50 protein-coding genes and 2 pseudogenes (1 of these 52 only partly in view) are annotated in these 55402 nt (G+C 66.0%); 36 read left to right on the forward strand and 16 right to left on the reverse strand.

Annotation, left to right across the window (positions count from 1 at the left end):
* On the forward strand, nt 1-613 hold the 3' portion of the coding sequence (locus tag BSE24067_RS13805) for a DUF1254 domain-containing protein (RefSeq protein ID WP_151068733.1). The gene continues 827 nt to the left of window position 1, outside the view; the window shows 613 of its 1440 coding nt (coding positions 828-1440); the start codon falls outside the window, past its left edge; its stop codon occupies nt 611-613.
* A gap of 151 nt (nt 614-764) precedes the next feature.
* Nucleotides 765-4598: a DUF748 domain-containing protein gene (locus BSE24067_RS13810; protein WP_174904781.1), complete on the forward strand. Its 3834-nt coding sequence runs from the start codon at nt 765-767 to the stop codon at nt 4596-4598.
* A gap of 86 nt (nt 4599-4684) precedes the next feature.
* On the opposite strand, the gene BSE24067_RS13815 is transcribed toward BSE24067_RS13810, so the two are convergent.
* Nucleotides 4685-4906 carry a hypothetical protein gene (locus BSE24067_RS13815; RefSeq protein WP_151065267.1) on the reverse strand — a complete coding sequence of 74 codons (222 nt, stop codon included), beginning with the start codon at nt 4904-4906 and terminating at the stop codon, nt 4685-4687.
* 222 nt (nt 4907-5128) lie between these two features.
* Here BSE24067_RS13815 and BSE24067_RS13820 point away from each other — a divergent pair, with 222 nt between their 5' ends.
* From BSE24067_RS13820 to BSE24067_RS13830, 3 genes are all read left to right on the forward strand, one after another.
* Nucleotides 5129-6781, forward strand: a complete 1653-nt coding sequence (locus BSE24067_RS13820; protein ID WP_151065266.1) for an alkaline phosphatase family protein — start codon at nt 5129-5131, stop codon at nt 6779-6781.
* A gap of 149 nt (nt 6782-6930) precedes the next feature.
* A complete protein-coding gene (locus BSE24067_RS13825) occupies nt 6931-7125 on the forward strand; it encodes a YqaE/Pmp3 family membrane protein (protein WP_151065265.1) in 195 nt (64 codons plus the stop codon).
* Between the two features lie 118 nt (nt 7126-7243).
* Nucleotides 7244-7465 (forward strand): helix-turn-helix domain-containing protein, encoded by a 222-nt coding sequence (locus BSE24067_RS13830; protein ID WP_151065264.1) that lies wholly within the window; start codon nt 7244-7246, stop codon nt 7463-7465.
* 120 nt (nt 7466-7585) lie between these two features.
* Here BSE24067_RS13830 and BSE24067_RS13835 read toward each other — a convergent pair whose 3' ends face one another.
* The 3 genes from BSE24067_RS13835 to BSE24067_RS13845 are packed head-to-tail and all read right to left on the reverse strand — an operon-like array spanning nt 7586 to nt 10186.
* Nucleotides 7586-7765: a hypothetical protein gene (locus BSE24067_RS13835; protein ID WP_040138825.1), complete on the reverse strand. Its 180-nt coding sequence runs from the start codon at nt 7763-7765 to the stop codon at nt 7586-7588.
* Nucleotides 7737-8744, reverse strand: coding sequence for a cytochrome d ubiquinol oxidase subunit II (gene cydB, locus BSE24067_RS13840; protein WP_151065263.1), 1008 nt, complete (start codon nt 8742-8744; stop codon nt 7737-7739). Before cydB ends, BSE24067_RS13835 begins: the two co-directional genes overlap by 29 nt.
* Nucleotides 8745-8773: 29 nt before the next feature.
* Nucleotides 8774-10186: a cytochrome ubiquinol oxidase subunit I gene (locus BSE24067_RS13845; RefSeq protein WP_151065262.1), complete on the reverse strand. Its 1413-nt coding sequence runs from the start codon at nt 10184-10186 to the stop codon at nt 8774-8776.
* A gap of 392 nt (nt 10187-10578) precedes the next feature.
* Here BSE24067_RS13845 and ltaE point away from each other — a divergent pair, with 392 nt between their 5' ends.
* Nucleotides 10579-11592, forward strand: a complete 1014-nt coding sequence (ltaE, locus tag BSE24067_RS13850; protein ID WP_151065261.1) for a low-specificity L-threonine aldolase — start codon at nt 10579-10581, stop codon at nt 11590-11592.
* A 100-nt stretch (nt 11593-11692) separates the two neighbouring features.
* Here the strand turns inward: ltaE and BSE24067_RS13855 are convergent, their stop codons facing one another.
* Together BSE24067_RS13855 and BSE24067_RS13860 are read right to left on the reverse strand one after the other, a co-directional pair.
* The gene (locus tag BSE24067_RS13855; RefSeq protein ID WP_151065273.1) at nt 11693-11905 is read right to left on the reverse strand and encodes a DUF1059 domain-containing protein; all 213 of its coding nucleotides are present in this window, start codon (nt 11903-11905) and stop codon (nt 11693-11695) included.
* 150 nt (nt 11906-12055) lie between these two features.
* Complete coding sequence (locus tag BSE24067_RS13860; RefSeq protein ID WP_151065272.1) at nt 12056-12961, reverse strand: HTH-type transcriptional regulator ArgP; 906 nt, start codon at nt 12959-12961, stop codon at nt 12056-12058.
* On the opposite strand from BSE24067_RS13860, the pseudogene BSE24067_RS13865 reads away from it, so the two are divergent.
* From BSE24067_RS13865 to BSE24067_RS13930, 14 genes and pseudogenes are all read left to right on the forward strand, one after another.
* Nucleotides 12947-13480, forward strand: a pseudogene (locus BSE24067_RS13865) (DNA adenine methylase); the annotation flags it as partial. The gene BSE24067_RS13860 and the pseudogene BSE24067_RS13865 sit on opposite strands and share 15 nt — an antisense overlap.
* A gap of 196 nt (nt 13481-13676) precedes the next feature.
* Nucleotides 13677-21986 carry a beta strand repeat-containing protein gene (locus BSE24067_RS13870; protein ID WP_244130500.1) on the forward strand — a complete coding sequence of 2770 codons (8310 nt, stop codon included), beginning with the start codon at nt 13677-13679 and terminating at the stop codon, nt 21984-21986.
* Between the two features lie 12 nt (nt 21987-21998).
* Entirely contained in the window at nt 21999-22292 is a 294-nt protein-coding gene (locus tag BSE24067_RS13875) for a hypothetical protein (protein WP_151065260.1), read from the forward strand.
* Nucleotides 22293-22561: 269 nt separating this feature from the next.
* Nucleotides 22562-22777 (forward strand): hypothetical protein, encoded by a 216-nt coding sequence (locus tag BSE24067_RS13880; protein WP_244130499.1) that lies wholly within the window; start codon nt 22562-22564, stop codon nt 22775-22777.
* Nucleotides 22778-22831: 54 nt separating this feature from the next.
* Nucleotides 22832-23470 carry a hypothetical protein gene (locus tag BSE24067_RS32520; protein WP_244130498.1) on the forward strand — a complete coding sequence of 213 codons (639 nt, stop codon included), beginning with the start codon at nt 22832-22834 and terminating at the stop codon, nt 23468-23470.
* Between the two features lie 101 nt (nt 23471-23571).
* A complete protein-coding gene (locus BSE24067_RS13890; RefSeq protein ID WP_151065257.1) occupies nt 23572-24084 on the forward strand; it encodes a hypothetical protein in 513 nt (170 codons plus the stop codon).
* Between the two features lie 61 nt (nt 24085-24145).
* Nucleotides 24146-26182: a two-partner secretion domain-containing protein gene (locus tag BSE24067_RS13895; RefSeq protein ID WP_151065256.1), complete on the forward strand. Its 2037-nt coding sequence runs from the start codon at nt 24146-24148 to the stop codon at nt 26180-26182.
* A 3-nt stretch (nt 26183-26185) separates the two neighbouring features.
* Nucleotides 26186-26326, forward strand: a complete 141-nt coding sequence (locus BSE24067_RS13900; RefSeq protein ID WP_170297487.1) for a hypothetical protein — start codon at nt 26186-26188, stop codon at nt 26324-26326.
* Nucleotides 26323-28119 carry a ShlB/FhaC/HecB family hemolysin secretion/activation protein gene (locus BSE24067_RS13905; RefSeq protein ID WP_244130497.1) on the forward strand — a complete coding sequence of 599 codons (1797 nt, stop codon included), beginning with the start codon at nt 26323-26325 and terminating at the stop codon, nt 28117-28119. The genes BSE24067_RS13900 and BSE24067_RS13905 overlap by 4 nt, the downstream gene beginning before the upstream one ends.
* Before the next feature lie 94 nt (nt 28120-28213).
* A complete protein-coding gene (locus BSE24067_RS13910) occupies nt 28214-29062 on the forward strand; it encodes a peptidylprolyl isomerase (RefSeq protein WP_151065255.1) in 849 nt (282 codons plus the stop codon).
* Between the two features lie 303 nt (nt 29063-29365).
* Nucleotides 29366-29614 carry a hypothetical protein gene (locus tag BSE24067_RS13915; RefSeq protein ID WP_151065254.1) on the forward strand — a complete coding sequence of 83 codons (249 nt, stop codon included), beginning with the start codon at nt 29366-29368 and terminating at the stop codon, nt 29612-29614.
* Between the two features lie 125 nt (nt 29615-29739).
* The gene (locus BSE24067_RS13920) at nt 29740-30090 is read left to right on the forward strand and encodes a hypothetical protein (protein ID WP_151065253.1); all 351 of its coding nucleotides are present in this window, start codon (nt 29740-29742) and stop codon (nt 30088-30090) included.
* Nucleotides 30091-30688: 598 nt separating this feature from the next.
* Nucleotides 30689-31759, forward strand: coding sequence for a rhodanese-like domain-containing protein (locus BSE24067_RS13925; RefSeq protein ID WP_151065252.1), 1071 nt, complete (start codon nt 30689-30691; stop codon nt 31757-31759).
* 112 nt (nt 31760-31871) lie between these two features.
* Nucleotides 31872-32531, forward strand: a complete 660-nt coding sequence (locus BSE24067_RS13930; RefSeq protein ID WP_151065251.1) for a glutathione S-transferase family protein — start codon at nt 31872-31874, stop codon at nt 32529-32531.
* 112 nt (nt 32532-32643) lie between these two features.
* Here the strand turns inward: BSE24067_RS13930 and BSE24067_RS13935 are convergent, their stop codons facing one another.
* A complete protein-coding gene (locus BSE24067_RS13935) occupies nt 32644-33339 on the reverse strand; it encodes a phosphatase PAP2 family protein (RefSeq protein WP_151065250.1) in 696 nt (231 codons plus the stop codon).
* Between BSE24067_RS13935 and BSE24067_RS13940 the strand changes: the two genes are divergently transcribed.
* Nucleotides 33338-33691 (forward strand): hypothetical protein, encoded by a 354-nt coding sequence (locus BSE24067_RS13940; protein ID WP_174904782.1) that lies wholly within the window; start codon nt 33338-33340, stop codon nt 33689-33691. The genes BSE24067_RS13935 and BSE24067_RS13940 overlap by 2 nt on opposite strands.
* A gap of 79 nt (nt 33692-33770) precedes the next feature.
* Here the strand turns inward: BSE24067_RS13940 and BSE24067_RS13945 are convergent, their stop codons facing one another.
* Entirely contained in the window at nt 33771-35003 is a 1233-nt protein-coding gene (locus BSE24067_RS13945; protein WP_151065248.1) for an MFS transporter, read from the reverse strand.
* 100 nt (nt 35004-35103) lie between these two features.
* Here BSE24067_RS13945 and BSE24067_RS13950 point away from each other — a divergent pair, with 100 nt between their 5' ends.
* Nucleotides 35104-36087, forward strand: coding sequence for a LysR family transcriptional regulator (locus BSE24067_RS13950; RefSeq protein WP_151065247.1), 984 nt, complete (start codon nt 35104-35106; stop codon nt 36085-36087).
* A 16-nt stretch (nt 36088-36103) separates the two neighbouring features.
* On the opposite strand, the gene BSE24067_RS13955 is transcribed toward BSE24067_RS13950, so the two are convergent.
* Nucleotides 36104-36742 carry a 2-hydroxychromene-2-carboxylate isomerase gene (locus tag BSE24067_RS13955; protein ID WP_151065246.1) on the reverse strand — a complete coding sequence of 213 codons (639 nt, stop codon included), beginning with the start codon at nt 36740-36742 and terminating at the stop codon, nt 36104-36106.
* Nucleotides 36743-36893: 151 nt separating this feature from the next.
* The gene (locus BSE24067_RS13960) at nt 36894-37718 is read right to left on the reverse strand and encodes an IclR family transcriptional regulator (protein WP_151065245.1); all 825 of its coding nucleotides are present in this window, start codon (nt 37716-37718) and stop codon (nt 36894-36896) included.
* Between the two features lie 175 nt (nt 37719-37893).
* Between BSE24067_RS13960 and BSE24067_RS13965 the strand changes: the two genes are divergently transcribed.
* The 4 genes from BSE24067_RS13965 to BSE24067_RS13980 all read left to right on the forward strand — a co-directional run bounded on the left by BSE24067_RS13965 (nt 37894) and on the right by BSE24067_RS13980 (nt 42708).
* Nucleotides 37894-38880, forward strand: a complete 987-nt coding sequence (locus BSE24067_RS13965; protein ID WP_151065244.1) for a hydroxymethylglutaryl-CoA lyase — start codon at nt 37894-37896, stop codon at nt 38878-38880.
* Nucleotides 38877-40190, forward strand: a complete 1314-nt coding sequence (locus tag BSE24067_RS13970) for a CaiB/BaiF CoA transferase family protein (protein ID WP_151065243.1) — start codon at nt 38877-38879, stop codon at nt 40188-40190. The genes BSE24067_RS13965 and BSE24067_RS13970 overlap by 4 nt, the downstream gene beginning before the upstream one ends.
* 84 nt (nt 40191-40274) lie before the next feature.
* Complete coding sequence (locus BSE24067_RS13975; RefSeq protein WP_151065242.1) at nt 40275-41582, forward strand: MFS transporter; 1308 nt, start codon at nt 40275-40277, stop codon at nt 41580-41582.
* Between the two features lies 1 nt (nt 41583).
* Nucleotides 41584-42708, forward strand: coding sequence for an amidohydrolase family protein (locus tag BSE24067_RS13980; protein ID WP_151065241.1), 1125 nt, complete (start codon nt 41584-41586; stop codon nt 42706-42708).
* Between the two features lie 37 nt (nt 42709-42745).
* Here the strand turns inward: BSE24067_RS13980 and BSE24067_RS13985 are convergent, their stop codons facing one another.
* The 3 genes from BSE24067_RS13985 to BSE24067_RS13995 form a co-directional block, all read right to left on the reverse strand.
* On the reverse strand, nt 42746-43222 hold the full coding sequence (locus BSE24067_RS13985) for an SRPBCC family protein (RefSeq protein ID WP_151065240.1): 477 nt from the start codon (nt 43220-43222) through the stop codon (nt 42746-42748).
* Nucleotides 43223-43337: 115 nt separating this feature from the next.
* Nucleotides 43338-43823, reverse strand: coding sequence for an SRPBCC family protein (locus BSE24067_RS13990; protein ID WP_151065239.1), 486 nt, complete (start codon nt 43821-43823; stop codon nt 43338-43340).
* The gene (locus BSE24067_RS13995) at nt 43786-44163 is read right to left on the reverse strand and encodes an ArsR/SmtB family transcription factor (protein WP_151065269.1); all 378 of its coding nucleotides are present in this window, start codon (nt 44161-44163) and stop codon (nt 43786-43788) included. The genes BSE24067_RS13990 and BSE24067_RS13995 overlap by 38 nt, the downstream gene beginning before the upstream one ends.
* Before the next feature lie 208 nt (nt 44164-44371).
* On the opposite strand from BSE24067_RS13995, the gene BSE24067_RS14000 reads away from it, so the two are divergent.
* On the forward strand, nt 44372-44902 hold the full coding sequence (locus BSE24067_RS14000; RefSeq protein WP_151065238.1) for a GNAT family N-acetyltransferase: 531 nt from the start codon (nt 44372-44374) through the stop codon (nt 44900-44902).
* Between the two features lie 198 nt (nt 44903-45100).
* A complete protein-coding gene (locus BSE24067_RS14005) occupies nt 45101-45679 on the forward strand; it encodes a hypothetical protein (protein ID WP_151065237.1) in 579 nt (192 codons plus the stop codon).
* A 34-nt stretch (nt 45680-45713) separates the two neighbouring features.
* On the opposite strand, the gene BSE24067_RS14010 is transcribed toward BSE24067_RS14005, so the two are convergent.
* On the reverse strand, nt 45714-46298 hold the full coding sequence (locus tag BSE24067_RS14010; protein ID WP_151065236.1) for a TetR/AcrR family transcriptional regulator: 585 nt from the start codon (nt 46296-46298) through the stop codon (nt 45714-45716).
* Nucleotides 46299-46639: 341 nt separating this feature from the next.
* Between BSE24067_RS14010 and BSE24067_RS14015 the strand changes: the two genes are divergently transcribed.
* The gene (locus tag BSE24067_RS14015) at nt 46640-47344 is read left to right on the forward strand and encodes an SDR family oxidoreductase (RefSeq protein WP_151065235.1); all 705 of its coding nucleotides are present in this window, start codon (nt 46640-46642) and stop codon (nt 47342-47344) included.
* A 66-nt stretch (nt 47345-47410) separates the two neighbouring features.
* Here BSE24067_RS14015 and fabV read toward each other — a convergent pair whose 3' ends face one another.
* Nucleotides 47411-48613, reverse strand: a complete 1203-nt coding sequence (gene fabV / locus BSE24067_RS14020) for an enoyl-ACP reductase FabV (RefSeq protein ID WP_151065234.1) — start codon at nt 48611-48613, stop codon at nt 47411-47413.
* 196 nt (nt 48614-48809) lie between these two features.
* Between fabV and BSE24067_RS14025 the strand changes: the two genes are divergently transcribed.
* The 4 genes from BSE24067_RS14025 (at nt 48810) to BSE24067_RS14040 (ending at nt 51978) form a co-directional block, all read left to right on the forward strand.
* Nucleotides 48810-49343: a GbsR/MarR family transcriptional regulator gene (locus BSE24067_RS14025; RefSeq protein ID WP_151065233.1), complete on the forward strand. Its 534-nt coding sequence runs from the start codon at nt 48810-48812 to the stop codon at nt 49341-49343.
* A 143-nt stretch (nt 49344-49486) separates the two neighbouring features.
* A complete protein-coding gene (locus BSE24067_RS14030) occupies nt 49487-50746 on the forward strand; it encodes an SDR family oxidoreductase (RefSeq protein WP_151065232.1) in 1260 nt (419 codons plus the stop codon).
* Complete coding sequence (locus BSE24067_RS14035) at nt 50743-51213, forward strand: DUF2269 family protein (RefSeq protein ID WP_151065231.1); 471 nt, start codon at nt 50743-50745, stop codon at nt 51211-51213. The genes BSE24067_RS14030 and BSE24067_RS14035 overlap by 4 nt, the downstream gene beginning before the upstream one ends.
* A 141-nt stretch (nt 51214-51354) precedes the next feature.
* The gene (locus tag BSE24067_RS14040) at nt 51355-51978 is read left to right on the forward strand and encodes a glutathione S-transferase family protein (protein ID WP_151065230.1); all 624 of its coding nucleotides are present in this window, start codon (nt 51355-51357) and stop codon (nt 51976-51978) included.
* A 57-nt stretch (nt 51979-52035) separates the two neighbouring features.
* Here the strand turns inward: BSE24067_RS14040 and BSE24067_RS14045 are convergent, their stop codons facing one another.
* Nucleotides 52036-53445 carry a serine hydrolase domain-containing protein gene (locus BSE24067_RS14045; protein WP_151065229.1) on the reverse strand — a complete coding sequence of 470 codons (1410 nt, stop codon included), beginning with the start codon at nt 53443-53445 and terminating at the stop codon, nt 52036-52038.
* Between the two features lie 251 nt (nt 53446-53696).
* Here BSE24067_RS14045 and BSE24067_RS14050 point away from each other — a divergent pair, with 251 nt between their 5' ends.
* The 3 genes and pseudogenes from BSE24067_RS14050 to BSE24067_RS14060 form a co-directional block, all read left to right on the forward strand.
* On the forward strand, nt 53697-54116 hold the full coding sequence (locus BSE24067_RS14050; RefSeq protein ID WP_151065228.1) for an HIT family protein: 420 nt from the start codon (nt 53697-53699) through the stop codon (nt 54114-54116).
* A gap of 257 nt (nt 54117-54373) precedes the next feature.
* On the forward strand, nt 54374-54538 hold the full coding sequence (locus tag BSE24067_RS14055) for a hypothetical protein (RefSeq protein WP_170297485.1): 165 nt from the start codon (nt 54374-54376) through the stop codon (nt 54536-54538).
* Between the two features lie 650 nt (nt 54539-55188).
* Nucleotides 55189-55402 (forward strand): annotated as a pseudogene (locus tag BSE24067_RS14060) (hypothetical protein); the annotation flags it as partial.

Raw genomic sequence — 55402 nt, forward strand, 5'->3', positions numbered from 1 at the left:
GCAGGAACTGCTCAACGACATCGGCGTATCGGCCGGCTACCCGGTGCTGTGGACGGGCGATCGCCTGACCGCCGCGACCGCCGGCGTCGCCGAAGCGCGCGCGCGGCTCGCGGAGCCGCCGCCGAACCTGCTGAACGCGAACGGCTGGAGCTGGATCGGGGACACGGCCGGCAAGTACGGTCAGGACTACGCGCTGCGCGCGTACGCGGCGTACACGCAGTTCGGCACCGCGACGCGCGATGACGAGACGCTCGCGCTCGTGCGCGTCGACAGCGACGGTCACCCGCTGAACGGCGCGAACCGCTACGTGCTGCATTTTGCGCCAGGCGCGCTGCCGCCGGTACGCGGCTTCTGGACACTCACGCCGTACACGACGAACGGCGCGCTGCCCGACGTCGGTTCCGCGCGCCGCTCGCTCGGCGACCGCGACCGCCTGCGCCGCAATCACGACGGGTCGATCGACGTGGTCGTGTCGGCGTCGCCGGGCGGCGCGCATGCGGCCAACTGGCTGCCGGCGCCGCGCACCGACTTTGCGCTCGCGCTGCGTCTCTACGCACCGAAGCCGCAGGCGAGCGACGGCTCGTGGATGCCGCCCGCCGTCGTTCGCAAGTGAACGGCCACGCGCGGCCGCCGTCCGGTCCGCGGGCGCGGCGGCCGCACCCAAACGCCGTTCCGTCACCACCTCAGCCTATACTTTCGGGATAGCGTGCGCGGCCGTGCCGGTTTTCTGGCGCGACCGGCATCCATTTCCGAGGCATCCACGCATGTCAAGCGCAGACAAACAAACCATCCCCACGACCCTCCATGCCCTCGGCGGCGTTGCACGCTCGCGCCGGACCCGGCGTATCGGGTTCGGCGTGCTGATCTTCCTGGTTTTATTTGGACTGCTCGGATTCTTCGCGGCGCCGCCGCTGATCCGCCATGTCGCCGAGCAGCAACTGAGCGAGCAGCTCGGCCGGCCGTCCACGATCCAGCGCATCGCACTGAACCCGTACACGCTGAACCTCGAAGCCGATGGCGTGCACGTCGGCGAGCGCGGCGGCCAGGGCGACTTCATCGACATCGGCAAGCTCGTCGTGAGGCCGTCGTGGTCGTCGCTGTTCCGCGGCGCGCCGATCGTCAACGAAGTGCGCGTCGACGCGCCGCGCTTCCATATCGTCCGCTACGACGCGCAGCGCTTCAACTTCACCGACCTGATCGAGAAATTCTCGACGCCGGGCAAGCCGAACAGCAAGCCGACGCAATTCTCGGTGTCGAACATCCAGGTCAACGACGGCCGCATCGATTTCGACGATCGCCTGCTGAACGAAAAGCACGTGGTCGACAACTGGACGCTCGGCATTCCGTTCATCGCGACGCTGCCGTCGAAGACCGACATCTTCGTGCAGCCGAAGCTGCGCGCGCGGTTCGACGGCAGCCCGATCTCGATCGACGGCAGGACGAAGCCGTTCGCGCAGTCGCGCGAGTCGGAAGTCGCGCTGAAGTTCGACCGGCTCGACGTGCCGAAGCTGATTTCGTATGCGCCGTCGAAGCTGCCGGTGATCGTCACGAGCGGCCTGCTGAGCAGCGACCTGTCGCTGAACTTCGTGATGAGCGGCGACACGCCGACGCTGCGCGTGTCGGGCACCGTCGATCTCAACGACGCGAAAGTGACCGACCGCGCGTCCGCGCCGCTGTTCGCCGCCCGCGGCGTGCACGTCGCGGCCGCCGGGCTCGAGCCGCTGCGCAACGCGCTGCATTTCGACGAGATCCGGCTCGACCAGCCGGTCGTCGACCTCGCGCGCGACAGGCAGGGCGTGCTGAACGTCGAGAAGCTGGCCGGCCAGCCGGCCGCCGCGCAGCAGGCTGCGGCCGCGCGGTCGCCCGCGCCGGGCGCCGCGGCATCGGCGTCCGCATCGGCGGCCGGCACCGCCGCGGCCACGGCCGCCGCCGCAAGTGGTGCAAATGCCGCGAGCGGCGCGAAAGCCGAAGCCGCCGCGAAGGAAGCGCCGCCGCTCGACCTGACGATCCGTCATTTCGCGATCGACGGCGGCACGATCAACATCGACGACCGCGTGCCGGCAACGCCGACCGCGATGTCGCTGACCAAGCTCGCCGCGACGCTCGACGGCTTCACGCTGCGCGGCAAGACGCCGGCGAAGTACACGTTGTCGACGTCGCTGTCGCGCGGCGGCGACGTGAAGGCCGAAGGCGCGTTCAACCTCGCGGCGAAGCAGGCGGACACGAAGCTGACGGTCGATGCGCTCGTGCTGCCGGCGTTGCAGCCGTACCTCGGCGAAGCGACGCGCGCGCGCGTGCTCGAAGGGTCGCTCGGCGCGACCGTCAACGCGAAGGCCGACTGGGGCAAGACGCCGTTGGACGCGCAGGTCGCCGACAGCACGGTCAGCCTGAAGTCGCTGAAGCTCGCGACGCCGGACGCGAAGGCGCCCGCGATCGTGCTGCCCGACGCGAGCGCGAAGATCGCGAAGGTCGACGTCGCCGCGCGCACGGCGGAGATCGCGAGCGTCGACGCCACCGGCCTCGCGCTCGACGTGAAGCGCCTGAAGGACGGCAAGATCGACCTCGCGGCGCTGGCCGAGCCCGCGCAGCCGGCGGTGCCGCAGCGCACGGTCGCGCGCAAGGCGCAGGCGGTGGCGCCGTCGTGGCACTACCGGATCGACGCGCTGAACGTGAAGGATTCGTCCGCGAACTTCACGGACCTGTCGACGCCGCGCCCGGTGAAGCTCGCGATCAAGCCGCTCGACCTGTCGGTGCAGAAGCTCAGCGACGACATGACGAAGCCGCTGCCGGTGCAGTTGAAGGCGACGCTGAACCGCAAGGGCTCGTTGAACGTGTCGGGCGACGTGACCGCGCAGCCGCTGAAGCTCGGGCTGAAGATCAACGGCAACCGCGTCGACGCGGCCGCGTTCGAGCCGTACTTCGGCAGCGCGCTGAACGCGACCATCGCAAGCGCGCTGCTCAACGCGCAGGGCAACCTGACGTTCGCGCAGGTGAAGGACACGCCGCGCGCGACCTATCGCGGCGACGTCGCGCTGGTCGACGTGCGGATGCTCGACAAGGCGACGTCCGACCCGTTCGCCGGCTGGCGCTCGCTCGCGCTGTCGAACCTGAAGGTGAACTACGACGAGAAGGGCACCGACGTCGACGCCGCGCGCGTGACGTTCTCGAACTTCTACGGTCGCGTGCTGCTTGACGCACAGGGGCGGCTGAACCTGAAGGACGTGGTCGCGAAGGAGACGGGCCCCGCGCAATCGCTGACGCGCGATGCGAGCAAGGCCGAACCGGTGCCGCTGTCGCCGGGCGTGACGCCGCCGGCTGCCGCGCAGGCCGCGTCGGCCGCGGCCGCGCAGCAGGCTTCCGCGCCGGCGACGGTCGTCGTGAAGGCCGCGCCGCCGCCGCAGAACCCGGTGCGCATGCATTTCGGCGAGCTGCTGCTGCAAAGCGGCCGCGTGACCTACACCGACAACTTCATCAAGCCGAACTACACGGCGAACCTGGTCGCGATCAACGGGAAGGTCGGCGCGTTCGGAACGGACTCGACGACATCCGCGCCGGTGGACGTCGCCGCGAACCTGGCGGGCAACGGGCCGATCACGATCAAGGGCACGGTGAACCCGCTGATCGACAAGCCGGCGCTCGACCTGACGGCGACCGCGCACGACATCGAGCTGACCAACCTGACGCCGTATTCGGCGAAATACGCGGGCTATCCGATCACGAAGGGCAAGCTCAACGTCGACCTGCACTACCAGCTCGCGAACGATCAGCTGTCGGCGAACAACCACATCTTCATCGACCAGCTCACGTTCGGCGATCACGTCGAGAACGACACGGCGACCAAGCTGCCGGTGAAGCTCGCGATTTCGCTGCTGAAGAACACGCGCGGCCAGATCGACGTGAACCTGCCGGTGTCGGGATCGCTGTCGAATCCGGAGTTCAGCGTCGGCGGGCTGATCTGGCGCGCGGTGCTGAACCTGATCGCGAAGGCGGTCACGTCGCCGTTCACGCTGCTCGCGAATGCGTTCGGCGGCAGCGGCGGCGAGGATCTCGGCTACGTCGAGTTCGCGCCCGGTTCGTACCAGCTGACCGACGCCCAGCAGAAGAAGCTCGATACCGTCGTGAAGATGCTGACCGAGAAGCCGTCGATCCGGCTCGACCTGATCGGCCGCGTCGATCCGGTAAAGGACACGCCGGGGCTGCGCGATGCGTACGTCGACCGTCTGGTTCGCCAGCAGAAGCTGAAGGACGTGATCGGCCAGGGCGAAAGCGTCGACCCGATGTCGGTGAAGGTCGATCAGGCCGAATACAGCAAGTACCTCACGCGTGCGTACAAGGCCGCCGACTTCAAGAAGCCGCGCAACGTGATCGGCCTGCAGAAGACGCTGCCCGATGCGGACATGAAGCAGGCGCTCGCCGACCACGCGCCGGCCGACGACAACGCGCTGCGTGCGCTCGCGCAGCAGCGCGCGCAGGCCGTGCGCCAGTACCTCGACGGCAAGATCGATTCGAGCCGCATGTTCGTCGTGGCGCCGAAGCTCGATGCGAAGGGCATCGAGGACAAGGGCGCGACGACGCGCGTCGACTTCGGCCTGCAGTAAGCGTTACGCCATCCGCCGCCGCCGTGCCCGACCGGAAACCGGGCGCGGCGGCGCGCTTCCTTGCTTCGTCGCTTCGTCGTTTCCCGTCAGCGCGCGGTGAATTCCGGCTCGCGTTTGTCCAGCTCCTTCCTCGCGGCCAGCGGCAGGCGCGCATCGTCCCACTGCGTGAGCCATTCGACTTCCTTCGCGGTGAACACTTGACCGTAGTTGCGCAACGCGTACTGCAGCGCATCGACGACGTGGTGGCGAATGATTTCGGGGGTGCGTGCATCGTCCAGCACGAACCGGAGAGCTTCCAGGGTCGACATACTCGTGCTCCGGGTCAGGGAAAACCCTTTATCACACGCCAATAGTCGCGCGCCAACCGGGGAAAAAATCCGGCGGCACGCGGCCGCGGAATGTCATTTGCGATTGGTTACGTTTGATAGAGAACAGAAAGCCGCGCTTCATCGGACCGCCGCACGACGCAGCGATATTGACGCGCCTGTTGGCAAGTCATGCGGTTCAACGTCAATCGATGAGGTGGGGTGATGATTTCCAGGTTCGTCAAGCAACGAAACATGGCGGTGATGGTCGCGGGCGCGCTGGCGCTCGCCAGCGCGGGCGCCCACGCGGCGCAGCCGAACGGCCACGGTCAGCGCGTCGTGAAGCACGTGCTGCTGATCAGCGTCGACGGTCTGCACGAGCAGGATCTGGCGCGCTGCATCGGCGCGAACACGTGTCCGAACATCGCGGTGCTCGCACAGAACGGCGTCACGTACACGAACGCGTATACGCCCGGCCTGTCGGACTCGTTTCCGGGGCTCGCGGCGCTCGTGACGGGCGGCTCGCCGAAGACGGCCGGCCTGTTCTACGACGTGTCGTACGACCGCAACCTGTACGCGCCGAGCGACACGACGTGTTCGGGAAAACAGGGCTGGAACGTCGTGTTCGACGAGACGACCGGCATCGACGCGCAGAACGGCGGCGCGCTCGTGCATCTCGACGGCGGCGGCGCATTCAACCCGCAGGCGATCCCGCATGCGAAGGTCAACGGCCAGTGCGTGCCCGTCTACCCGCACAACTACGTGAAGACCAATACGGTGTTCGAGGCCGTGAAGGCCGGCGTGCCGAACGCGTACACCGCGTGGGCCGACAAGCACGCGTGGGGCTACGACTGGCTGAACGGCCCGTCGGGCACCGGCGTCGACGACCTGATGCGCACCGAGATCAACTCGATCGACCCGGCGACCCACACCGACTACACGGACGTCTATTCGCACACCGCGCGCTTCGACAACCTGCACGTGCAGGCGCTGATCAACCAGATCGACGGCCGCGATTCCACCGGTACGAAGGACGCGCCGGTGCCGACGCTGTTCGGCGCGAACTTCCAGACGCTCAGCGTCGCGCAGAAGGCGCCGGTCGCCAAGGGCGGCGGCTACCTCGATGCGAACTTCACGCCGAACGGTCAGGTCGCGAACGCGATCACGTACGTCGACAATTCGATCGGCCGCATCGTCAACGAGCTGAAGCAGCGCAACTTGTACACGTCGACGGCCGTGATCGTCACGGCGAAGCACGGCCAGTCGCCCACCGATCACACGAAGCTCGTGAAGAACGGCGACACGCTGGCGAAGCTGCTCGAAGCGAACGACTATCTCGACCGGAACGGCAATTTCGGCCAGAACAACACGACGACCGGCAACCCGAACGACGGTTCGGGCCTGGTCGGCACGGGCTTCGTGCAGACCGACGACGTCGGCCTGATCTGGCTGCGCGACCGTAGCCAGCGCACGGCGGTGGTGCAGACGCTGAAGGCGAACCTGGGCTGCAACGCGCCGGGGATCTGCGCTGATGGTCCGCAGGCGGCCATTCTGTACGGCGAAGCGCTGGCCGAGCGGTTCGGCGATCCGGCCAACGGCCGCACGCCGGACATCATCGTGCAGCCGAATCCGGGCGTGATCTACACGTCGAGCACGAAGAAGGACGAGGAACACGGCGGCAACGCGCCGGACGACAGCCATCTCGGCCTGCTCGTGTCGTATCCGGGCCTGCATCGCGCGCGCACGGTGCCGGACGTCGTCGGCACGAAGCAGGTCGCGCCGACGATCCTCGGGCTGCTCGGTGCCGATCCGAAGCTGCTGCACGCGGTCGTGGCCGAGAACACGCACGTGCTGCCGGGGCTTGGTATCGATCGCTGAGCGCTGGAGCGGGGCGGGGCCTGCGGCATGATGCGCGCCCCGCGGACGGCGACGGCGCCGCAATGCCGGTGCACGCCTTGAATTCGGCGGCGTGCACCGGCATATCCGTTGCGGATCAACCGTTCAACGACGCACCGAGAGGACCGCTCATGCGCCTGCTGCTTGCCCTGCTGTTGCCGTGGTTCCAGTTCTTCACGATCGGCCGTCCGATCGCCGGGATCATCTGCCTGATCCTGCAATTGACGATCATCGGGTGGCTGCCGGCCGCGATCTGGTCGGTGTATGCGCTGAGCCAGTACAAGACCGATCGCAAGATCGACGCGGCGCTGCGCGGGCGGGATTAGAGCGCGCGCCGCGTCTATCCAAACGCATGGTTTTTGTTTCGGCAGTCGGTGGCGTCACCCTGTTCGGCGAGCCGGCCGAAGGGTGGGGCGGCCGCGCCTATGACCGGCAGGGCGGGGTTTGGTGTTCCTCGCGCATCCCGAATGGCCGCTGCGCGAATCGGTGCGTCATTTGAAGAAGACGATGCGGCTCACGAGTGCTGAAATGGCGAAGCTTGCCGGCGTATCGACGAAGACGATTCAGGATATCGAACAGGGTCGCAGCGACGGAACGGTTCAGACGATGAATCGCATCTTCGGCATGTTGGGGCTCAAACTCGGTGTGGTGCGACAGAACGGGTAGCCAGGCGATGCCCACTGTCGGTTGCTGCGCTGGGCCGGCCCGGCATATCGGCAAGAAGCCGCAGCCATCCACGAAAAAACGGCCGCCCCGACCGTCGTTCGACCGGGGCGACCGCTTTGCCTACTTCACCGCAAACAGCGTCAGGTTCATGAAGATCTTGAACGCATAGCCGAGCGTGACCGCGCCGAGCACGCCACCCGCCCACAGGACGACGAACCACATCCAGCCGCGCATCCGCGGCCGCGGCGCGCCGGCCTGGCCGGCGGGGGAATCAGTGGTGGTAGTAATGCTGGTCTTCATGGCGCACCTTGCCTCGGAATACCCAGTAACCCATCGTCGTGTAGGCGATGATGATCGGGAGGATAACCGCTGCGCCGACCAGCGTGAAGGTCTGGCTCGAACGCGGCGCGGCCGCTTCCCAGATCGTCATCGTTTGAGGAATCGCGTACGGGAACATCGTGACGAGCAGGCCGACGTAGCCGAGCAGCACGAGCGCCAGCGCGAGCACGAACGGCGTCATGTCGTGCCGCTGGCGCACCGCGCGGCGCATCCACACCGCGCACCCGGCGACCAGGAACGGCACCGGCAGCAGGCGCCAGAACAGCCCCGAATCGAACCAGCGCTGCGCGATGGCCGGATCCTGCAGCGGCGTCCACAGGCTGACGACCGCGATGAAGCCGAGCAGCACGACCGTGAGCGGCCACACGACGCGATGCAGGCGCCGCTGCAGGTCGCCTTCCGTCTTCGCGACGAGCCAGCAGCAGCCGAGCAGCGCGTACGTGACGATCAGGCCGAGGCCGGTCAGCAGGCTGAACGGCGTGAGCCAGTCGAATGCGCCGCCGGCGTATACGCCGTCCTTCACGTCGATGCCTTGCAGGAATGCGCCGAGCGCGATCCCCTGGAACAGCGTCGCGCCGGCCGAGCCGCCGATGAACGCGAGATCCCACAGCTGCTTCGTGCGCCGCGCCTTCGCGCGGATCTCGAACGACACGCCGCGGAAGATCAGGCACACGAGCATGAAGATCAGCGGCAGGTACAGCGCCGACAGCACCGTCGAATAGACGACGGGGAACACCGCGAACAGCCCGGCCCCGCCGAGCACGAGCCACGTCTCGTTGCCGTCCCACACGGGCGCGACCGTGTTCATCATCAGGTCGCGTTCCTTCTCGTCCGGGAAGAACGGGAAGACGATGCCGATGCCGAGGTCGAAGCCGTCGAGCACGACGTACATGAAGAGCCCCAATGCGATGATCGCGGCCCAGATTACAGTGACGTCCATAGGTTTTCTCGTTTGCGAATGGGGTGGGCTCAGACGGTCTCGATCGGCTCGTCGACGGCCGACATCGGGCGGCGCGCGGTGTGATCGCGGCGCGTGTCCGGCTTGTCGTCATGCCGGGCGTCGGGCAGCGCGGGGCCGGCCTTCATCAGCTTCAGCATGTAGTACACGCCGGTGCCGAACACGAGGAAGTACACGATCACGAACGTCATCATCGACAGGCTGACCTGCTGCACCGACAGCGGCGACACGGCCTGCGCGGTGCGCATCACGCCGTACACGACCCACGGCTGGCGGCCGGCTTCCGTCGTCACCCAGCCCGCGAGCAGCGACACGAAACCGGTCGGGCCCATCACGAGCGCGAAGCGCTGGAACCACTTCGATTCATACAGGCGGCCGCGGCGGCGCAGCAGCCATGCGAGCGCGGCGAGGCCGATCATCGCGAAGCCGAGGCCGACCATGATCCGGAAGCTCCAGAACACGACCGTCGAGTTCGGGCGGTCTTCCGGCGGGAAGTCCTTCAGCCCGCGGATTTCGCCGTCCCAGCTGTGCGTGAGGATCAGGCTGCCGAGGTGCGGCACCTTGACCGCGTAGCGGGTCGTTTCGGCCTGCATGTCCGGAAGGCCGAACAGGTTCAGCGCGGTGCCGCCCTTTTCCGTTTCCCACAGCCCTTCGATCGCGGCGATCTTCGCCGGCTGGTGCTTCAGCGTGTTGATGCCGTGCTGGTCGCCGATCACGGCTTGCAGCGGCGCGAGCACCAGCAGCAGCCACAGCGCCATCGAGAACATCTTCTTCACGCCCTTGTCGCGGCGGCCCTTCAGCAGGTGCCATGCGCCCGTCGCCGCCACCACCAGCGCGGCGACGATGAACGCGGCGATCGCCATGTGGAACAGGCGGTACGGAAACGACGGGTTGAACACGATCGCGAACCAGTCGGTCGGCACGACGCGGCCGTCGACGATCTCGAAGCCTTGCGGCGTCTGCATCCAGCTGTTCGACGCGAGGATCCAGAACGTCGAGATCAGCGTGCCGATCGCGACCATCAGCGTCGCGCCGAAGTGCGCGCGCGGGCTCACGCGATTCCAGCCGAACAGCATGATGCCGAGGAAGCCGGCTTCCAGGAAGAACGCGGTCATCACTTCGTACATCAGCAGCGGGCCCGTGACCGAGCCGGCGAAGCTCGAGAAGCCGGACCAGTTCGTGCCGAACTGATAGCTCATCACGACGCCGGACACGACGCCCATCCCGAACGCGACCGCGAAGATCTTCGACCAGAACAGACAGAGCGTCTTGTAGTACTGCTTGCCCGTCTTCAGCCAGCGATATTCGAGCACGGCGATGAAGCTGGCGAGGCCGATGCTCAGCGCCGGGAAGACGATGTGAAAGGAGACGGTGAACGCGAATTGCAGGCGGGCCAGATCGAGGGCCGAAAAAGCGGTGTCCATACCAGTTGACCGAGGCTTGACGATGCCCGCCGGCGGGTGCCGGCGGCCCCCGGGCCGACGTGGCGCGTGGCGGCGGGGTTGGCTGGAGTATGGATCGCGATGTTGCGCCGCGAAATGTGCCAACTCGTCGCAGATGTCCAGTGCGCCGCGCTTGTTTTTGGGGTAAATCGTTGATTCGTATCAAGAACGCGGCACGCGGCACAGTCGGGCGCGGCGTGGCGGTCTGCCGCACGTGCGGCAATTTGGCGCGTCGCATCATCGGAACGACGCCGCGCGCGGGCGATCCGTGCGCACGGCCACCGGCAGCCGCCGCGCGAATTGCGTACACTCTCAGACTCGTTTCGGCAGGGCCGGGCGCCTCGATTCCGGTCCGCGTTCACAAGGGCACGAAGATGATCGATTTACGCAGCGATACCGTGACACGTCCGAGCAAGGCGATGCTGGCCGCGATGACTGCCGCCGAAGTCGGCGACGACGTATGGGGCGACGACCCGACCGTGCTGCGCCTGCAGGCCGTCGCGGCCGAGCGGGCCGGCAAGGAAGCCGGCCTGTTCTTCCCGAGCGGCACGCAGAGCAACCTGGCCGCGTTGATGGCCCACTGCGAACGCGGCGACGAATACATCGTCGGCCAACTCGCGCACACCTACAAATACGAAGGCGGCGGCGCGGCGGTGCTCGGCAGCATCCAGCCGCAGCCGATCGAGAACGCGCCCGACGGCACGCTGCCGCTCGCGAAGATCGCCGCGGCGATCAAGCCGATCGACAACCACTTCGCCCGCACGCGGCTGCTCGCGCTCGAAAACACGATCGGCGGCCAGGTGTTGCCGGAAGGCTATGTGCATGAAGCCGTCGCGCTCGCGCGCAGCCGCGGACTGGTCGCGCACCTCGACGGCGCACGCGTGTGCAATGCCGCTGTCGCGTCCGGGCGCACGATCGCCGAGCTGTGCGCGCCGTTCGACACGATCTCGATCTGCTTCTCGAAAGGGCTCGGCGCGCCGGTCGGCTCGGTGCTGGTCGGCAATCGCGTGCTGATCGAGCGTGCGCAGCGCTGGCGCAAGGTGCTCGGCGGCGGAATGCGGCAGTCGGGCATTCTCGCGGCGGCGTGCCTGTATGCGCTCGATCACAACGTCGAGCGGCTCGCCGACGATCACGCGAACGCCGCGCATCTCGCGGCGGGCCTCGCGCGGATCGAGCCGGTGAAGGTGCTGTCGCAGGCGACGAACATGGTGTTCGCGCAATTCCCCGAAGCGGACTGCGCGCCGCTCGAGGCGTGGCTCAAGGAGCGCGGGATTCTCACGCAGATGCTGTATGCGTCGCGCTTCGTCACGCATTGCGACGTGTCGCGCGCGGACATCGACACGTTCATCGACGCGGTCGGCGCGTATTTCGCGCAGCGTCGGGCGTAACGCGTAACGCGAAATGCGCCGGCCGGCGGCGGGCCGGCGCGACCTGACATTGCCCAACGCATGTAGCGGTGACGCGGCGCGTTGCCGGTCTGCCGGCGGATTACGCTTGCCGCGGCGTGTCGACGGGCGGCGTGCCGTCGTGGAACAGCGATTTCAGCTGCGTGCGCAGTTCGGCGCTGTCGGTGTGCTGGTGTACCGAAACCGCATGTTGCACGGCGGCCTCCAGCAGTTCGTTGTCGGAGTCGGCGGAAATTGCGACCGAGCAATGCGTCGCGCTGGGAAACTCGCGGCAATCGATATAGCGGCGGGACATGATGTTCTCCTCACAGGAAAGGGAACGGCCGGACTTGCATGATCGGCCGCGCCGCGCGTTCGCGAGGCCGATGGAAAAAGTATAGGCGGCACCGCTGGCTTTCTCGGTGCAGTGCGTGCCGGCAGTGTCGATCAACCGCCCGCTCACGCTTTACGGCAATGGCGCGAGCAGCCGGCGCGCCGCTTCGACGACTCGCGCGGACAGCGACGCCATCGTCGGCGATTGCACCGTCCATGCATGCCAGTACAGCGTGACGTCGGTCGGATGCGCGGGCGCGAGATCGACGAGCCCCTGCGTGTCGAGCGGCGCGCCGCCGATCAGCGGCTCCGGCACCATCGCATAGCCGAGCCCGTGCCGCACCGCCGCGAAGTGCGCGTGCGTGCCCGGCACGTAGTGGCACGGATACGCGCCCTCGGGCAAGCCGAATTTCTCCTTCAGGAACGCCGACTGCAGCGTGTCGCGCCGCGAATACGCGACGACGGGCGCGGCGCGTGCGCTCGTGCGATTCAGGCCGCGCGGGAACCAGCGGCCGGCGAATGCGGCCGCGGCGAGCAGCCGGTAGCGCATCGTGCCGAGCGGTGTCGCGACGCTGCCGCGCATCGGCTTCGGCTCGGTCGTCACGCAACCGACGGCCATCCCGCTTTCGAGCAGCGCGAACGTGTGATCCTGATCCTTGACGATGAGCTCGAACAGGATGCGTTCGCCCGCGAGCACCGACGTCAGCGCGGGCAGGAACCAGGTGCCGAGGCTGTCGGAGTTCAGCGCGATCGTGACCGAGATCGGCGATTCGCGCTCGGCCGCGAGCGCGCTTTGCAGATCGGCTTGCAGCAGCGCGACGCGGCGCAGATGCTGCAGCACGCGCTGGCCGGCCACCGTCGGCCGGCACGGACGCGTGCGCAGCACGAGTGGCGTGCCGAGGCTCGCTTCGAGCGCGCGGACGCGCTGCGTGACGGCGGATGCGGTCACGTGCAGCCGCACGGCCGCCTGCTCGAAGCTGCCGGTGTCGGCGACGGCCAGCAGCGCGGCGGCCTGCTTCGGATCGAATGGCTGAAGCAGACGATCCCGGAAACCCTCACCGATATCCAGCGGGCCGCCCGGTTCTATTACCTGCAGAAAAGTTGCTTTGGGGCGAAGTTGGAAGGGCAAACGTTCGGGACGGCGACGACAACGCCGCCCGGCTTGAATTTGCTCCGCATCGAGGAGGAGCTATCAGCGGCGCATCTGCGGCTCGCGAACACGTTCATCGAGCGGCTCGATTGGGCCGCGTGCATTGATCGATACGACCGGTCGCACACGCTGTTTTATTTGGACCCGCCGTATTACGAGACGGAAGGCTACGGCGTGTCGTTTCCGTTTGCCGAGTACGAAAAGATGGCGGCAAAGCTGCGTGCAATCAAGGGACACGCGATCGTCAGCCTGAACGACCATCCGGACATTCGGCGTGTGTTCGACGGGTTTCATATCGAGACCGTGCCCATCCAGTACACCGTGGGCGGTGGCGGAAGGGCAGCGGAGCGAAACGAGCTGATCATCTTTAGCTGGGATGACGCCGCGCAGCCGGTCGGGTTGTTCTGATCGCGTGCGCGCCGAACAGTAGGGAAATCGAATGATTGCGAAGTGTGTTTGTAAGCTATTGATTCGCCTGACGATTGTTGACGCTTGCCAAAAATCGCACGTGGTACGATCCGCGCGAGAAAGTTGGCAATCCATGAAATGTCGTGTCGGACTTTTGTCCGACACGACCCAACAACAAGCCTTCGCAGAGGCGTAGATGACAAGTAACAAGAAAGCGCAGCGTGCCGGGGTCGTGCGCGTTGCGCAACAGAAGTTGGCACGCGAGTCGGCGTGCACGAATTATCGATTTGCAGGGCCGGCATGCGATGAGACCGCGCGTCCGGTATGGATGCGTGGCGTAGCTGCCGTGATGGCGGTCGTGATGTATTTCGCGCCGGCCGTGTTTCTCGCCGATGAAGTGGCGCATGCGGCGCCGATCGTCGATCCACGTGCTCCGATTCCATTCCAGCCGACGATCACGCAGACCAGCACGGGCGTCCCGGCTATCAATATTCCCACCGCGAATTCCAATGGGATTAGCGTTGGACAGTATCAGTCGTTCAACGTAGGACCTGAAGGTCTCGTGCTGAACAACAGCACGGTGGCGGGGACGCCGCTGCTTGGCGGCACGCTTGGCGCGAATCCGAATTTGAATGGTCGGCCTGCGACAACCATTATCAATCAGGTCACATCGACCGGGCCAGCGGCCTCATTGTATGGCCCGTTGGAGGTCTTCGGCTCGCCCGCTGCTGTTGTCGTGGCCTCACCGAATGGAGTCAGCGTCAATGGGTTGAGCGTTACGAACGTGACGAATCTGACGCTCACAACCGGCACGCCGCAGTTTCTCACGGGCGTCGGCGGCACGGCAACCGATTTTGCGCACGCAGGTGCCGTTGCGTACGACGTTCGCTCCGGCAATATTTCGATCAACGGGCCGGCAGGCAATGACGGGACGCCGGGCGCTGGGGTGGAAGGTACGGTCGGCAACCTTGATGTGGTCGGTCAAAGTGTCACGATCAATGCTCCTCTGAGAGCCAATCAGCGTGTCAACGTAGTCACCGGCAATCAACTCGTCACGCCGACTGCATCGGACGCGACCGGCATCACATACGGAACGGCCGCGAACGGCGCGACCAACACGGCCGCTGCGATCGGCAAAACCGTCGCGGTGGATGCGAGCCAATATGGATCGGTCACATCGGGGACCGTCTATATCGTGTCCACAGCGGCCGGTATGGGCGTGAACACGCAGGGCCCGTTGTCGGCAACGGCCGGCAACGTAGTCGTCCAGGCCAACGGCGACGTGTCGGTCGGACAGACGTTTGCCAATCAGAACGTCAATCTGAATAGTGCTGGCAACACGACGATCAACGGCACGGCGCTCGCGAATCAAAGCTACACGGTGAATGCGAACGGCGACATCAACGCACCGGGTTCCGTGTCGGCTGGTCAGAACGTCACGATGACGGCTGGCGGCAATCTGAACGCCGCATCGGTTGCGGCAAACGGCGCGGCCAATCTGACGGCCGGCCAGTCGATGACGATCGACTCGCTGACGGCGCACGACATCGCGCTGCAGACGACCAACGGCGATTTGACGGTCGGCGGCTTGAGTGCGCCGGGCACGGTATCGGCTAAGGCCGGGCGGGATCTGACGGTCAACGGCGCGGTGCAGGGTGGCAGCACGGTCGCGCTCGCGGGCGCGCGCAACGCGACCGTGAATGGACAGGTGTCAGGCGTGGGCAATACCACGATTGCCGCGCAGACTGGCTCGGCGACCGTGAACGGCAACGCGCTGTCCAATGGTGCGCTGTCAGTGACGGCGGGTCAGAACGCGGCCGTAGGCGGCACGGTGCAGGCTCAGGGGCCGGTAACGATTGCAGCTCAAGCCGGCTCGATTACGGGCCAAGGCAATGTCGCGTCGTCGCAGGGCGCAGTCAACCTGAATTCCGGACAAGCGATTGCGCTCAATGGCGCGGTACAGAGTGGCAGCACGATCACCGCGACCGCTGGCTCGAACGCAAGTTTCAGTGGCACGGTGTCCGCACCGGGCGCGGTGACGATTCAGGCAGGGCAAGATACGACGCTCGGCGGGAACGTCACGAGCGGCGGGAACCTGAACGTAACGTCGGGCGGCAACACGACCGTGCAGGGAACAGCTGCATCCGTGGGCGACATGACGCTCGCGGCCAACGGCGCGTTGCTCTCGACGACCGGCAATGTGGTGTCGCTCGGTGCGTTGAACTCGAGCGGCAAGCAGGGCGTCACGCTGGGCGGGACAGTCTACAGCGGCGGCAGTGCATCGATCGGATCGAGCGCGGGCAGCGTGTCGGTCGCGGGCGCGGTGTCGACGCCGGGCGCGGTGAACATCAATGCCGGGCAGGACGCGACCGTCGCCGGCTCGATCCAGAGCGGCCAGAATACGACGATCGCCGCCTCACGCGATGCAAACCTGAACGGTGGCGTCGCAGTCAGCAATGCCGGCAACGCGAGCGTGACGGCGGGCCGCGACATCAACGGTACGGGCGCGATCAGCGTCGCGAACGACACGACGCTCAATGCCGGCAACAACATTGCCGTGTCGGGCGCGATCCAGACCGGCAACAACCTGAGCGCGACCGCCGGCCAAAACCTGACGGTCGGCGCGACGACGGCGGTCGGCACTAGCACGCTCACGGCGACCAACGGTAGTGCGACGCTTGCTGGCGATGCGCTGTCGGGCGGGGCAACGACCATCACGGCTGGCACGGACCTGAATGCACAAGGCAGCGTCAAGAGCCTGGGCGATCTCACCGCGAATGCGAAGTCAGGCAGTCTGACGGCCGCCGGTCCGGTGGGGACGGCCGGCAACGCGACCCTGAACGCCGGCCAGAACCTGACGCTCAACGGCCAGACGACCGCCTCGAAGAATGCGAGCCTCACGGCGACCAACATCGCGACGCAAGGCGTGGCGGTCGGCGGCAATCTGACCGCGACGGCGACGAACAACCTCGACACCTCGGCGGGCCAGCTCAACCAGCCCTTCAGTGCAACCGCCCCGGCGTTGTCGGTGGGTGGCAACGCGACCCTGTCGGGCGCGAACGTAACGACCGCGAACGCCGTGGTGGGCGGCACGACGCAGATCACGGGCACGCAGAGCATCACGACGGGCGGCACGGCTGCGTTCAAGGGCGATGCGACGCTGGCCGGTGGCACGGTATCGAACGTCGGTACGCAGATGGCGGCCGGCAATCTGAATGTATCTGGCTTTACGGTCTCGAACTCGGGTAGCCTGTCGTCACTGCAGACGGCGAACGTCACCGCGACGAACCTCAATAACTCGGGGACGATCTACGGGCCGACGGTGAATATCAACGTCTCGGGTGCGACGACGAACTCGGGCGGTTTGCTCGCGACCAACGCGCTGAACCTGACCACGGGCAGCCTGAGCAACGCGAACGGGTTGATTTACTCGGGTGACGTCAACAATCCGACCGCTCCAGTCGGCAACACGACAGTGACGGTCACGGGCGGCAACGGCTCGTTCGACAACACGAACGGCCGAATTCTCGCGCAAAACGTCGCCACGCTGAACCTGCCGAACCAGACGCTCGACCCATCGGTAACCAGTTATGGGACGGTCAATGGTGGTAACGGCTTGAACCTGTCCGCGCAGTCGGTGAGCAATTCCGGGACGTGGACGCTGCCCGGAACGGCGGTTACGGTCTCGGCGGCTCAGGGCATCAACAACGCCGGGACGATCAACCAGGGCACGGGCTCCCTGACCCTGAACGGCGCGCTGGGCAACACGGGTGCGATCAACGGCAACGACCTGACGATCAACGGAACGCTCGCGAACGCCGCGAGCGGTACGGTCACGGCCAACGATGCGTTCACTCTGAATGGTTCGGGCACGAACGCCGGCACCGTCCAGGCCGCCAATACGCTGACGATCTCGGGCACGAGTTACGACAATTCGAAAGGCATCACGAAGGCGGGAAATAGCAATAGCCCGGCTGGCAGCGGTAACGCGACGATCAACCTGAGTGGCGATCTCGGAAATGCAGGCGGTACGCTGACGGCGACAAACGATCTGTCGATCACGGCGGCGACCGTCAATAATGCGACCACTTCATCCGGCTCGTTGACCACGACGACGACCAAGGCGGTGGATAACCCCGGACTGTTGTGGTCGACCGTTATCGGCACGATCAATTACCAGTTCTATTTCCCGGGCGTGGGCAATCACGTCCCTGCGGAAAACATTCCGCTGACCCAGCAGGCGACGCTGGGTGACTTGCTGTCTCCCGTCGGCGTGGCCGGAACGCAGGCGCCCATCGCGTCCACGGGCACGTTCACGATGGTCAAGTTGCCGGGCGACTCGTCGCAGGCGCAGCCCCAGCTCGGGAGCCTCGCGGCTGAATACTGGTATCTGCAGTCTGGGAGCGTGCCGAATGCCGGCATCAGCCAGACGTTCACGCTGCCGAGCGTAACGGAAACGACGACGACGGTCGGCGTGGTGTTCGGCTCGCCGTCCGTGATCGCGGCGGGGCACAATCTTTCGTTGACGGCTCAGACCCTGAACAATCAAGGCGGGACCGTGAGCGCGGCGCACGACGTTTCGTTGAACGTTCAGACGTTGAACAACGAGGCGCGCTCGTACACGTCGACCGTGACGGACATGGTCGATGCGACGGCATTGAATTCACTGTTGTCGGGTCTGCAGGCATTGAGCGGTTCGACGTCGGGGGGATTCCTGGGGCAGGGCGGTGCGCCGATCGCGGTCTACCAGAGCGTCGGCACGACGCCGGGAGAGTCCGGAGGCGGGATCGTCGGCACGGGGATCCATGCTTGTGACCTGAATAGTCACTGTTCGTACACCATCGGTCCGCCGACGACCTTCACGATCAATTCGCCGGGTACGGTAGCAGCTCCGACCGTATCGACGAGCAGCACGGTGCAGGGTTCAGCTGGACAGGTTGTGGCGGGCCACAACCTGAACGTGTCGGGCGGCAACCTGACCAACGCAGGAACGCTGACGGCGGGCAACGACGTCACGATTCAGGCAGCGAGCTTTACCAATCAAGGTTCGAACGTCGGATCGAAGACGGTGACGGCGGGTTGCGCATCGGGTGTCTCGAATTCGGGCTGTACGTCGCTGCATACGACGAATCCGAACTCGGAGACGTACAGCTATCAGCAGACCAACAGCAACGTTACCGCCGGCCATGACATCGTTATCGCCGCGAATCAGGTTTCCAATACCTATGGCAATCTGGTCGCGGCGCACGATGTCGTGATCGGTGGCACAGGCACGACCGCGGGCAATCCGACGCAGGCCTCGAGCGTCACCAACACATCGGCCGCGATCGAAGCCGGCAACAATGTCCAGATCAACGCAGGCACGGTGACGAACACGATCGCCGCGCCGGTGACGGTCCACCAGAACTATGGGTCGGCGTCGCCGTACTCGGGGTGCGGCCAGAACTGTGAAGCGTATATCGAGGTGCAGTCGGCCAAGCCGTCGACGATTACAGCGAACAATAACCTGTCGATCACGGCGGGGGTGTTCAGCAACACGGGCAGTCTCGTCACGGCGCTGAACAACGCGACGATCAACGCGAGCTCAAGTGCGTCGAGCGACAACCAATACCTGCATGCGTATTGGACGGGTAACCCCGCCGGCATTCGCACGTGGGGTTGCCAAGGCTCGGCGGCGACCTGCCAGAACCTGTACGGCGGGGCGTTTAGTCTTGGCGATGCGCAGGCAGCGCCCGGCTTGCCGTCGAATGTCGGCATGTCGGATTTTGTGCCGGCCACGATTCAGGCAGGCAACTCGCTCTCGGTGAACTCGCCGACGCTCACGAATACCGGCAACGTCATCGGCCAGACCGTCGCCCTGACGGGCTCGCAGCTCGTCAACGGGATCACGAATCCGAACGTCTTTACACCACCGCCGGTCGTGTCGGGACAAGTGATTTCGCTGGGGCCGGTGTCGACGCCGTCTGGCGTGACCACGACCGTCAACGTGGCAGGCCAGGTGGTCGACGCGAATGGTCAGCTGACGTCGGTGACGGGTTCGGCCGGTCTGCCGTCGAACACGCCGATTGGTGTGCGCACTGTCGGCACGCCCGTGGCGCCGGTCGTCGCGCAGGCAAATACGCCGCTGAGTGCGACGGTCAAGACGATTTCCGGGCAAACGACTACGGTCACCTACCTGACGAACAACCCGGCCGCACAGGTCGTGGACACGGTTTCGTCGGCGTCGTTGATCGCCAACCTGCCGGCGAATCTGCAGCCGGGCAACGTACCGTTCTATTACGACCCGTACACGGAGAATCAGCAGATCGAGCAGGCCGCGCTGCAGGCGACCGGCAAGAGCAGTTTCTACAGCACGACGAGTGCGACGGACAGCACGAGCCAGGCATCGATCGCCAATCAGGACAAGGCGGCGCTTTACGGCGCGTCGCTCGAGTACGCGAAGGAGCACAACATCGCGCTCGGTACGCAGTTGTCCGACGCGCAGCTGGCGATGATCGATCATCCGATGCTCTGGTACGTCGAGCAGTCGGTGCCGGAGCCGGGTTGCAGCTCGACGGGCGGCGCAACGTGCCCGACGGTGCAGGCATTGATGCCCGAAGTGCTGTTGCCAAAGAACTACGCGGTCGTGAATGCCGATGGTGAAATCACCGGCAGCAATGTCACGCTCAACTACGCGAACAGCATCCTGAACACCGGGACCGTCACGGCGCAGAACCTGGCGGTCAACACGAACTCGCTGACCAACGAGCAGCGCTCGACGAACGTCGGGACGATCTATCAGACCGGGCAGGACGGTGTGCTGCTGCAAACCACCGGCACCGTGATACAGCAAGGCGGCTTCATGTCGGCCGCCAACTACCAGCTCAACGCGCAGTCGATCGCGCAGATCGGCGGAGCGTTGCAGCAGGTCAATGCCGATGGCAGCGTGAATCAGGCCGCGACGCAGCAGATGCTGTCGGACCTGAAGACGAAGCTCGGCGGGAATTTTACGCAGCAGACGGTCAGCGACAACCTGCATACGGACGTCGTCGACGGTGACGCGTGGTACGACCAGCTCTTCATGACGGCGGTCATTACGGGCCTGTCGATCATGTCGGGGATGGCGGCATCGGCGGCCGTCGGGGCGATGGCGTCGGCAGCGTCGGGGACGACCTTTGCGGCGGCTGTGCCGGCGACCACGACGACGGTGACGATTGGCACGACGACGGTGACCACGACGACGGCAGCGGTTGGCGCGGGCACGGCCAACCTTGCGTTGTCGGCCGGGTTCGCCGGCATGATGAACAGCGCGATGAGCCAGCTGAACTCCGGTGGCTCGTTCAGTGCTGGGAAGATGTTTGAGGCCAGCGGTGTGGCAGCACTGACGGCCGGACTGACGAACGGCATCACGTTCGACAACGGTGCAGTGGGCTGGTCATGGAATGCGTCGCAGAACAGTCTGGCTGCGCTGGCGGGGGTGCAGTCGGTCGGGAATACGCTGGTGCCGCAAGCTGGCGCGGCGACGGGTTCACTGCCGACTACGATCGGCGCGCTCGCGGCCGAGTCGGCACTTCAGGCGGGCGTACAAACGGCGATCGACGGCGGCAGTTTTCTGACAAACCTCCGAAACAGCGCGATAAGCAATGCTGCTGCAGCCGCGGCCTTCGCGATTGGCAATGGGACCGACCCGTTGACGCTAGGCAATATTGCCGCGCACGCCGCGTTGGGATGTGCAGCCTCGGCTGCGGAGGGCACCGGATGCGCTGGGGGTGCGTTGGGTGCTGCGACCAGTTCGCTGATCTCACCTTTTGTGTTGGCAGGTATCGATCCAAGCGGTGCGGCGTTGGATGCCGGTCAATTGGCGGTACTCAACACCGTAGCGGCCCTCGCGGGCGGCGGAGCCGCCGGAGTACTTGGTCAAAATGCCACAGCCGGTTCGACCTGGGCCGAAAACGAAGCGCTAAACAACGACGCCTTGCACCTGGATAAAGTTCTGGGAGCCGTTTCCGCATTTTGGCAGAGTGCCCGGAGCGCGATACCGGGTGTCCACATGGCGGATCAGGCGCAAGCTGCCGCTAGTGTCGGCAACTATGGAATGGCGGCGGCGCTGGCACTTGGATCTGTGGCTGATGCTGGGCTGGGTGTTTTGACTCTAGGCGAGGGGGCTGCGGTTAAACAAGCCGTGGGCAAAGTCCTCGCAGCGGCGGATACTATTACGGTCTATCGCGCTGTTAGCCCGGAGGAATTCAGTTCCATCATGCAAACTGGAAAATTCTCTTTCGCTCCTGGCGCAAATGAAATGAAACAGTTTGGCTTCAACCTGAATGAGGTCATGGCCTATGCAAATACTGCATCTGAGTATGCGGCAATCATAAAGGCGGACATTCCAGCAAGTGTTATAGGAAAATTTGGTGTGTCGTACTCAATCGATCCGTTTATATTCAAGAGTGGTGTGCTGTCCGTAATGAAGGAAAATCAACTGAATATTTTCAATTCTGTTGTGAAGAATATTGGGCATGCATATTAAACGGAGGTTAAAATGGAAAATATTATTGCCACGGTAGAGATCTCGATCGACGTTCCGGATCCAAAGGTCTCGGGTGTTCGCACCGGATATTCTCCACACCATAAGTTTGCCCGCATTGATTGGCTTGCAAGCGGAAAGCATGTCTACGACGATACAGATGTGCACTATCCTGGAGAAACGCTAAAGGCGAAGATAAAGTTCGCTAGTTGGGAGCATATGCGTGACAGCGTTGGTGTCGGAGATCACTTTGAAATTCTAGAGAATGATCGTCTGATCGGCCATGGAGTTGTCGATGCAATACTATGAGGGTCCGCCTACTGGAAAGGTAGAGAATCGGTGGTTGTGGGATGGCGAAAATGAGTGGATGGTGGGCCAGATCACGGCCGGTCAAAGAAAGCTGCCGATTCGAGAAGCATGGAACGACACAATGCTGATTAATCGGATCGAGGAAGGATGGCTTCCGGAAAAGAATCCTAGATAATCGCACTCCGCTTGTTAGAGGCGCTCGGGATCGTTCCAAAGTTCGGTCAAAATGCATCTGGCGTTCGAAATTGAAGGCTATGAATGATATTAGAGTGAATAGAATCGCGGCCTGCTACGTTAAGGCTTACCTTTCGTTGGCTGCTGTGATTTCTTTCTTTTCGGCGATTTCTCTGGTTCAAGGGGCTGGCTGGAAGCCGCTTTTGATTCCATTGCCGTTATTTATTTTGCTTTTTATTGGAATCACCTATCAGTTTGTAAAGCGGCGGCGAGAGATCAAGCGGGGATGTGACATCCATTCATCCGATTGAATTTGCGGTCGCGCGACAGTGGCTTTTTGGCAGGCATTTCGATTTCGATGTGACATGATGCGCGAGGCGACGAGAGCAGTTCTTGTGGGGATTTTTTCTTTGGCTTTGTGCGCTTGCGTCTCGCATCATTCGGGCGATCTAACTTCGCCTAAACAATGGCAGAAATATGGGCTGTCAGTCGATATGACGGCGCAAAAGAGGAGAGATCTGTTCGTTGGGCGATGGTATGACCGCCAAAATTCGCATTACAATGCAACCGTGGCGGGGACGGCCGCGTTTGGAGCGGCGGGTGTGACCCATCAAGATAATCTCGATATTGCGGGTACCTTTGGCGCAGGGGCTACAGCCTTGGGAAGTGCTGTAAAAATGCTTGTTCCCGGGTGCTATAGGGAATTTCTTGAACCAAGCAATCCAGGGCGCAGCAGGACCGTTGCAGACTGCGGTGACGCAAGGAGGGAATGGAAAATGACAATTTCTTCTGGGAATCGGTCGTCTGCAGTGGCGAGGTTGCTCAAGCGGGCCTTGGTAGCTTATTTGGGTGCAATAGGAATTGTTGCTCTTGCAGTGGTGATTTCCATTTCGCATGGTTCGGGATGGAGGCCCGCCATGGCGGGGATGCCGCTCTATGTAACCATATTTGTCGGGATTACGTGCCAGCTAATAAAGGAGTGGCGCGCGATTAAACGGGGTTGATTTAAGGGTCGAAGATTTGCAACGCCCGCTAATCGATCGCATTAAAGTAATTCCCCGCTTGGAAGGTCTGTTGGGGAACTCGTCGGCTGCGAGTAAGGGGGATGACTATGAAAAAAATATTTTTTGCGCTTGTTGCTTTGGCCATGTGTGGTTGTGCTTCGCAAAATCCTGATGGCCTTACATCACCTAAGCAATTGCAAGGGAGCGGTCTGCCGGTCGATCATGCCGCTCAAGCCCGTAGAGATGTCTTCGTCGGTCGGTGGTACGATCGTCAAAACGCCCGTGACGGAAGCCAGACGATGTCATTGATGGACATCAAGCTCGATGGGACATATTCAGAATCGTGGCGAACTCTCGAAAAGAATGGTCAACTGCGGACTGCCAAAGAGGAGGGGCGCTGGGGAGCGTCCGGCAGCATTTTCTTCACCATTACAACTGCGAGAGCGGAGGGAGATGGAGAACTGGTTGCAGTCGACCAGCGAGATGCTTATTTCTATGATGCGTATTTCATTGAAAGTGCGAGTGCTACTGAAAACTCTATACGCCACATTATAAGCGGTGATGAGTTTGTTTCTCGGCGCGTAGGTGGCGATTTCTCTTTCCCCTCATTTTGAGATTCGGGGCTGGGCGGATATCCGCCACCAAAATATCGTTCGAATTTGAGGTCCGGATTTAATGCGAGTCAAACTATTTCGGCAGTGCTTGGTCGTGGTGTTGACTGGCATTTCCGGCTCGACCATCGCAGGAGGGATCGTCGCAGACGGTCAAACTGCGACAACGGTAACGATTGGCGCAACAGGCCGCCAATCTGTCAGCATCGCCCCCGCCGTGGGTGGCGTTTCGAACAACACCTACACGTCGTTCAACGTCTCCAAAGCTGGTGCCGACCTGAACAACGTCGGCATCAACGCGCGCACGATCGTCAACCAGGTCACGAGCACGAATCCGTCGCTGATCCTGGGCAACATCAACGTGCTAGGCCCGCGCGCGAACGTGATCCTCGCGAATCCGAACGGGGTCACTGTGGACGGCGGCAGTTTCACGAACGCGGGCCACGTCGTGCTTTCAACGGGGCAGGTCGGTTTTACCGATCTCACGCTCGCGCCGGGCGTTGTGCAGCGCAACGTCGTCCTCACGACGGATCGCGGGGCGATCACCATCGGTCCCGGTGGGCTCTCCGGCACGCTAGTGAACCTCGATCTGATCGCCAAACAGTTGAGCATAACCGGTCCGGTGACCAACGATTTCACCAGCTCGACGAGCGGCATCCGCGCGATCGTGGGCGACAGCACAGCGACCTACGACACCAGTTTCTCCCCATCTGACAACGGCCACGACTGGCTGATCGGTACGTCGTCGCCGGGCACCAAAAGCAACTCCGTCGCCGTCGATATCACGGCGGCCGGTGGCTTGACGGCGGGCCGCGTGCAGTTGATCGTCACTGACCAGGGCGCGGGCGTGCACAGCCTCGGCAAGATCTATGCGAACGCCGGCGACGTCGTCGTCACGGCGAGCGGCGACATCGCGATTGCCGACGGCTCGCTGAAGGCCGAGCGCGACGTCGCGCTTACGACGCCCGGTACCGTGTCGCTGCAAGGCATGCAGGTAACGGCCGCGAACAACGTAAACATCCAGGGCGGCAATATTGTTCTGTCCGACGACGCCACCGGACCTACGACCGTGAGCGCTAGCAACACAGTCAATCTGACGAGTCGCGGCGCGATCACGAACACCGGTAGCCTGATTCAGGCGGGTACCACGGCGGGCGACGGCACGACGACCGGCGGCGACGTTGTCCTCACTGCCGCCGGCGACATCACGAACCGCTCGAGCGCGAACAACCTCGGGATCATATTCGCGGCCAACGGCCAGACGAAACTGACAGCCGGCGGCAACGTCATCAATGACAACGCCCGCATTCTGTCGAATGGCGCGGTGAGCCTCACCGCGGCCGGCGACGTGCAGAACATCATCGACCACACCGGCGGCACGAACGGCGGCCAGCCCACCGCCTATTCCGATCGCGGCGGCAGCTTCCTGTTCTTCACGCATACGACGACCGGCTTCAACGTTGACTACGGGACGGTCGGTAATCCGGACCAACTCGCCTATATCGCTGCCGTGCACGGCCCGGTAACGATCACTAGCCGCAACTTCACGAATGCTGGCGGGATCGTTCAATCGAACGACGGCGACGTCAACATCACAGCGCAGAACGCGTTCACTAACGCCGCTGTATTCACGGGCCAGGCGAGCTATACGCGCAGCTGCTGGATCTTCTGCCACGCCGATGCATCGAGCAACGTCACACCATATGGCGGCACGATCCAGGCAGGCGGCAACATCGGCATCAAGGCCGGCACGGTCGCCCGCAACGTCGGCGGCAACGTCTTCGCGAACGGCGACATCAAGGTCGACGCACCGATCACGTACGCCCAGGGCGTGACCGGCTATTCGGCGATCAACCAGCACCGCGGCTTCAAGGCGTTTTTCGGCAGCACGTGGGCGCAGATTATTGCGATGGACGTGGGCGGCGGTTTCACCGCGAACGGCAGCGTGACGCTGACCGGCGACGGTGTGATCGACGGTGGCTCGTTCAGTGGCGGGAAGGGCGTCGCAGCGGCTGGCGGCATCACGACCGTACGCGCCCCTTCGCGCACCCCCGTCCAGATCGACCAGCATTTGGGCCTGACGACCTGGTGGTGGCGCTAGGCGATGAACTATCAAACAAAAAACCGGCTCGGCCTGGTCGTCGTCGCGTTTCTGGCTTGCGTGATCGTCGCGGTCGCGGCGAAGGGCGGCGCCATTGACACGATCGCGTCAGTGCTCGGGCACCTGCACGCACAACAACAATGAAAACACGCGTATTTCCTCGACTGAAGCTGCCGCTACTGGTTGCGAGCCTTGCTGCATTCCATGTACCGACGCACGCACAAACGCCGCCAGTCGGCCGTCCCGTCCAGGATCCGGCACAACTGATCATCGAGCAGCAGCGGGAACAGGCGCGCCAGCGGCAACTCGACCAGCCGCCGGCGTCGATTACGGTCGCCCCGACGCCGGAGACGACGCTCGACATTCCGGTGGATACGCCGGTCGATGCGATCGTCGAGACAGGACCGACCTTTACCGTGAAGCAGATCGTGCTGCAAGCGCCCGACGGCAAGCCGTTCGAGCCGCCTCGCGGGATCTCGGCCCAGCAGCTCGACGCGATTGTCGAACCGTTCGCGAACCACGAGCTCGGCTCACACCGCATCAACGTGCTGCTCAAACGCATCACGGACGTATTCGTCGCAAACGGTCTGGTGACGACGCGCGCGCTGCTCGGCCCGCAGAATCTGGCCACCGGCACGCTCAAGATCACGATTCAGGTCGGCACGATCGAAGCATTCACAGTTAACGGCAAGCCGATTCAGCGGCTCAAGGCGGGCGAAGCGTCTGCCGGCGGAGGCTGGCTCACGGACGCAGGCTACGAGAACGCATTTCCGGTATCGTCCGGCGATCCGCTGCGCCTGTCCGACATCGACCAGGGCGTCGCGCAGATCAACCGCCTGCGCCGCAATCAGGCGACGGTGCAGATCCTGCCCGGCCAGAATCCTGGCGCATCGATCGTCGACATTGGTAACAAACCCGGTGATCGTCTGTACTACACGTTGGGCGTCGACAACTACGGCAGCTCGGCCACGGGCGTGACGCGTTATCGCGCTGGCGTCGAGGCCGACAACCTGCTCGGCCTGCAGGAGTCGTTGAGCGTCAATTTCCTCGACAGCCTCGACAGCAATGCGATCGTCGGCTCGTTCGCAGTGCCGTTCGGCCGCCACACGTTCAGCTATACGATTTCCGATTCGGAATACCAGCAGGTGATCGGCACGACCGCGCTCGAATACGGCCGCACGCTGTCGCACATATTCGGCTGGAACTACCTGATGAGCCGCAGCGTCAGTGACATTACGAGTGTCGACGCCACGGTGTCCTGGCGCCGCACCGACCGCGAGGTCAACGGCATCGACCTGGATCCGCAGCGGGTCGCGGTGCTGCGGCTGGCTGGCAACTGGCTGCACAAGTTCGTGATGAACGATGCGCAGGGCAATTTCACCATCAACGGGGGGCTGTCGCAGGGCCTGCCGTGGTTCGGCGCGAATCACGACCCGCACGGCATCACGCGCGACGAAGCGCACAGCCAGTTCACGAAGGTGGATGCGACGGCCGCATTCACGCTGCCGCTGCCGAAGATCGGTCCTGTGCTGCTCGCCTATCGGGGCGTGCTGGGTGGGCAATATACGAACATGGCGCTGTTCGGATCGGAGCAGCTGTACCTCGGCGGGATGGATACCGTGCGCGGCTTTCGTTCAGGCGAGATCGCCGGTGATCGTGGCTTCTACTCGCGCAACGAACTCGCGTGGGTGAACGCGCCGGCGTGGAAGGACGGCCGGCTCGAACCGTACGTGTTCGTCGACGCGGGTAAGGCGAGCCTCGTAGCCGTACCGGGCTTTCCCACGCTTGCTGGTGTCGGCACTGGTGTGCGCGTGCAATGGCAGTGGCATAAGCAGTCTCTTTCCGGCGAACTGCTGGCTGGCCGTGCGCTGGTGCAACCAGCCGCGCTTGGGAGCAAGGCGACACTGGTCCTCGGAACATTGAACTGGATTTACTAATGAGTTTGGTCTGTGTCCGATCCCTCCCTCAGGCGGACACTTCGCGCGGCGCCTTCGGCTGCTGCGCTTTTTTCTTCAAGCAGGAGCGGCAGGTATGCAAGTGACATTCAATCGAATCTTGATCGCGACGGCGATCGCTTGGCAAATGGCGCTGCCGGTCCAAGCTCAAGCACAATCCTCCTCGCTGCCGGCCGGTAGCATTGCGATGGTCAACGGTACGCCGATCACTGAGGCCGAAGTTAATGCGGTGCTTCAGGCTTCAAAGCAGCCAGATACCCCGCAAATCCGGCAGGCGATCAAAAACCAATTGATCGCGCGCGTGTTGATTCAACAGGCGGCCGAGAAGGCCAAGTATGGCGGCAAGCCCGAGGTGCAGGCAGCAATGCAGGCGGCGAAGGCCAACGCCGAAACGCAGCTGTACCTGAAGGACAACATCAGGCCGGCACCTGTGACGGATGCGCAAGTTAAAGCGCGCTACGATGAGATCGTGGGGTCACTCGGCAAAGATGAGGTGAAGCCTCGCATCATTGTCGCGAAGGACGCGGCGACGGCGGCCACCGTGTTAGCGCAGTTGAAATCCGGGCACACATTTGAAGCGCTGGCACGTCAGTACAGTCAGGCTCCGTCCGCTACAGCCGGCGGGGAACTGCCTTGGGTCAGCTTCAAGATGCCGCTGACGGACGGCAACACCCAGGGTCTGCCGCTTCCCGTTGCGCAGGCGATGACGAAATTGCCGGTTGGTGGTGTGACGGCCGACTCCGTTCCACTCGGCAATGGAGCGCGTGCAATCGTCAAGGTCGAGGCCAAGCGGCCGACGCAGGTGCCGACCTATGATGCGGCGCAACCGACGATCCGGCAGCAATTGCAGGCGCTCGCGCTTGAGAAGGCAACAGCCGAACTAGTGGGTGGTCTGATAAAGGGCGCGAAGATTCAGCAGCAGTAGCGGAAAATCGGGGGGCGGCTGTGCTATAAATTTGCTACAGCGCGGAGCAGAAGCCTTGCTGGAGAGGCCTTGCGCCTGTCATTCCAATCCCCTCAACTACGGGGGTGGATCGTGACCACGGAGTGAAGACGTAAAGTTGCCTTGGCGGGTCTATGCGTATCAGCGGCCTTGACGCTTCTGCCTGAAGCTCTCCTTTCGTAAGCTGGCATCGATTCCACGCGTCGTCGATGGACCGCCTTGGGTCGGCTTTCGCCGATTGCCACGTGCAGTCGCTATTCGGCGTATCCGATATAGAGGGAAAACATGACGATCGCACAGTGGGTCCATCTCAGCGAGATGCACTACGATCAATGGGTGCTGCCTATCTACGCCGCATGGCACCGGGCTGTCCAGGAGAAGCGCACGACAGACATGATGACGGTAATCACCGATGAAGGATTACCAATCACTGAGGTTGGCCTGCACATCAGCACCCGGCTCACGCTGCTGCCATATATTGGCCACCGCCTGGGTCAAGACCTGGCCGCCCCTGTGTCGTGGCCGCAAACTTAACCGTAGAGCACAGAAACACACCGGACAAGGAAGCGTTCGCGTTACCAATTGACAACGATCGGAAGTATCTAGTAATCGCCGACCTGCACTCAATTCTATTCGAGCTCAACGCATGCATCGATGCCATGAAAGGCTTCATGCACGCGGTACACAAGCACGTTGGCCAGCCAATCACGGCGACGCAGCGCATCAGAATGATCAATTCGTGGATGGAAGCGAAAGGAATTAACCACGGCTGGTTCAGGCAACTGGACAGCGCACGGAATTTCGTAGCACATCAGGGTGCCTTCTATCTGGCGTTTGATACTTCCGCAACACAGTGGGACTTATTGATGGTCAAGCAGGACATCAAGGTGTTTGACGACCCCAAGACCTATGTACGGTTCTCCGACGTAGAGAAGATCATGGCGGGTTTCTCCGCTTGCCGGATGGCAATGCAGACCCATCTCATATCGCTGCTAGATCAGGCGGATTGATGCCGCGCGTTTTGCCCACAACTTGCAAACCTTTTGCTTGTCGGTGACGCCGATCTTGCCGCTTCTTCTCGGTCCCTCGGCACTTCGATTGTTGCAACGGGCGAAGAGTTGATCGGAACTAGTCCATGCCGATGGCGCGTACTCATCTGCGGCCCGCCAGCAACGAATGTCGCATCACGGCCGGTAACAGCTATTTCGAGAACTGGGACCAAACTGTGCCTGCGATAAAGATCGATAGTCAGGAAATTCAAGAAAAGCCAGCAAAGCCTACAAAGTCTGCGTATTGACCGGCGCGAGACTAAGTATTAAAGATCAATGAGTTACACGTCTTTGTCTGTGATCGATCGTCATCGACATGTCGGCGCGATTCCTGTGAACGTAAGACGAGACGCGGTAGTGTAAGACAGCGCGCGCGGCAGCCCGCGACAGGGAATGACTTCCGCCCGCTTGCAGCGATGGCCGTGCACGCGTGATTTGCACTACGCTGTATGGACACGCGCGCCGCCGCGCCCACGCCCATGCGGAGCGGGTCGCGTCGCCGTCGCGATCCGCATCCTCATCCGCCCAGCCGCCCCACCCGACGACGGAGCACCCCGCGATGATCTTCCGGCAACTGTTCGACCCGCAATCGTCGACCTACACCTATCTGCTCGCCGATCCCGCGTCGCGCGAAGCGCTGCTGATCGATCCGGTGTTCGAGCAGGTGCGCCGCGACGCGGCGCTGCTCGACGAACTCGGGCTGCGGCTCGTCGCGACCGTCGACACGCACGTGCACGCCGATCACGTGACGGGCGCGTGGCTGCTGAAGCAGCGCACCGGCAGCGCGATCGCGATCTCGGCCGCGAGCGGGGCGCAGGGCGCGGACCGCTACCTGAACGACGGCGATCGCTGCGCATTCGGCGCGCGCTACCTGACCGTGCGCGCGACGCCGGGCCACACGAGCGGCTGCATCAGCCTCGTGCTCGACGACGAGTCGATGGCGTTCACCGGCGACTGCCTGCTGATTCGCGGCACCGGCCGCACCGACTTCCAGCAGGGCGACCCGCGCGCGCTGTATCGCGCGGTGCACGGCCGGCTGTTCACGCTGCCCGCCGCGTGCCTGCTGTATCCGGCGCACGACTATCGCGGCCTGACGGTGACGAGCGTCGGCGAGGAGCGGCGTTTCAATCCGCGCCTCGGCGGCGATCTCAGCGAGGACGACTTCGCGGGCTACATGTGCAATCTCGGGCTCGCGCACCCGCGCCAGATCGACGTCGCGGTGCCGGCAAACCTGCAATGCGGCGTCGCCGCGAACGCGCCCGATGCGCAGGCGGCCCCTGACTGGGCGCCGCTCGTCTACACGTTCGCCGGGTTCTGGGAAATCGATCCGCAGTGGCTCGAGGATCACCTGCCGGCGGTGCAGATCGTCGACGTGCGCGAGCCGGACGAATTCACCGGCCCGCTCGGTCATCTGCCCGGCGCGACGCCGATCCCGCTCGGTGAACTGGCCGCGCGCACCGGCGAGCTCGCGCACGAGCGGCCGATCGTGACCGTGTGCCGGGCCGGCGGCCGCTCCGCGCAGGCCACGGTGATCCTGCGGAAAGCCGGTTTCGATGCGGTCGCGAACCTCGGCGGCGGGATGCTGCGCTGGCGCGGCGAAGGGCGCGTCGTGAAGGACGGGCGGTCGTAGCGGCACAAAAATGTTCGGACCGGTGTCGAATCGGCGTCGTGCCGTTCGTCGTCCAGGTATCCGACCACATGGCGCCGCATGACGCGGCGCCGCAACCCTGAGAGACCCCGCGATGACCCCGACGCTCTATGCCCATCCGTTTTCGTCGTACTGCCAGAAGGTGCTGACCGCGCTGTACGAGAACGGCACGCCGTTCGAGTACCGCGTGCTCGCGCACGACGATCCGAAGCCGATGCAGGAACTCGCCGCACGATGGCCGATGAAACGCTTTCCGATGCTGGTCGACGCGGGCCGCACGGTGATCGAGGCGACGATCATCGTCGAGTACCTCGACCTGTACCATCCGGGCCCCGTGCGGCTGGTGCCAGAAGACCGGCGCGCGGCGCTGGAAGTGCGGACGATGGATCGCTTCTTCGACAACTACGTGGCCACCCCGCAGCAGAAAGTCGTGTTCGATGCGTTGCGGCCGGCGCACGAGCGCGATGCACGCGGCGTGGCCGACGCGCGCGCGATGCTCGAGACGTCGTACGCGTGGCTGGATCGGACGATGGCCGAGCGCGAATGGGCGGCCGGCGACCGCTTCAGCCTCGCCGACTGCGGCGCGGCGCCGTTCCTGTTCTACGCGGACTGGACGCACCGGATCGATCCGTCGTTCTCGAACGTAATCGCCTATCGCAAGCGGCTGCTGGCGCGGCCGTCGTTCGCGCGCGCGGTCGACGAGGCGCGGCCGTATCGTTCGTTCTTCCCGCTCGGTGCGCCCGATCGCGACTGACGTGCGAGGGAGCGGCAGCCGCATGCGCGTGTCGTGCCGCGGCCGCGCACGGCCGGCAGCGCGGGCCGGGGCGTCGTGACGACAGCAGCGGATGCATCGCGGCGCCGTCCCGTCACATCGCCGTGTGCTTGACCGACTGTGCGAGCGTCAGCAGTTCGTCGAACTGCGTGATCAACTCGAAGCACAGCAGGAACGCGAGCGTATAGGCCGGCGCGGGGAAGCGCCGGATCGCGTCGAGCACCTGCGGCGCGAAGCGCGCACGAATCGGATCGCGCGTCAGCAGCCAGGCGATCGCGATGCCGATCGCGGCGCCGGCGATCAGGTCGGTCGGATAGTGATAGCCGAGATACGCGCGCGGCACGCAGATGAACACGGCCGCATACAGCAGCGCGAGCACGCCGGCGCGGCGCGCGATGATGAAGATGCCCGTCGCGATCGCCATCCACAGCATCGCGTGATCGCTCGGAAACGAACTCCACGCCTGCAGCGTGGCCGCACGCAATTCCTCGGACGGGAAGTGCAGGTGCAGGTCCGGGTTGTAGATCGGCCGCACGCGGAACGGCAGCACTTTCGCGAGCAACCGGCCGGCCGCGAGCGCGACGAGCCCGCTCGCGACCGTCGCGACGACCAGCTCGCGTTGCCGTTCGCGCTGCGGGCCGGGCTGGAACCATAGCCAGCACAGCACCGGGATGAGCACGAAGCCCTTGAACGTGTACAGGCCCGCGATCACGCGGATCGCATGATTCATCACCGGGCCGAACGTGATGTGAGTGAGGAAGGTCTGGATCGTGGTGTCGAAATTGTTCATGTTGTGCGCGAACCCGGCGGCCGCGGCACGCGGGACGCGCGGCCGGCAGGATCAGGAAGCGCGCTCGCACCGGAGCGCAACGGGGCGCAAGTATGTCATCGGTAATGTCGAAGAAAATGGGAAAAAATACCGGGATTCCCCTGAGAAAACGCGCTGTTTTGGCGGGGACGGATTGCTGAGGGCCGTGCTGTGCGGCGATGCGGAATCATCAGATGGTTGCGTGCGCACCGGTCGACGCCGGCCGAAAAATAATCGGTTGAACTGCGGGATCCGGCGCGTCGCCGCGAAGCTTGCATCGAATGAACGCGTGCGTTCGGTGTGTTGTACGGACCTGCCGCGCCGCGCCGTGTGATGCGGCGCCGAACGAAATCGAAAAGAAAAGGCGGGCAAGCCCTGCGGCCTGCCCGCCTCCTGTGCGAGATGCGGCGAAATTACCGGCGCCACACGCGCACGGCCAGCGCGCCCAGCGACGTCGCGACGGCCAGCACGATCACCGCGTTCCAGCCCAGTTGCGCGAGCAGCGCACTGCCTGCCGCGGCACCGGCCGCCATCCCGATGAACATGCCGACGAACAGCACCGCGTTGAGGCGGCTGCGCGATGCGGGATCGATCCGGTAGACGATCGACTGGTGCGCAATCAGTGTGGCCTGCACGCCGAGATCGAAGCCGATCGTCGCGGCGGCGAGCAGCGCGAGTTGCGCATGCGGCGTCAGCAGCGGCGCGGCGGCCATCGCGGCGAACGACGCCGTCGCGATCCCGATGCCGATCCGCGTGACACGCTCGGGACCGTGATGGTCGGCCAGGCGTCCGGCGATGGGCGCGGCCAGTGCGCCGGCCGCGCCCGCGAGGCCGAATGCGCCGGCGGCCGCGCTGCCGAGGTGGAACGGCGCGCCGTGCAGCATCACCGCGAGCGTCGACCAGAACGCGCTGAACCCGACGGCGAGCAGCCCTTGCGCAAGCGCCGCGCGGCGCAGCGCCGGGTGACGACGCCACAGTTCGCCGAGCGACCCGATCAGCGCGCGATACGACAGCTGCGTGGTCGGCGCGAAGCGCGGCAGCCCGCGCGCGGCCACGACGCCGATCGCGGCGACGCTGGCAGCAGCCAGCGCGAACATCGCGCGCCAGCCGGCCGTTTCCGCGACGAAACCCGCCACGACGCGCGACAGCAGGATGCCGAGCAGCAACCCGGTCATCACCGTGCCGACGATGCGGCCGCGATGCGCATCGTGCGCGAGCGTCGCGGCGGCCGGCACGACGTCCTGCGCCATCGTCGCGGTCAGCCCGATCGCGAAGCTCGCGACCAGCATCAGCCCGAGCGACGGCGCGACCGCCGCGAGCAGCAGCGCGCCGACCAGCGCGGCCGCCTTCGTCACGATCACGCGGCGGCGATCGAAGCGATCGCCGAGCGGCGCGAGCAGCAGGATCCCGAGCGCGTAGCCGAGCTGGGTGAGCGTCGGCACGAAGCCGATCGCGCGGGCCGACGCGCCGAGATCGGCGCCGAGCGCGGCGAGCATCGGCTGCGCGTAGTAGAGCGGCGCGACGCCGAGACCGGCGGCCGCGGCGAGCAGCAGCACGAGGCGGCCGTCGAGCATCGACGAGGCGGCCGCGTGGGCCGGTGAGTGGGCCGCGCGCGGCGCGGCAGCGAGACGGGTCGGAGTGGACATCGCGTGCATCCTTGTTCGATTAGCGGATGGACGCCAGTGTGCCGATGGGCCGACGGCAGCGGTAGTGCCGCCGGGCGCAGATTTGTTATACGCTCTGCGCATGACCGACAAAATCTCCGCTTCCCTCGCTGCTGGCGGCTCTCCGCGCATCGACACGGTGCCCATCGACGGCGCCGCCCATCGTTTCGAGTTGATGGAAACCTTCGTACGCATAGTCGAGGCCGGCAGCCTGTCGGCCGCCGCGGCGCAGCTCCATACGACGCAACCGACCGTCAGCCGCCGGCTGCAGACGCTCGAACGCTCGCTCGGCATGCGGCTGCTGCAACGGACGACGCACGCGATGCGGCTGACCGTCGACGGAGAGCGCTGCTTCACGCGCGCGAAGGAGCTGCTGGCCAGTTGGGCGGCGTTCGAGGCCGACCTGCGCGGCGCGCAGGAGGAGCCGGACGGGCTGCTGCGGGTTGCGGTGCCGCATGCGTTCGGGCAGGAGCGCTTCGTCGCGCCGCTCGCGACGTTTCTGCGCGATTACCCGCGCGTATCGGTGGAATGGCTGCTGCAGGACGAGGTGCGCGATTTCGTCGGCAGCGGGATCGACTGCGCGATCCAGGTCGGCGAGCCGACGGATCCGGGCGTCGTCGCGATCCGGCTATCGAAGGTGCCGCGCTTCGTGGTGGCCGCGCCGTCGGTGCTGAACGGCGCGCAGGTGCCGGCCGATCCGGACGCGCTCGCCGCGTTGCCGTGGCTCGCGCTGCGCACGTATTACCGGACGGAGCTGACGCTGACGCATGCCGTCACGGGTGACACGCGCCGCATCGCGATCCGTCCGCGGATCACGACCGCCAATTTGTACGCGCTGCGCAGCGCGGCGCTGCTCGGCGTCGGCGCGTGCGTCGGCTCGTCGTGGCTGCTCGCCGAGAACCTCGCGCGCGGCGAACTCGTGCATCTCGCGCCCGACTGGCAGGCCGCGCCCTTGCCGGTGTATCTGACCTACCCGCACGCGCAGTTCTATCCGTCGCGGCTCGTGCGCTTCGTCGCGATGATGCGCGAGGCCGTGCCGGCGCTCGTCGAAGGGAGCGACACGTAAGCGCCGGGCCGTGCCGTCAGCCGCGCCGGATGCCTTCCGGCAGCGCGCTGATGCGGCGTACTTCGGGCGAGTCGAGCCACGCGCGCGACGTCGCACAGTCGACGAACATGTCGGTCGCATCGTCGCCCCAGAACAGGTCGCCGTCGAGTTCGAAGGTCGGCACGCCGAACACGCCGTGCGCGATCGCGTGATCGGTGTTCGCGCGCAGCGCGTCCTTCACCGGCTGCGCGTCGACCGCCGTCACGCCTTCCGGAAAACCCACCGCTTCGCACAGCGCGGCGAAGCCGTCGGGCGTCGACACGTCGCGGCCGTCGCGCCAGATGTGCCGGAAGATCCGCCGGATCGCGTCGGGCGTGCTGCCCATCGCGATCGCGAGACGCAGCGGCCGGATCGGGTTGAACGGATGCGCGGGCGGCATCCGGAACGGAATGCCGAGCTTGTCCGCGCGATATTGCGCGTGGCGATACGTGAAGATGCGCTTCGCCGCGATCTCGGCCGGCGCTTTTTGGCCCCAGTGCGCGAGCAGCGCGCCGAGCACGATCGGCTTCGGTTCGTACGCGGCGGCAGGCGGCAGGTGGTCGAACCGTTCCTGCTGCAGATACGCGAACGGCGAAACGAAATCGAAATACCAGGTGGCGGTGCGCGCGGCGGTCATCGTCGAGTCCCCCTTGTGCATGTTCGTCGGGCAGTCGCGTGTACCGCGCCGGCGGGCGGCGCGCTGCACGCATCGGCGGCCAGTGTCGCACGCGGCCGCATTTTGCGCCGCCGGCGGCGCCCGGCGTGCGCGCCGCGTGGCCCGCTATGGCTCAGGGCTGCGCGGAATCGTCGGCCGCCGCCGCCGCGAATTGCTCAAAGCTGTCGCGCACCGCCGGCGCGTCGTAGCGCGCGCCTTCGCCGCCGAGCGCGACGGTCGCCTTCTGCGCGAGCGGCAACAGCAGCGCGAGCGCCGCGGCCATCGCCGGCGCGGCGGCCAGCCGCGATTTCGGGCCGGATATCGTCAGCGCGCCGACGCAGTTGCCGGCCGCGCCGAACACCGGCACGCTCGCCGACGCCGTCTCCGGGTCGCGCTCGCCGTACGACGCGGCCCACAATCGTTCGCGTACGTCGTCCCATCGCGCATCGTGCGGATCGGTGAACGCGAGCAGCACTTTCCCCGACGCGCCCTGGTGAACCGGAAACTCCTCGCCGACCCGGATCGACACGCGCACCGTGCGCGCCGGTTCGACGCGGTACAGCACCGAGCGCATGTCGCCGTGGCGCACGTAGAACGACGCCGTTTCGCCGAGTTCGCGGCTCAGCGTCTCGAGCAGCGGTTCGACGACCGGGCCGACGCGGAACGAGCGCTGATACAGCGCGGCGAGCCGCAACGGCTCGTGGCCGATCGCGTACTGGCCGTCGTCGAGTTTGCGCATGAAGCCGCCGTGCTCGAGCGCGGCGAGCAGGCGCAGGATCGTGCTCTTGTACAGCCCGGTGCGGCGCGACAGTTCCGCGAGCGACAGCCGGTCATCGGTTTGCCCGAAGGCACGCAGGATCGCGAACGCGCGATCGAGGACGGCGACGCCGCTCGAGGCTTCGGCCGACGGATCGGTAACGTCGTCGGTGTGATCTGCGGGGGGCGGGGTCGGCGGCACGGGGGCGGTTCCTTTTCGGATGGCGGTCAGTCCACTATATCGTTCTGTCTGACAGAACACAAGTTCCAAAAAATCGCGATTTCACGGGTATACCCCGCTTCCGAGCGATTCGTCACGCCTCTAAAGTTCTATCAGACAGAACTGTGTTCTTTCAGATAGAACAAAGAGGTGCCCAATGCGTATTTCCGAAAGTCCGAAGGTGCTGGTCAGCGAGGTCGGTCCGCGCGACGGCCTGCAGAGCATCAAGGCCGTAATGCCCACGGCCGACAAGTTGCGGTGGATCGCGGCGCTCGCCGCGGCCGGGCTGCGCGAGATCGAGGTCGGGTCGTTCGTGCCCGCACGGCTGCTGCCGCAGATGGCCGACGTGCGCGAAGTCGTCGCCCATGCGCTGACGATTCCGGGGCTGCACGTCGCCGCGCTCGCGCCGAACCTGCGGGGCGCCGAAAGCGCGTTCGACGCGGGCGTCCACAAGCTGACGTTGCCGGTATCGGTGACCGAAGCGCACTCGCTCGCGAACATCCGCAAGACGCCCGCGCAGATGATCGACGAGGTGCGCGCGGTCGTCGCGCTGCGCGATGCGCGGTTCCCGTCAGTGCAGATCGAGGCGGGCGTGTCGGTCGCGTTCGGTTGCACGCTCGCCGGTGCGGTGTCGGACGACGAGACGATCGCGATGGCCGTCGCGATGGCGGAATGCGGCGTCGACGAGATCGGACTGTCCGATACGAGCGGCTACGCGAACCCGGCGCAAGTGCGCCGCCTGTTCATGCGGCTGCAGCGCGAGGTCGGCGACAAGGCCGGCGGCGCGCACTTCCACAACACGCGCGGGCAGGGGCTCGCGAACGTCGTCGCGGCGCTCGACGCCGGCGTGACGACGATCGATGCGAGTCAGGCCGGCCTGGGCGGCTGCCCGTATGCGCCGGGCGCGACCGGCAACATCGTGACCGAGGATCTCGTGTTCCTGCTGGAGTCGATGGGATACGACACGGGGATCGACGTCGACGCGCTGCTCGCCGCGCGCGCGATCCTGCATGCGGCGCTGCCTGCCGAGGCGCTGTACGGCCACGTGCCGGACGCCGGGTTGCCGAAGGGTTTCCGTTATGCGGACGGCCGTGAGCCGACCGCGGTCCAGCCGGAAGGCTGCGTTGCAGGAGTCGCACAATGAACGATCGCCAACCGGCTTCGCCGCTGCCGTACGAAGGCGTGCGCGTGATCGAGATGACGCACATGGTGATGGGCCCGACCTGCGGGATGCTGCTCGCGGATCTCGGCGCGGAAGTCATCAAGATCGAACCGATCGCGGGCGACAGCACGCGCGCGCTGCGCGGGTCCGGCGCGGGCTTCTTCGGGATGTTCAACCGCAACAAGAAGAGCGTGGCGGTCGACGTGAAGGATCCGCGCGGGCTTGAGATCGTGCGGCGGCTCGTCGCGACGGCCGACGTGTTCAGCGAGAACTTCAAGAGCGGCACGATGGAGCGGCTCGGCCTCGGCTATTCCGCGTTGTCCGCGCTGAATCCGCGGCTCGTCTACGTGTCGCACAAGGGCTTTCTGCCGGGGCCGTACGAACATCGCACCGCGCTCGACGAAGTCGTGCAGATGATGGGCGGCCTCGCGTACATGACGGGCCCCGAAGGCCGGCCGCTGCGTGCGGGCTCGAGCGTGAACGACATCATGGGCGGGATGTTCGGCGCGATCGGCGCGATGGCCGCGCTCGCGCAGCGCGAACGCACCGGCCGCGGTCAGCAGGTGCAGAGTTCGCTGTTCGAGAACAACGTATTCCTCGTCGCGCAGCACATGATGCAGTTCGCGGTGACGGGGCAGGCCGCGTCGCCGATGCCGAGCCGGATCTCCGCGTGGGCCGTGTACGACGTGTTTTCGGTGAAGGGCGGCGAGCAGATCTTTCTGGCGGTCGTGTCGGACACGCAGTGGGCGCTGTTCTGCGACGCATTCGGTTTCACCGCGCTGAAGGACGATGCGCGCCTTGCCACCAACAACCTGCGCGTGCAGGCCCGCGAGTGGCTGTTGCCGGAGCTGCGCGCACGGCTCGCCGTGCGTTCGGCCGATGAAATCGGCGCGATCTTCGAATTGATCGGGCTGCCGTATGCGCCGATCACGAAGCCGCAGGACTTGTTCGACGACCCGCATCTGCTGGCGACGGGCGGCCTCGAAGCCGTGACGCTGCCGGCCGATGCGAGCTGCGCCGGCCGCCCGGTCGACACGCGCACCGCGCTGCTGCCGCTCACGCTCGCGGGCGAACGCCTGCGGCTGCGCGCGGCGCCGCCGGCGCTCGGTCAGGACACGTGCGCGCTGCTCGGCGAGCTCGGCTATACGCCGGACGACGCGCGGGCGCTGATCGAAGCCGGCGTCGTCGCGGGGCCGCAGGAACGCCGAGCGGAGTGGCAACCGCCGGGCATGTCAGGCGAGCCGGAAGCGCCGGCCGACAGGCCGTCGCCGAACGAAGTGGCGAGCGCGTAGCGCCCGCTGTGATCCATCGAACGAAATAACGCATCCCGGCCGCGCGACCGCGCGGGCGCGGCATGCGCATCCACGGAGACAACCATGACATCCGCTTCCCAGGCGCTCACGGCCGATCGCGAGACCGACGCGTCGATCGAGCAACGGGCCGTGCGCAAGGCCGCATGGCGCTTCATTCCGCTGCTCGCGCTCGCGTATTTCTTCAACTATCTCGACCGCACGAGCGTCGGGTTCGCGGCGCTGACGATGAACCGCGATCTCGGCTTGACCGCGACGCAGTTCGGCTGGGGCGCCGGGATCATGTTCGCCGGCTATTGCATGTTCGAAGTGCCGAGCAATCTCGCGCTGTACCGCTTCGGCGCGCGGCGCTGGCTCGCGCGGATCATGATCACGTGGGGCTTGATGGCGGCTGCCACCGCGCTCGCGGCCGGGCCGACCAGCTTCTACGTGATCCGGCTGCTGCTCGGCATCGGCGAGGCCGGCTTTTTCCCGGGCGTGATCTTTTTCCTCGCGGTGTGGTTTCCGGCCAATTACCGCACGCGCGTGCTCGCGTGGTTCACGGTGTCGACGCCGCTGTCGTCGCTGATCGGCGGCCCGCTGTCGACGTGGCTGCTGCAGCTCGACGGCGTGCTCGGTCTCGCGGGCTGGAAATGGATGTTCATCGTCGAAGGGCTGCCCGCGTGCGCGCTCGGCTTTCTCGTGCTGAAGCTGCTGTCCGATTCCCCGGCCACGGCCGCGTGGCTGTCGGACGACGAGCGCGCCGCGCTGCAGCGCGCATTCGACCGCGAAGGCGCCGCCGCCGGCCGCAAGAAGCGCTTCGGCGTCGCGCTGCGCGACGCGCGCGTGTACGTGCTCGCGCTGATCTCGTTCGGCTTCACGATGGGCTCGTACGGCATCGGCATCTGGCTGCCGCAGATGCTGAAGGCGCACGGGATGTCGACGATGCAGACCGGCTGGTTGTCCGCGGTGCCGTACTTCTTCGCCACCGTCGCGCTGCTGTGGTGGGCGAAGCGGGTCGACCGGCGCGGCGGCCCGGTCGCGAACCTCGCGATCGGCCTGGCCATCGGCGCGGTGGCGCTCGGCGTGTCGACGCATTTCCTGACGCTCGGGCCGGCGCTCGTCGGCATCACGCTCGCGCTGATCGGCACGATCGCCGGACGCACGATCTTCTATACGCTGCCTTCGCGCTTCCTGTCCGGTCAGGCAGCGGCCGGCGGGCTCGCGCTGATCAATTCGATCGGCGCGCTCGGCGGATTCGCGGGCCCTTATCTCGTCGGCTACCTGAAGGACAGCTTCGGCACCTTCACGGCCGGGATGCTCGGGCTCGCGATCGTGCTGGCGATCACGACGCTGCTGACGCTGTCGCTGTACGCGTTCGACCGGAGCGAATGAGATGACGATTTCGATCACACGACGCCGCTTGCTCGGCGCGGCCGCCGCATCGCTCGCGCTGCCTGCATGGGCCGACACGCGTACGCCCGCTGAAAACGGAGCTTCCCGCATGACGACGCAAAGCAACTATCTCGCGGTGCGCAACGACTGGCTGGCCTCGGCGCTCGAGCCCGCGCTCGAACCGGACCTGCCGATCGTCGATGCGCATCACCACTTCTACGAGCGGCCGGGCTGGATCTACATGCTCGACGACTATCTGCAGGATGCGCGCTCCGGCCACAACGTGCAGGCGTCCGTCTACATGCAGGCGCTGACGCGCTATCGCGACGCGGGCCCGGTCGAGCTGAAGCCGGTCGGCGAGACGGCGTACGTCGCCGGCGTGACCGACGCGTTGCAGCGGAGCGCGCCGGCCGTCGCGAAAGGGATCGTCGGGCATGCGGACCTGCGGCTCGGCGCGCGCGTGCGCGACGTGCTCGAAGCGCATCTCGACGCGGGGCGCGGACGCTTTCGCGGCGTGCGGCACCTGAGCACGTGGGATGCCGATCCGTCGCTCGCCAATCCGTTGTCGGCGGTGCCGCGCGGGCTGCTGCTCGATTCCGCGTACCGGGCCGGCGTCGCGCAGCTCGCGCCGCTCGGATTGTCGTACGACGCGTGGCTGTTCTTTCCGCAATTGCCCGAGCTGTTCGATCTCGCGAAGGCGAACCCCGACACGCGGATCGTCGTCAATCATTGCGGCGGCGTCGTGCGGATCGCGAGCTATGCGGACAAGCGGCCGGAAGTGTTCGAGCGCTGGCGGGCGTCGATGCGCGAACTGGCGCAACTGCCGAACGTCTTCGTGAAGGTCGGCGGCCTCGGGATGCGGATCAACGGCTTCGATTTCGAGAAGGGTGAGCGGCCGCCGTCGTCCGAACAGCTCGCCGCCGCGTGGAAGCCGTGGATGCTCACGTGCATCGACGCGTTCGGCGCCGAGCGCTGCATGTTCGAGAGCAATTTCCCGGTCGACAAGGGTTCGTATTCGTACGTGAACGGCTGGAACGCGTTCAAGCGGCTGACCGCGCACGCGAGCGCGGACGAGCGCGACGCGCTGTTCCGCGGCACGGTCACGCGCGTCTATCGGCTCGTTTGACGCCGACCGGCGCCCCGGCGCGCGCGCTTCGGCCGGTTCAGCCCTTCTCGACCAGCGCCGCGAGTTTCGCGAGTGCCATGCGCCAGCCGGTCTCGTTGTCGGCGGCCGGCACACCGGGCGGCACGCCGTCGTGCACCGCATCGACGCGCGTGCCGCCTTCCTCGTCGCACAGCGTGATCGTGATCGTCATCGCGCCGCGCAGCATCGGATCGTCGGTTTCGAACACGTCGATTTCGACGATCCGCTCGTCGGGCACGAGCGTCACGAAGCGGCCGTGATAGGTGTCGGTGTGCGCGGTGGTCTTGCCGGTATCGTCCGACGGTTCGTCGTAGCTCAGCGATACGCGCAGCGCGCCGCCTTCGCGCGTGTCGTAGGCGTGCACGCGGCACGTCATGCCGTCCGGCACCTTCCATTGTTCGACCGCGTGCGGATCGAGCAGCGCGCGATAGACGCGCCCGCGCGGTGCGTTCAGGTGCCGGCTGACCCGGGTCGAATGCGTGTGCATGTGCAGCATGTCGCCTCCTGCGAACGCGCGCGACGGTGCACGCCGGCGCCCGGCGTGTCGTCGCGCTTTCTTCAGGAATGCTAGGCGTGTACGACGCGGCACGCAATGGCTGCGTCCGGCGTTTTCAGCGCAGCGCGGCCGCGAGTTCGTCGAGTTGCGTGATGCAGATGTTCCAACCCTCGAAAAAGCCCAGCGCCTCATGGCGTTCGCGCGTGGCCGCGTCGGGATGCATCACGCGGGCTTCGTAGCGGCAGCCTGCGTCGTCGTCGGTCATCGTGATGATCGCCGTGAAGCCGAGCCACGGCACCTGCGGCCGCCAGCCGCCGGCCAGCATCGACGTGAACGCGATCCGCGCTTCCGGCACGATTTCGAGGAAGCAGCCGGGGTTGTCGCTCGTGCCGCCGTCCGGGCCGCGCATGAACGTGTGGAAGGCGCCGCCCGCGCGCAGGTCGAACGCGCGGACTTCGGTCGTCCACGGTTTCGGGCACCACCATTCCTTCAGCAGATCGGGGTCGGTCCATGCGCGCCAGAGCGCGCTGCGCGGCGAGCGCAGCGTGCGCGTGATCACGAGATCATCGGTTTCGGCGGGTTCGACGTGGTTGGCTGACATGCGCTTGCTCCTCCTGGTGTTGGCGTTCGACGAATTCCACGAGACGATCCGCGCGCGCTTCCCACAGCGCGCGCTGCGCGGCGAGCCACTGCTCGGCTTCGGCGAGCCGGCTGCCGACCAGCTCGCAGGTGCGCGAGCGGCCGGCTTTGCGGGTCCGCACGAGCCCGCTGCGCTCGAGCACCGCGACGTGCTTCATGAACGACGGCAGCGCCATGTCGAACGGCGCGGCCAGTTCGGATACGGTCCGGCCGCCGTCGCCGAGCGCACTGACGATCGCGCAGCGCGTCGGGTCGGAAAGCGCGTGGAAGACGTCGCTGATGCCGGGTTGAAGGTTATCCATTCGGCTAAGTGTAGGCGAAATGTCGGCCAATGCAACGCGAATTTTCGTCGAGTAGGATGATGGGGCGGTAACACGCGCATCGGCAGTCCGGCGCGGTGTTGCCAGCCGGCAGCCGCCGTTCGCGCGCGTCTCGGCCGCGGCCGGCGTCGCGCGCCGGCGTTACGTCGGATTCGGGCGCACGCCGCCCCGTATGACTATCGGAGAGCGCATGACCCAAGCTGTTACCGTACGCCGCGTCGACGCGAGCGAAGCAAGCGCCTGCATCGACGCGCTCGCCGACGTGCTGATCGATTGCGTCGAGGGCGGTGCGTCCGTCAGCTTCATGTTGCCCATCGCGCGCTCGACGGCCGTCGCGTTCTGGACCGGCGTCGCCGAAGGCGTCGCGAGCGGCGAGCGGATCCTGCTCGTCGCCGAGGACGCCGCGGGCCGGATCGTCGGCACCGTGCAGATCGTCACAGCGCAGCCGGAGAACCAGCCGCATCGCGCCGATATCGCAAAGATGCTCGTGTCCCGCCACGCGCGCCGGCAAGGCGTCGCCGCGCGGCTGATGGCGGCGGCCGACGAAGCGGCGCGCGACGCCGGCAAGACCGTCCTCGTGCTCGACACCGTGACCGGCGGCGATGCCGAGCGGTTGTACGAACGGGCCGGCTGGCAGCGTGTCGGCGTCGTGCCGAACTATGCGCTGATGCCGGACGGCACGTTGTGCTCGACCACGTACTTTCACAAGCAGCTCGTGTAACGGTTCCGGACAATGGCGGGCAGGCGTACTGGGCGCGTCGAGATGCTGGTTGATGCCGATCCTTCATCCCTGCCGTGCACCCGGTTGCTCCGTTGCTCCGGTTGCTCCGGTTCGCGATGCACGCCGCACGCGTTGCCGCTCCGATATAGTGAGCCGCGCAGGAAAATGCCCCGGAACGCCCACGGAATCGCCGCCTCGATGAAACGCTCCCATGTCGCTTTCGCCTTCACGGGCCTGCTCGTCGCGGCGCCGATCGCCGCGTACGCGCTCGTCAAGCCGCTGCGCGTCGTCGCGCCCGCGCTGCTGCCGGGCGTGTCATGCCCGAGCGCGGACATCTGCACGGACGACCCCACGAAGCTCGGCGGCGCCGAGCAACTCTATCGCGACGGCTACGCACGTGCGGCGGCGGCGGTGGGCCGGTTCCGCGCGGCGCCGCGCGTCGTGTTCTGCTCGACGCGCGCGTGCGCGGACAAATTCGGTCTCGGCGACCGCGCGGGCCTGACGCTCGGCGATTTCGGCGTGGTCATCGCGCCGCGCGGCTGGCAGACCTACTTTCTCGCGCACGAACTGATCCATCACCGCCAGGCCGAGGTACTCGGCAATCTCGCGGTCGCGACCAAGCCGCGCTGGCTGATCGAGGGGATGGCGTATGCGCTCAGCGACGATCCGCGTCATCCGCTGAAGGAGCCGTTCGAGTCGTGGCGCACGCGGTTCGCCGCGTGGCATGCCGCATTGGGCACGCAGCCGCTGTGGGAGGCCGCGAAGGCGGCGGAATGACAGCCGCGCCCGGCCGGCGTCCGCCGCCGTGCCGCTACGCCGGAACGGCCGGATCGTCGGGGCGCGCGACGAGCGTGCGCCGCCCGGCGTCGAGGATCTCGTCGGCCAGCGCCGGCTCGCTGCCTGCCACCGCGCGCGACAGCACGAGCGCGCCGATCATCTGGCTGAAGATCGCGATTGCGTCGCCGCGTGGATCCGTGGCTGCCGGGTTTTCCGCGGCTATCGTCCGTTCGAGCCGGTCGAGATACCCGGCCACGCCGTGCGCATAGCAGGCGCGCGCCGCGTCGGTGAGGCGCGGCGCGTCTCCGGCGAAGCCGGACAGCGGGCAGCCGGCTTCGACGTTGTCGCGATGCGCGTTCGACAGATACGCCGTGACCTGCTTCGCGACGCTGCCGGCATTCGGCGAATCCGCGCGATCCTGGATGGCCTTTTCCATCACCGCGGCTACCAGCGCATCCTTCGACTTGAAATGGTTGTAGAAGCCGCCCTGTGTGAAGCCGGCTTCCTTCATCAGCTCCGTCAACCCGACCGCGTCGACGCCGCGCACCCGAAACAGCCGCTCGGCCGCCGCGATGATCGCGTTGCGGTTTTCGGCCGCCTGTTGTCTCGACACGCCCATCGATCCCTCCCTGATACCTGCACATGACCTCGATTGAAAAACACAATGGTGATCGCCATTGACGTGCCGGTGTCGCGCTGACACAATGCGCGGCAAAGACGATGGTGATCGACATTGACATCGAGTGTAGCCGACTTCGCGAACGAAGCGAAGCGGTCGGTGCCGCACGGACAGGCGTCGATGCGGGTCTTGGGGTGCAAAGGGCGCGGGCGGCGGCACTGCGAGCGTTCCGGCACCGGCGGAGCAACGGTTCGGTACGCGAAGGCAGCGTGGTATTTCACCGGATTCCGGACGCGCGGCGAACCGGCGCGATCGGGATCGATTATTGGAAAGGAACGATCATGAAGATCGAAGGTGCAGTCGTTTTCGTCACGGGCGCGAATCGCGGGCTCGGTCTCGAGTTCGCGAAGCAGGCGCTCGCACGCGGGGCGCGGAAGGTGTATGCGGGTGCGCGCGATCCGGCCAGCGTGACGTTGCCGGGCGTGGTGCCGGTGAAGCTCGACGTGACCGATCCGGCGGCGGTCGCCGCGGCCGCCGACGCGGCGCGCGACGTCACGCTGCTGATCAACAACGCGGGCATCGCGCGGCTCGGGAGCCTCGTCGACGACGGCGCGGTCGACGCATTGCGCGACCATCTCGAAACGAACGTGTTCGGGGTGCTGGCGATGGCGCGCGCGTTCGCGCCGACCCTCGCCGGCCACGGCGGCGGCGCGATCCTGAACGTGCTGTCGGTCGCGAGCTGGGTCAACCGGCCGATCCTGTCGGGCTACGGCGTATCGAAGTCGGCCGCGTGGGCACTGACCAACGGGCTGCGGCATTCGCTGCGCGAGCAGCGCACGCAGGTGATCGGGCTGCATGCCGGCTTCATCGATACGGATCTGACGCGCGGCCTCGACGTGCCGAAGGCGACGCCGGCCGACGTCGTGCGTCAGGCGTACGACGCGATCGAGGCGGGGGCGGAAGAAGTGTCGACCGACGAGTTCACGCGGCAGGTGAAGGCCACGCTGTCGTCGGGCGTCTATCTGGAAGAACCGGCGCCGCGTTGACGCGGCCGGCAGGACGAACCCGCCGCCCCCGTGCCGCGAGCGCGGCGGGGGCGGCGAGTCGTGCCGTCAGACCGTCGTGTCGATGATCCCGGGGATCTTCACGTCCGGGTTCACGTCCGCGTCGTAGTCGACGCCGGCGATCTCGAAGCCGAACAGGCGCAGGAACTCGGTCTTGTAGCCGGCGAAGTCGGTCATCTCGTACAGGTTCTCGTTCGTGACCTTGTCCCACATCGCGACGACCTGGTTCTGCACCTGCGGATCGAGCTCCTTGTAGTCCGCGCGCAGCCGGCCTTCTTCGTCGACGTGCGGCGTCGCGCCGTACAGGCTGTCCTTCAGCAGCCCGTAGACCTGCTCGATGCAGCCTTCGTGCGTGCCCTTTTCCTTCATCACCTTGAACAGCAGCGACAGGTACAGCGGCATCATCGGAATCGCCGAGCTCGCCTGCGTGACGACGGCCTTCAGCACCGACACGCGCGCATCGCCGCCGTGCGCGGCCAGCTTGTCGCGGATCGACAGCACCTTCTTGTCGAGATCCTTCTTCGCTTCGCCGATCGAGCCGTTCCAGTAGATGTCGTGCGTGATCTGTTCGCCGAGATACGTGAACGCGGTGGTCTTCGCGCCGTCGGCGAGCACGCCGGCCTCGTCGAGCGCGTCGATCCACATCTGCCAGTCCTCGCCGCCCATCACGGCGACGGTGCCGTCGATCTCTTCCTGCGTCGCCGGCTCGAGCGACACTTCGCGGATCACTTCCTTGTCGGTGTCGAGGCCGCGGAACGTGACGGCCTTGCCGACCGGCTTCAGCGTCGAGCTGATCGTTTCACCCGTCTTCGGATGCGTGCGGCGCGGCGCCGCAAGGCTGTAGACGACCAGGTCGACCTTGCCGAGATCCTGCTTGATCGTGTCGATCGTGATCTGCTTGACCTTGTCGGAGAACGCGTCGCCGTTGATGCTGCGCGCATAGAGCCCTTTTTCGGCGGCGAATTTCTCGAACGCGGCGCTGTTGTACCAGCCCGCCGTGCCCGGCTTCGTCTCGCTGCCGGCACGCTCGAAGAACACGCCCAGCGTGTCCGCGCCCGAGCCGAATGCAGCCGAGATCCGGGCGGCGAGGCCGTAGCCGGTCGACGCGCCGATCACGAGCACCTTCTTCGGGCCGTTGGCGATCGGGCCGTGCGAAGTCACGTAGTCGATCTGTTCCTTGACGTTGGCTTCGCAGCCGACCGGATGAGTCGTCACGCAGATGAAGCCACGCACGCGCGGTTTGATGATCATGAAAACCTCTGTCTAATCGGAAAGGCGGGGACGGCCTGAAATCGGAAAAATCCCGCGCATTGTAATGGAAGCGGGAAGGCGCGGCGGGAAAGGCCGGTCATCGCGGGCGGCGACGGCCGCGGCGAGCCGGCACGATCCGAGGCGTGCGGTAATTTCTCTCTTGACAGAAATAACTGAAAAAATTAAATTCGCGGACATGGAACTCACACCGATTGCCGAACGATTCATCCTGCACTGGGGCGAAATGGGCTCGCGATGGGGCGTCAACCGCACCGTGTCGCAGATTCACGCGCTGCTGTACCTGGCCGGGCGGCCGATCGCGGCGGACGAGATCGCCGAGACGCTCAACGTCGCGCGCTCCAACGTCAGCACGAGCCTAAAGGAATTGCAGGCGTGGCGGCTCGCGAAGGTCGTGCACGTGCTGGGCGATCGCCGCGACCATTTCGAGACGTCGACCGACATCTGGGAACTGTTCAAGCTGATCGTCGAAGGGCGGCGGCAGCGCGAGATCGAGCCGACGCTCACGGTGCTGCGAGATTGCCTGACGAGCCCCGAGATCGCCGACGAGAGCCGCGAGACCGAACAGCGCATCCGCGACACGCTGCAGTTCGTCGAGACGCTGACGACCTGGTCCGACGAGATGCTGCGGCTGAAGCCCGACACGCTGATGAAGGCGCTCGGCATCGGCGCGAAGATCAGCCAGACGGTCAGGCGCAAGTCGTCGAAGTAGCAGTACCGGACGTGCGGGCACGCAGCCCGCTTTTTTTGGAATTGAAATTTCCGTCATTACAGAAATAACTGTAAAAAAAGGTCGAAAGAGATGAACACGGTCCTGCGTTCGATTCACCGGCATGCCGCATCGCGGAGGGTGGCGTGAACATCCTCGTCTGCGGCGCGAACGGCTTCATCGGGCGGGCGCTGAGCGAGCGGCTCGAAGCGGGCGGCCACCGCGTGCTGCGTGGCGTGCGTCATGCGGCAGGCCCTGACGACGTCGCAATCGACTTCGCGAACGACGTCGATCCCGACGCATGGCTGGCGCGGCTCGAAGGTATCGACGTGGTGATCAACGCGGTGGGAATTCTCTCGGACCGGCGCGATGCAACGCTCGATGCCGTGCATCGCGCGGCGCCGTGCGCACTCTTCGCCGCGTGCTGCCGCGCAGGCGTGCGGCGCGTGATCCAGATCTCTGCGCTGGGCGTGGAGCGCGGCGACACGCCGTATTTCGCGAGCAAGCTCGCCGCCGATACCTTCCTGCAGACGCTGCCGCTCGATTACCGGATCGTGCGGCCGGCGCTCGTCTACGGGGCGTCCGGCGCGTCGGCGCGATTGTTCCGGATGCTCGCGAGCCTGCCCGTGCACGCGTTGCCCGCGGGCGGCCGTCAGCGGCTGCGCCCGGTGCATGTCGACGATCTCGCGGAGCTCGTCGCGCGGCTCGTCGATTCGCCGGCGGCCGGCGGCCCCGTCATCGACGCGGTCGGCAGCGACGAAGTCGAGTACCGCGAGATGCTGGGCGCGTATCGCGCCGCGCTCGGGTTCCCGCAGGCGTTGCGCATCGCGCTGCCGGAGCCGCTAGTCGGCGCGGTGGCCGTGCTGCTCGGCATGCTGCCGGGCGCAATGCTGACCCGCGACACGTGGACGATGCTGCGCGGCGGCAATACCGGCGATCCCGCGGCGCTCGAGGCGGTGCTCGGCCGGCCGCCGCGCGGGCTGCGGCATTTCATCGGCGCGGGCCCGGACGCCGTCGCGCTGCGCCACGATGCGCTCGCGATGTGGCGGCGGCCGCTGTTGCGGGGTGCGCTCGCGATCGTCTGGATCTGGACGGCCATCGTCAGCGCATTCATTCATCCGCAACGCGACAGCGTCGCGATGCTCGCCCGCGCGCACCTGACTGGGCTGCCCGCGCTCGTCGCGCTCTACGCGGCATGCGCGCTCGACTTCGCGTTCGGCGTGGCGACCGTTGCCGCGCCGTCCCGACGCCTGTGGGCGGCGCAAGGCGTGCTGATCGTCGCGTATTCGGCCGTCATCGCGGTCACGATGCCGGGCCTGCTCGCCGAGCCGTTCGGGCCCGTGCTCAAGAACCTGCCGATTCTCGCGATCCTGCTGATCCTGTTTTCAGAAGAACAACCCGCATGAACACCTATCTCGTGATCAAGACGCTGCACATCCTGTCTTCGGTGCTGATGGTCGGCACCGGCTTCGGCACCGCGTTCTATCTGTTCTTCGCCAACCGCACGCGTTCGGTTCCGGCCATCGCCGCCGTGTCGCGGCTCGTGGTGCGCGCGGACTGGTGGTTCACGACGCCGGCCGTGCTGTTCCAGCCCGCGTCCGGGCTGTGGCTCGCGCATACGGCCGGCTGGCCGTGGGATACGCCGTGGCTCGTCGCGTCGATCGTGCTGTACGCCATTGCCGGCGCGTGCTGGCTGCCGGTCGTGTGGCTGCAGATCGAGCTGGCCGCGATGGCGAAGCTCGCGCATGCGAATGGCGATACCGCGCTGCCGGAGCGCTACTGGCGCTATGCGAAGCGCTGGGAACTGCTCGGCTATCCGGCGTTCTTCGCGATGCTGACCGTCTATTTCCTGATGGTGCTCAAGCCGGTGTGAGCGGTGCGGCGCGGCCTGAAACACCGCTTTCGCATGCAGGCGCTGTCGATTTCCGCGTGCTCGTGTATAAATCGACGTGACCGCGTTCGGGCCGCGTCGTGCGCGCCGAGCGCTTCGCATTCGACCTCACAAGGAGCCTGCATGCTGCACATCCTCGGCAAGATTCCGTCCATCAACGTCCGCAAGGTGCTGTGGCTGTGCACCGAACTCAACCTGCCGTTCGAACAGGAAGACTGGGGCGCCGGCTTTCGCACGACCAACGACCCGGCGTATCTCGCGCTGAATCCGAACGGCCTCGTGCCGGTCATCAAGGACGACGACTTCGTGCTGTGGGAGTCGAACACGATCATCCGTTACCTCGCGAACCGCTACGGCGGCGACGCGCTCTATCCGGCCGAGCCGCAGGCGCGCGCGCGCGTCGACCAGTGGATCGACTGGCAGGCGTCGGATTTGAACCGGTCGTGGGTCGGCGCGTTTCTCGGCCTCGTGCGCAAGTCGCCCGATCACCAGAACCCGGCGGCGATCGCGCAGTCGATCGCGGACTGGACCAAACACATGAAGGTGCTGGACGCGCAACTCGACGCGACCGGCGCGTTCGTGGCCGGCGACCGCTTCACGCTCGCCGACATTCCGATCGGCTTGTCGGTGAACCGCTGGTTCGGCACACCGTTCGAGCATCCGGATTTCCCGGCGGCGAAGCGCTACATCGATCGCCTCGCGACGCGCGCAGGGTTCAGGCAGTACGCAGGCAGCGCGAATCCGTAACGCGGCGAATGCGCTGCGCGACGCGGCGGCGCACCGCCGCCCGCCGCACCGCCGCGGTCACTTGCCGGAGCCCGGCACCGCGTCGAGCACACGCGCGAGAAACGCGTCGTGATTCCACGCGGATTCCGGCCGCGACAGCCCGAGCCGCACGACCACCAGCTCGCGGCTCGGCACCACGCTCACGAACTGGCCCTCATGGCCGACCGCATGAAACGCGTCGGCCGGCAGCGCGCTCGCGTGCGCATCGCGATCGTTGAACGGCTCCGGCACCTTCACCCACAGATGCGCGCCGAATTCCTCCCGCGTCGACAGCGGCGTCACGCGCGTCAGGTAGCGCACCCAACCGTCCGGCAGCAGCTGCTGCCCGTTCCACACGCCGTCCTGCAGCAGAAACTGCCCGAAGCGCGCCCAGTCGCGCGCGCTCGCATACATGAACGACGCACTGCCCAGCGTGCCGGCCGCGTCGGGCTCGAACACAGCGCTGCGCATCCCGAGCGGCGCGAACAGCGCGCGGCGCGGAAACGCGAGGTAGTCGTCCTCGGTGCCGCCCATCGCGACGCGCATCACGCGCGCGACGATCGCGCTCGTGCCGCTCGAGTAGGCCCACTGCGTGCCGGGGGCCGCGGCGAGCGGCTTGGCCGACGCGAAGCGTGCGGTGTCCGGCTGCGTGAACAGCATCACGGCGACGTCGGACAGCGGGTCGTCGTAGTCCTCGTTGAAGGCCAGGCCACTCGTCATCCGCAGCAGTTGGTCGAGCGTGATCGCCGCGCGCGGGTCGGCGTGGCCGCGCCATTCGGGCAGCAGCGCCGACGCGTCCGGCGCCAGCTTGTGTTGCGCGACGAGCATGCCGGCCAGCGCGGCCGTCACCGTCTTCGTCATCGACCAGCCGGGCAGCGGCGTATCGGCCGTGAAGCCGGGCGCATAGCGTTCGGCGATGACCTGGCCGCGCCACATCACGACGACCGCGCGCGTGCGCCGCGGCCGCGCCGGATCGGGTTCGTCGAATGCGCGGTCGAGCGCGGCCTGCAGCTTGCGCGTGTCGATGCCGGCGGGCGGAGCGCTCAGCGCGACCGGCAGCGCGTGTACTGCCGGCGGCGCGTCGGCGGGCGGCAGCGCGGCAGGCAGCACGCCGGGAGACGGCCCGAGCGCGAGCGTGCAGCCGAGCCCCGGCCGGAAGTCCGCTTCGCGTCGCGCGAAACCGGCGAAGGTCGCGACCGCGCGACGATGGTCCGGATCGATCGACGGTCGCACCAGTTTCAGCAGCGGATGCACGCCGGCCATGATGTCGACGTCGATCACCGACGCAGCCGGACGGCCCGACACGAACACGCCCGAACACAGCGCCTTCGCCGCATAGCCGGTCGCGATCGGCGCGAGCCGCGACAGCATGTAGCCGGTGTAGCCCAGCGCAGCGACGAGCGCGATCGCGGCACCGCGCAGGATCAGCGACTTGAAGGGGATCGTCATGCGCGAGCGTCCTCGGGGTGGTGTGCCGGCCGGCAACGATGCGGCAGTGTCGCAGGTTCGGGCGACGCGGTGCAATCGCGGCTGCATGACGAACGGAGGCGATCGTGTGCGTGCTTCGTTGCCGCGCGACCGAGCGCTCGGCTGCCAACGTCGGCGCCGGCGGACGACGAGTTGAACGCCGGCCCCCCGCCGGCCGATAATCGTCCGGCATCGCTCCCGTCAAACCGCAATCGCAAACATCGGAAAACGCCATGTCCTACGACAACAACAACCCGTTCGCGAGAATCCTGCGCGGCGAACTGCCGTGCGTGAAGGTCGCCGAAGACGACGCGACCCTCGCGATCATGGACCTCATGCCGCAAGCCGACGGCCACGTGCTCGTGATCCCGAAGGAGCCGGCCGCGCAGATCTTCGAGCTGTCCGGCGACGCGGCCGCGGCAGGGATCCGCATGACGCAGCGCGTCGCGGCGGCCGTGCGCGCGGCGCTCGGGCCGCACGGCGTGTTCATCGGCCAGTTCAACGGCGCGGCGGCGGGCCAGACGGTCCCGCACGTGCATTTCCACGTGATTCCGCGCTGGGAAGGCGTCGAACTGCGGATGCACGCGCGCGACGTCGCCGACGCGGCCACGCTCGAATCGGTCGCGCAACGCATCCGCGCGCATTTCGTGTAACGCGTGCCCGGCGTGCGGAGCGGGCTTCGGCGGCGCCATACGGGCGGTCGCGCCGCGCGCCGGCTGTTTCAGCGGTCACGCGAAGTAACACGTGTAACCGCTCGCGAAACGCGTTCCGGCGGGCCCGGCGCTAGACTCCGCGCATTGCTTCATCGAGCGACAGGAAGGGCGGATCGCACCTTCGTGCCGGCCGCCGCGGGCTGCGGCGGCGCGGCGTTCGCGAGGTGCCGAGTGTCCTCTTCGCCGGGAGTCGAACCATGTACAAAGTTCTGATCACGTTCGCGCTGATCGCCGGCCTGTCCGGCTGCTACGTCGCGCCGCCGTACGGCTACGCGCCCGCTCCGGTCTACTACGGCTATGCGCCGGCGTATTACGCGCCGCCGGTCAGTGTCGGGATCGGCGGCAGCTTCCGCATCCGCTGACCCCGCGGCGGCCGCGGGCCCCGTCCGCGCATCGGCGGCGACGCCGCTCGATTCGCCGCCGCTTCATTGCACGACGACGCGCGCCGCATGACGGCGCGCGTGCGCATCGCTCGCCCGGATTCCTATACTTCAAAGGAAAGTCCACCCGGCGACGCAGCCATGGCCGTGACGCGCAACGTCGCAATCGTGTCGAGCGTGTCCACGCTCGTCTATCTCGGGCCCGCGGTGCCCGGCAGCGGCGTGACGGTTGATTCCCGGCGCGTACTGACCCTCGTTCGCGGCCACGACGCCAACGAAGCCCCGCCGGGTCGCGTCGTGTCCTCGTGTCCCGATGTGTTGCCACGTGTGTCTGAACCGGCGCAACCGGCGCCTCGCGCTTCGCCTTCAAATGCGGGTAGATCGCCGCAGAGCACCGGCTGACGGGCGTCTCCGGCGATTTCGGCAAGCTTTTCCGCCGCCTTTCCGGCAAACAACTTGTTACCAGAATGTCGGCAGCAACGACGCTCGACCGGTGCTATTCTTCGCCGCAAGCTCATTGAAATGAATTGGTCCGGGATTCGGCACAATGCCGATGTCGACGTCGATCGATTCGGATCGTCATAACGAGCGGACTTTCAATAACCAGATTGCGAACAAGGAAGAATACGGGAATGTGGAAGAAAATCGCCCCCGCTCTCGTCGTCGCCGCGTTGACCGGCGCGACCGCACTGCCGGCAATGGCCGGTGACCTGAACAACGCGCTTGGCGGCGCGCTCGGCGGGGTTGCCGGCGCGGCGGTCGGCGGCGCGGTCGGCGGCAGCACCGGCTCCGTCATCGGCGGCGCGATCGGCGGCGGCGCGGGCGGCGCAGTGACGTCGAACCGTC

This window comes from Burkholderia latens (genome assembly GCF_902499045.1).
GTDB classification, from domain to species: Bacteria; Pseudomonadota; Gammaproteobacteria; order Burkholderiales; family Burkholderiaceae; genus Burkholderia; species Burkholderia latens.

Coding starts and splice junctions, on each gene's coding strand:
- BSE24067_RS13935 (WP_151065250.1), bottom strand. CDS start 33,339: ATGAACAATTTCGACACCACGATCCAGACCTTCCTCACTCACATCACG.
- BSE24067_RS13845 (WP_151065262.1), bottom strand. CDS start 10,186: ATGGACACCGCTTTTTCGGCCCTCGATCTGGCCCGCCTGCAATTCGCG.
- BSE24067_RS13870 (WP_244130500.1), top strand. CDS start 13,677: ATGACAAGTAACAAGAAAGCGCAGCGTGCCGGGGTCGTGCGCGTTGCG.
- BSE24067_RS14040 (WP_151065230.1), top strand. CDS start 51,355: ATGCTGCACATCCTCGGCAAGATTCCGTCCATCAACGTCCGCAAGGTG.
- BSE24067_RS14015 (WP_151065235.1), top strand. CDS start 46,640: ATGAAGATCGAAGGTGCAGTCGTTTTCGTCACGGGCGCGAATCGCGGG.
- BSE24067_RS13915 (WP_151065254.1), top strand. CDS start 29,366: ATGACGATCGCACAGTGGGTCCATCTCAGCGAGATGCACTACGATCAA.
- BSE24067_RS13995 (WP_151065269.1), bottom strand. CDS start 44,163: ATGGATAACCTTCAACCCGGCATCAGCGACGTCTTCCACGCGCTTTCC.
- ltaE (WP_151065261.1), top strand. CDS start 10,579: ATGATCGATTTACGCAGCGATACCGTGACACGTCCGAGCAAGGCGATG.
- BSE24067_RS13820 (WP_151065266.1), top strand. CDS start 5,129: ATGATTTCCAGGTTCGTCAAGCAACGAAACATGGCGGTGATGGTCGCG.
- BSE24067_RS13975 (WP_151065242.1), top strand. CDS start 40,275: ATGACATCCGCTTCCCAGGCGCTCACGGCCGATCGCGAGACCGACGCG.
- BSE24067_RS13955 (WP_151065246.1), bottom strand. CDS start 36,742: ATGACCGCCGCGCGCACCGCCACCTGGTATTTCGATTTCGTTTCGCCG.
- cydB (WP_151065263.1), bottom strand. CDS start 8,744: ATGGACGTCACTGTAATCTGGGCCGCGATCATCGCATTGGGGCTCTTC.
- BSE24067_RS13895 (WP_151065256.1), top strand. CDS start 24,146: ATGCGAGTCAAACTATTTCGGCAGTGCTTGGTCGTGGTGTTGACTGGC.
- BSE24067_RS14035 (WP_151065231.1), top strand. CDS start 50,743: ATGAACACCTATCTCGTGATCAAGACGCTGCACATCCTGTCTTCGGTG.
- BSE24067_RS32520 (WP_244130498.1), top strand. CDS start 22,832: ATGATGCGCGAGGCGACGAGAGCAGTTCTTGTGGGGATTTTTTCTTTG.
- BSE24067_RS13970 (WP_151065243.1), top strand. CDS start 38,877: ATGAACGATCGCCAACCGGCTTCGCCGCTGCCGTACGAAGGCGTGCGC.
- BSE24067_RS13920 (WP_151065253.1), top strand. CDS start 29,740: ATGAAAGGCTTCATGCACGCGGTACACAAGCACGTTGGCCAGCCAATC.
- BSE24067_RS13910 (WP_151065255.1), top strand. CDS start 28,214: ATGCAAGTGACATTCAATCGAATCTTGATCGCGACGGCGATCGCTTGG.
- BSE24067_RS14005 (WP_151065237.1), top strand. CDS start 45,101: ATGAAACGCTCCCATGTCGCTTTCGCCTTCACGGGCCTGCTCGTCGCG.
- BSE24067_RS14000 (WP_151065238.1), top strand. CDS start 44,372: ATGACCCAAGCTGTTACCGTACGCCGCGTCGACGCGAGCGAAGCAAGC.
- BSE24067_RS13905 (WP_244130497.1), top strand. CDS start 26,323: ATGAAAACACGCGTATTTCCTCGACTGAAGCTGCCGCTACTGGTTGCG.
- BSE24067_RS14055 (WP_170297485.1), top strand. CDS start 54,374: ATGTACAAAGTTCTGATCACGTTCGCGCTGATCGCCGGCCTGTCCGGC.
- BSE24067_RS13925 (WP_151065252.1), top strand. CDS start 30,689: ATGATCTTCCGGCAACTGTTCGACCCGCAATCGTCGACCTACACCTAT.
- BSE24067_RS13990 (WP_151065239.1), bottom strand. CDS start 43,823: ATGTCAGCCAACCACGTCGAACCCGCCGAAACCGATGATCTCGTGATC.
- BSE24067_RS13835 (WP_040138825.1), bottom strand. CDS start 7,765: ATGAAGACCAGCATTACTACCACCACTGATTCCCCCGCCGGCCAGGCC.
- BSE24067_RS13855 (WP_151065273.1), bottom strand. CDS start 11,905: ATGTCCCGCCGCTATATCGATTGCCGCGAGTTTCCCAGCGCGACGCAT.
- fabV (WP_151065234.1), bottom strand. CDS start 48,613: ATGATCATCAAACCGCGCGTGCGTGGCTTCATCTGCGTGACGACTCAT.
- BSE24067_RS13950 (WP_151065247.1), top strand. CDS start 35,104: ATGACCGACAAAATCTCCGCTTCCCTCGCTGCTGGCGGCTCTCCGCGC.
- BSE24067_RS13985 (WP_151065240.1), bottom strand. CDS start 43,222: ATGCTGCACATGCACACGCATTCGACCCGGGTCAGCCGGCACCTGAAC.
- BSE24067_RS13825 (WP_151065265.1), top strand. CDS start 6,931: ATGCGCCTGCTGCTTGCCCTGCTGTTGCCGTGGTTCCAGTTCTTCACG.
- BSE24067_RS13810 (WP_174904781.1), top strand. CDS start 765: ATGTCAAGCGCAGACAAACAAACCATCCCCACGACCCTCCATGCCCTC.
- BSE24067_RS14045 (WP_151065229.1), bottom strand. CDS start 53,445: ATGACGATCCCCTTCAAGTCGCTGATCCTGCGCGGTGCCGCGATCGCG.
- BSE24067_RS13930 (WP_151065251.1), top strand. CDS start 31,872: ATGACCCCGACGCTCTATGCCCATCCGTTTTCGTCGTACTGCCAGAAG.
- BSE24067_RS13900 (WP_170297487.1), top strand. CDS start 26,186: ATGAACTATCAAACAAAAAACCGGCTCGGCCTGGTCGTCGTCGCGTTT.
- BSE24067_RS14010 (WP_151065236.1), bottom strand. CDS start 46,298: ATGGGCGTGTCGAGACAACAGGCGGCCGAAAACCGCAACGCGATCATC.
- BSE24067_RS13815 (WP_151065267.1), bottom strand. CDS start 4,906: ATGTCGACCCTGGAAGCTCTCCGGTTCGTGCTGGACGATGCACGCACC.
- BSE24067_RS13940 (WP_174904782.1), top strand. CDS start 33,338: ATGTTGTGCGCGAACCCGGCGGCCGCGGCACGCGGGACGCGCGGCCGG.
- BSE24067_RS14025 (WP_151065233.1), top strand. CDS start 48,810: ATGGAACTCACACCGATTGCCGAACGATTCATCCTGCACTGGGGCGAA.
- BSE24067_RS13945 (WP_151065248.1), bottom strand. CDS start 35,003: ATGTCCACTCCGACCCGTCTCGCTGCCGCGCCGCGCGCGGCCCACTCA.
- BSE24067_RS13980 (WP_151065241.1), top strand. CDS start 41,584: ATGACGATTTCGATCACACGACGCCGCTTGCTCGGCGCGGCCGCCGCA.
- BSE24067_RS14050 (WP_151065228.1), top strand. CDS start 53,697: ATGTCCTACGACAACAACAACCCGTTCGCGAGAATCCTGCGCGGCGAA.
- BSE24067_RS13965 (WP_151065244.1), top strand. CDS start 37,894: ATGCGTATTTCCGAAAGTCCGAAGGTGCTGGTCAGCGAGGTCGGTCCG.
- BSE24067_RS13890 (WP_151065257.1), top strand. CDS start 23,572: ATGACTATGAAAAAAATATTTTTTGCGCTTGTTGCTTTGGCCATGTGT.
- BSE24067_RS13875 (WP_151065260.1), top strand. CDS start 21,999: ATGGAAAATATTATTGCCACGGTAGAGATCTCGATCGACGTTCCGGAT.